Source organism: Hydrogenophaga luteola (assembly GCF_042648585.1).
GTDB classification, from domain to species: domain Bacteria; phylum Pseudomonadota; class Gammaproteobacteria; order Burkholderiales; family Burkholderiaceae_C; genus Hydrogenophaga; species Hydrogenophaga luteola.
Genome location: NZ_JBHRXX010000002.1, coordinates 329,281 through 384,101, shown reverse-complemented (window position 1 = coordinate 384,101; position 54,821 = coordinate 329,281). Strand labels below are relative to the sequence as shown.

Below are 54,821 nucleotides of genomic sequence, written 5' to 3'. Positions count from 1 at the left end.
GATCGCTGATCTTCAGCAGGTCCTGCCCGTCAAAGTTCAGGCGCTGCGCGTTCACGCGCCCCTGCCCCGCCAGCAGGCCCATCATCGCCATCATCGAGACCGACTTGCCCGAACCCGACTCGCCGACGATACCCAGCACCTCGCCCTGGTTCAGTTGCAGGTCCAGCCCGTCGACCGCACGGAAGCCACGGCCCTTGGCGCCGAACTCGACGCTCAGTTGTTGGATGTCCAGAAGGCTCATGTTGGTGTTCCTTGCCCGTTCATGAGGCCGACTTGAGTTTGGGGTCGAGCGCGTCTCGCAGCCCGTCTCCCACCAGGTTGATCGCCAGCACCGACAGCAGGATGGTCAGGCCCGGCAGCGTCACCACCCACCACGCGCTCTCGATGTAGTCGCGCGCCGAGGCGAGCATGGTGCCCCACTCGGGCAGCGGCGGCTGCACGCCCAGGCCCAGGAAGCCCAGTGCTGCGATTTCAAGGATCGCGGCGGAGAAGCTCATGGTGGCGTGCACGATCAGCGGCGCGGTGCAGTTGGGCAGCACGGTCACGAACATCAGCCGCAGCGTGCGTGCTCCCGACAGTCGAGCGGCCGTCACGTAGTCGCGCTTGAGCTCGCTCATCGCCGAAGCGCGCACCAGCCGCACATAGGCCGGCAGCGACACCAGGGCGATCGCGATCATGGCGTTGACCAGACCCGGGCCGAGGATGGCCATGATCGCCACCGCCATCAGCAGAGACGGCAGCGCCATCACGATGTCCATGACACGCATGATGGTCGCGTCGACCCACTTGCCAGCGAACGCCGCCACCAGTCCGAGGATCACCCCTGGCACCAGGGCCATCAGAACCGACACCAGACCGACCAGCAGCGACAGCCGCGCGCCATGGATCAGGCGCGAGAGCAGGTCACGACCCAGCTCGTCGGTGCCCAGCAGGAACTGCGAGCTACCACCGGCCCAGACGGGAGCCTGCAGGAAATGGTCGCGGTACTGTTCGATCGGGCTGTGCGGTGCGACCAGCGGCGCGAACAGCGCCAGCACCACCACCACGGCCATGAACAGCAGACCAGCCACAGCCCCCTTGTTGAGCGAGAAGGCTCGCCAGAATTCTTTGAAATTCATGAGGTCACCCGGATGCGTGGGTTGGCCACACCGTAGAGCAGGTCCACGGTGAAGTTGGTCAGGATCACCAGCGTGGCGACCAGCAAAATGCCGTTTTGCACCACTGGGTAGTCGCGCCGGCCGATCGCCTCGATCAGCCATTTGCCGATGCCCGGCCAGGAGAAGATGGTCTCGGTCAGCACCGCGCCGCCCATCAGCGTGCCCACTTGCAGGCCGACCACGGTCAGCACCGGGATCAGCGCGTTGCGCAGCGTGTGCACGAAGATCACGCGCGTGGGCGACAGGCCCTTGGCGCGCGCGGTGCGCACGTAGTCTTCGCGCAGCACCTCCAGCATCGAAGAGCGCGTCATGCGCGCGATCACAGCCAGCGGGATCGTGCCCAGCACGATGGCGGGCAGGATCAGGTGGCGCACCGCGTCCCACCAGGCGCCGGCGTTGAGCTCGGGGTCGGCCTGCTCGGCCAGCCAGGCGTCGATCAGCATGAAGCCGGTCTGCGGCGGCACATCGAACATCAGGTCCAGCCGGCCGGAGACCGGCGTCCAGCCCAGGCCGACCGAGAAGATCAGGATCAGCAGCAGGCCCCACCAGAAGATGGGCATCGAGTAGCCGGTGAGCGCTCCGGTCATGACCGTGTGATCCAGCCACGTCCCGCGCTTGACGGCGGCGAGCACCCCAGCGATGAGACCGAACACCAGTGCGATCAGCAGCGCGCACAGCGCCAGCTCCAGCGTCGCGGGGAACAGCGACTTGAACTCGGTCCAGACGCTGGCCTGTGTCTTGAGCGACTGGCCCAGGTTGCCCTGCGCAAGGTCAGCCAGGTAGCGGCCGTACTGCACGTACAGCGGCTGGTCCAGGCCCAGCTTCTTGAGCGCGGCGGCGTGCATTTCCGGGTCGAGCGTGCGCTCGCCCATCATGACCTCCACCGGATCGCCCGGGATCAGCCGGATGAGCGAGAAGGTCAGCAGCGTGATGCCCAGAAAGGTGGGAATGAGCACCAGCAGTCTTTGGAGAAGGTATCTCAGCATCGGAGATCACTCCTTGTTGTTGTACAAACGCGAAAAAAGAATCAGGCGTCACGGATGACGCCTGAAACCTGACCGGAGCAAAATGCCCCTTCAAGAACGCGGCGGAACCGGCTTTGCCGGGCCGCACGCGTTGCCCCCTGGGGGGGTGACGCCGCAGGCGGCGCGGGGGGTCACTTCACGCCGACGCCTTCAAAGTTGTAGTCGCCGAAGGGGCTGATGACGAAGCCGGACACGTTCTTGCGCATCGGCTGGTTCACCGTCGAGTGGGCGATGGTCGTCCAGGGCAGGTCCTTCTTGAACACCTCCTGCGCCTTCATGTAGAGCTCGGTGCGCTCTTTCTGGTTGGTGCTGTTGCGGGCCTTGAGGGTGTAGCCGTCAAAGTCCTTGCTGCAGTAGCGCGCGTAGTTGGAGCCACCCACGGCTTCGCAGGTCAGCAGCACGCCCAGGAAGTTGTCGGGGCTGGCGTAGTCTCCGGTCCAGCCGATCAAGCCGGTGTCGTGCTCGCCGGCCTTCATGCGCTTGAGGTACTCACCCCATTCGTACTGGGTGATTTTGGCCTTGATGCCCACCTTGGCCCAGTCGGCCTGGATCATCTCGGACATCAGCTTGGCGTTGGGGTTGTACGGGCGCTGCACCGGCATGGCCCAGAGGGTGATCTCGGTGCCTTCGGCCACGCCCGCCTTCTTCAGCAGCTCCTTGGCCTTCTCGGGGTTGTAAGCGGCGTTCTTGAGGTTCTTGTTGTAGGACCACAGCGAGGCCGGGAACGGATTCGAAGCTTCCTGGCCCTGGCCCTGGTAGACGGCGTCGATGATGGCCTTGCGGTTGATCGCCATGTCCAGCGCCTGGCGCACTTCCAGCTTGTTCATCGGGGCCTTCTCGGTGTTGTACGAGAGGTAGCCGATGTTGAAACCTGGCGCGGTGTCGACCTTCAGGTTGGGGTCGGCCTTCATCGCGGCAATGTCCTGCGGCTTGGGGAAGGACATGATGTGGCACTCGCCAGCCTTGAGCTTCTGGAAGCGTACCGAAGCGTCGGTGGTGATCGCGAAGATCAGGTTGTCCACCAGCACACCCTTGGCGTTCCAGTAGTCCTTGTGCTTGGCGTAGCGGATCTGCGCATCCTTCTCATAGCGGCGCAGCACGAACGGGCCGGTGCCCACCGGCTGCTGGTTGATCATGCTGGCCTTGCCTTCGGCGAGCAGCTTGTCGGCGTATTCCTTGGAGAGCACGGAGGCGAACGGCATGGCCAGCTTGACCAGCAGATCCGGGTCGGGCTTCTTGAGCTTGACGACCACGGTCAGCGGATCTGTCTTGGTCACGGACTCGGTGTTGCTTTCCAGACCCACGTCGGAGGCGTAGGGGAATTGCGCCGGGTAGGCCTTGTTGAAGGCGTGCTCCTTGTTGACCATGCGCTCGATGGTGAAGATCACATCGTCAGCGGTCAGGTCACGACCGGGCTTGAAGTAGTCGGTGGTGTGGAACTTCACCCCCTTGCGCAGCTTGAAGGTGTAGGTCAGGCCATCGGCGGAAACAGTCCAGGACTCGGCCAGGCTGGGTTCCACGTCGGTACCACCCTTCTTGAACTGGGTCAGGCGGTTGAAGAGCGCGTGGCCGGCGGCATCGAAAGTGGTGCCAGCCGTGTATTGCGCGGTGTCGAAGCCTTCCGGGCTGCCTTCGGAACAATAGATCAGCGTGCCCGCAGCATGCGACGCAGCGGCAACGGCCGTCATGCCCAGCGCCAGCACCAGTTTCTTCACTTCAAACATAGGGTCTTCCTCAAGTTATGCGGGCGCAGCGGAGTGCTCGCCCGTCGGGTGAAAAATGATTATCAAGACAAATGCCTGTGCCGCTGTCACCTGCGTTGGTGCCACTGGTGTCGAACCACAGTTCCACTTGACCCGTATCAAGAACTGCAAAATCGGTGCCATCTCGCGCCGCCTCGCTGAAAGCGCCACCTCCACCAAGGAACCCCATGATTCGCTGGGAAGCCCACACCTGCCTGCCCCTGCACCCCGACGCCAGTTTTGCACCACTGGAGCACTACCGCACCGCGGGCGTGCACTACGTGAGCATCAATGTGGGCATGGACATGAACCCGCTGTCGCAGATCCTGCCGGTGATCGCCGCGTTTCGCGCCCGGCTGCTTGCAGCACCTGATCGATACCTCCTGCCGGACACGGTAGCCGACATCGAACGCGCGCGTCACGAGGGAAAACTCGCGGTCGGCTTCGACCTTGAAGGCGCACTGCCGCTGCTGGAGCGGCCGGAGATGGTGGCGCTGTACCGCGACCTCGGCGTGCGCCAGATCCACTTCGCCTACAACCGCAACAACAGCGTGGCGGGCGGCTGCCACGACACACCGCAGGGCCTGACCGCGCTGGGGCGCCGGATGGTTGAAGCGATGAACGCAGCGGGCGTGATCATCGACTGCTCGCACACCGAGCGCCGCACCACCCTGGACATCATGGCCCACTCGGCCCGGCCGGTAGTGTTCAGCCACGCCAATCCGCTGACCCTGGTCGAACACGGCCGCAACATCACCGACGAACAGATCCGCGCCTGCGCCGCTACAGGCGGCGTGGTGTGCATCTCCGGTGTCTCCCGTTTTCTCGGCGTCGAATCGCCCACCGCGAACGACATCGTGCGCCACCTGCTGCACGTCGCCGAGCTCGTTGGGACCCGGCACGTCGGGCTAGGCCTGGACATCGGCTTTGGCGAACCCGGCCTCGACGACGACCCGCCCCCGCCCTTTGATACGGGGCACTGGTGGCCCGCCAGTGCAGGCTACGGTCAAGGCATCCGGCAGATGCGGTATGCGCCGGTCGACACCTGGAAACAGCTGCCCGAAGCCCTGCGCGCGGTGGGCATGGCCGACGCCGACATCGACGGCATCGTCGGTGGAAACATGGCGCGGGTGGCCCGGCAGGTCTGGGAACGGTCAGTCGGCTGAAACCCCAGGTTATGCATCTGGCGCATAAAGGAATGGCAACTCGGCCTTGGACAGCAGAGGCAGGCGGTCCGTACAGTCCCGCCCATCGGCTCCACCGTGGAACGATGAGACAACCCACAAGGACACCTCGCACATGTCACAAGCACCGCACCCGGCTGGCGCCGCGGCCAACAGCCCGGCAGCCTTCACCAACGCCTTGCCTTCCTACCTGGACCCTAGCAATCTCGGCCCCTGGGGCATCTACCTGCAACAGGTCGACCGCGTCGCGCCCTACCTCGGCAGCCTTGCCCGCTGGGTCGACACACTCAAGCGACCCAAGCGCACATTGATCGTCGACGTGCCGATCCACCTGGACGACGGCACCGTGGCCCACTTCGAAGGCTACCGCGTGCAGCACAACACCAGCCGCGGCCCGGGCAAGGGCGGCGTTCGCTTCCACCAGAACGTGACCCTGTCCGAGGTGATGGCGCTGTCGGCCTGGATGTCGATCAAGAACGCGGCGGTCAACGTGCCCTATGGTGGCGCCAAGGGCGGCATCCGCGTCGACCCACGCCAGCTGTCGATCGGTGAACTTGAGCGCGTGACCCGGCGCTACACCAGCGAGATCGGCATCATCATCGGCCCGACCAAGGACATCCCGGCACCCGACGTCAACACCAACGAACAGGTGATGGCCTGGATGATGGACACCTACTCGATGAACGAGGGTGCCACCGCCACCGGCGTGGTCACCGGCAAGCCGGTCGATCTCGGCGGCTCACTGGGCCGCCGTGAAGCCACCGGCCGCGGCGTGTTCACGGTGGGCGTCGAAGCCGCCAAGCACATCGGCCTGGACATCTCCAAAGCCCGCGTCGCTGTGCAGGGCTTCGGCAACGTCGGCGGCGTCGCCGGCAAGCTGTTTGCCGAAGCCGGCGCCAAGATCGTCGCGGTACAGGACCATGGTGGCACCGTCTACCGCGAGTCTGGCCTGGACGTGCCCGCCCTGCTCGCCCACGTGGCCCGGGTCGGCTCGGTCGCCGGGTTCACCGGTGGCGAAGTGATCGACAACGACGCTTTCTGGGGCGTGCCCTGCGAGATCCTGATTCCTGCGGCACTGGAACAGCAGATCACCGAAGCCAACGCCGGCCGCATCCAGGCCAAGATGATCATCGAAGGCGCCAACGGCCCGACCACGCCCCAGGCCGACGACATCCTGCACGACCGCGGCATCCTGGTGCTGCCCGACGTGATCGCCAACGCTGGCGGCGTGACCGTGAGCTACTTCGAGTGGGTGCAGGACTTCTCCAGCTTCTTCTGGAGCGAGGACGAGATCAACGAGCGCCTGGTGCGCATCATGAAGGGCGCGTTCGCAGCGGTTTGGCAGGTGGCCGAAGAGAACAAGGTCAGTCTGCGCACCGCCACCTTCATTGTGGCCTGCAAGCGCATCCTGCATGCACGCGACCTGCGCGGTCTGTACCCCTGATCTGCCCACCATGAAAAAGCCCCGCGTCGCGGGGCTTTTTCATTGCAGCGTTTCTTTCAGGGCCGGCATGGCAGGAAGGGGCATCACGTCGATGCCCTCTTCGATAAGCTCCATCGCCACCTCGGGTGTGGTGCGGCCACGGATGTTGCGCTGCGCCAGTTCCCCATGGTGCATGGCGCGCGCCTCATCGGCGAAACGCTCGCCGACATCCTCTGTCTTGCTCATCAGCTCGCGCACGGCACGCAACAGGCGGCCCTGCAGTTCCGAACCGGGTGCGGTACGCCCCATCTCGACCATGCCGTCGCTGGCAGATGTTGCCACGGGAGCCTCTTCACGCGTGCGCCCGAGGTTGAGCCTAGGCGCCGACAGCATCTTGCGCACCTGCGCATCACCACACAGCGGGCAGCTCAGCAGCCCACGTTCCAACTGCTGATGGAAGTCACCTTCGGAAGCGAACCAGCCTTCAAAATCGTGCTGGTGCGCGCATTGCAGGTTCAGAACCTTCATGGGAAAAATTATCGTGCGACGTCGGCGGGCATGCGCCCTGTCCAGTCCAGAGACCACACGCCCGACAACACGTTCTGCAGCCAGAGGGCACCGACCAGCGTCTTGCAATCAATGATGCTGCCATCGCGGCACCAGCCACTCACTTCGTCGGGCGTGGCGTTGAACACGTCCAGGAATTCGCCCTCATCCAACCGGCGCTCGCCCTGCGACAGCCCTCGGGCGAACCAGATGTCAATGATTTCGTCGGAGTAGGCGATGGTCGGTGCCAGCCTTCCCGCAAACGCCCATTCCGTGGCCCTGTATCCCGTCTCTTCTGCCAGTTCGCGCTGGGCGCAAGCCAGACTGCCCTCCCCTGGGTCCAGCTTGCCGGCCGGGAACTCGACAATGACGCTGCGCATCGGGTGTCGGAACTGCCGCTCCATGATCACCTGCCCGTCGTCGAGCAAGCCGATCACCATCACCGCGCCGGGGTGCAGCACATACTCGCGCGTCGCCTCTTGCCCAGAAGGCAGACGGACGGTGTCTCGCACGACATGCAGGAAGTGCCCCTTGAGCAACTCGATGCGAGCGACAGGCTCTTCACGCAGGTGGGCATCCTGGCTCATCGAGCATCCTTAACCGTGGCGCTTGTACAGATAGCGGTAGACAAACCCGGGGAAGGCCAGAGTGAGGAACAGGGCGGCCGTGGTGGCATAGAACTCCCACCCCTGGGGGTAGATCTGGCCATCGGCCTTCTCAAGCGCCAAGCCGAGTGCTCCCACCAGGCCGTAACAAACCACCAGCTCCAACAGATGAACGCCCAGGGACTTGGGCGCCGAACGCGGCACCACCCCGAACCAGCGCTGGTTGAAAAATGGCAGGTTGGCGGCCAGCACGGCCGCCAGCAACACCACCCAGACAGAAACCGAAGGGCTCACGCGAGAAGCGAGGCAATGGCCTGCGCACACAGGGCCATCAGACCGCCTGGGACCACGCCCAGCACCAGAACCAGCGCACCGTTGACCGACAACACCGAGCGCACGTCCATGCCGGCGGTGATGCCAGCGGTTTGCGTGGGCGCGTCGAAGTACATGACCTTGACCAGGCGCAGGTAGTAGAAGGCGCCGATCAACGACATGACCACGGCAAACACCGCCAGGCCGATGTAGACCGGCTGGGAGGACGCGAGCAAGGCCTGCAGCACCGACAGCTTGGCGTAGAAGCCCACCAGCGGCGGAACACCAGCCAGAGAGAACATGCACACAGCCATCACACCCGCATAGAGCGGGCTGCGCTGGTTCAGGCCCGCCAGATCACCGATCTCGTCGGACTCGAAGCCATCGCGCGAGAGCAGCAGGATCACGCCGAAGGTGCCCAAGGTGGTCAGCACATAGGTGATGACATAGAACATCGTCGCGCTGTAGGCGTTGACCATGTTGCCCGTGTCCAACCCCTTGTCCCCATGCACCACACCGGCCAGCAGGCCCAGCAGCATGAAGCCCATCTGGGCAATCGTGGAGAACGCCAGCATGCGCTTGAGGTTGGTCTGTGCAATGGCGGCCAGGTTGCCGATCAGCAAGGAAGCCACCGCGAGCACCGCCAGCATCTGCTGCCAGTCCACCGCCAGCGGCGCCATGCCCTCGACCAGCAAGCGGATCACGATGGCGAACGCGGCCAATTTCGGCGCACCGCCCACCATCAGCGTGATCGCAGTGGGGGCGCCGTGGTAAACGTCGGGCACCCACATGTGGAAGGGCACCACGCCCAACTTGAACGCCAGACCGGCCACCACGAACACCAGACCCAGCATCAGCACTTGGGACGAGCCCTTGAGGGTTTCGGGGCCACCGGCAATGGCTTTCATCACCTCGGCCACATCCAGCGAGGCGGTGGCGCCATAGACCAGCGACAGGCCATAAAGCAGGAAACCGCTGGCCAGCGCACCGAGCACAAAGTACTTCATGGCCGCTTCGATGGCCTTGCCATCGTCTCGGCGCAGGGCCACCAGTGCATAACTCGACAGGGTCAACAACTCGAGGCCGAGATAGATCACCAGGAAGTTGTGCCCGGAGATCATCACGAACATGCCCAGCAGCGCGTACAGCGACAGCGTGAACAGGTCGCCTGCACGCAGCATGTCGCGGCTGGAGGCGTAGTCGCGGCCATAGACCAGGGTGACGAACATGGCGATAGCGGCAAAACACTTGAGCCACAGACCCATCGGATCGCTCACGATCATGCCGCCGAAGCCGCTGATCGAGTGACCGGCCAGGGCGTTCTTTCCCTGCAGGAAGGCCACGCAGGCCAGTGTGAGCAGGGTGAGCAGATAGGTGGGGCGACGGGTCGGTGACTTGACGGTCAGGTCGACCAGCGAAATCACGCAGGTCATCACCAACAGGAAGATCTCGGGGTACACCGCCACCAAGCTGAGTTGATCAATCATGTGAAGACTCGTTCGTGTGTAGGCTCAGGCAGCAATCAGGGCAGCTTGGAGATGGCGACATGGCGCAGCAGCTCTGCCACCGACGCATCCATCACGTCGGTGAACGGCTTCGGATGCACGCCCATGTACAGCACAGCGACGGCCAGCAGCGCCATGATCAGGAACTCGCGGCGCCCGATGTCGGTGAGCTCCTTGACATGGTGGTTGCCCACCGAACCCAGGTACACGCGCTTGTACATCCAGAGCGAGTAGGCTGCGCCGAAGATCAAGGCAGATGCCGCGGCGGCACCGATCCAGAAGTTGGCCTTCACCGCTGCCAGAATCACCATCCACTCGCCCACGAAGCCCGCGGTGCCCGGAAGACCGCAGTTCGCCATGGTGAACAACAGCGCGAACGCGGCGAAATTCGGCATGGTGTTGACCACGCCGCCATAGTCGGCGATGTTGCGCGAGTGCACGCGGTCGTACAGCACACCGATCGAGAGGAACATGGCGGCCGAGACGAAGCCGTGGGCAATCATCTGAACGATGGCGCCGGACACACCCATGTCGCTGAAGACAAAGAAGCCCAGCGTCACGAAGCCCATGTGCGCCACCGACGAATAGGCCACCAGCTTCTTCATGTCCTTCTGCACCATGGCCACCAGGCCAACGTAGATGACCGCCACGAGCGACAGCGTGATGATCAGCCAAGCCCACTGGTGGGAGGCATCGGGCAGGATGGGCAGAGAGAAACGCAGGAAGCCGTAGGCACCCAGCTTGAGCATGATGGCGGCCAGCACGGCCGAACCACCGGTAGGAGCCTCGACGTGCACGTCGGGCAGCCAGGTGTGCACCGGCCACATCGGCACCTTCACAGCGAAGGCGGCAAAGAAAGCGAAGAACAGCAAGGTTTGAGCGGTGCTGCCCAGCGGCAGCTTGTGCCAAGCCGCCAGATCGAAACTGCCACCCGACTGGTTGTACAGGTAGATCAGGGCCACCAGCATCAGCAGCGAGCCCATGAGGGTGTACAGGAAGAACTTGAAGGCCGCGTAGATCTTGTTCGGACCACCCCAGATGCCGATGATCAGGTACATCGGAATCAGCGTGGCCTCGAAGAACACGTAGAACAGCATGCCGTCCAGAGCGGAAAAGACGCCGATCATCAGGCCCGACAGGATAAGGAACGCGCCCATGTACTGGTTCACGCGCTCAGTGATCACCTCCCAGCCGGCCAGCACCACGATCACCGTGATGAAGGCAGTCAGCAGCACCAGCCACAAGGAGATACCGTCCACACCCAGGTGGTAGTGGATGTTGAAGCGCTCGATCCAGGGCATCTTCTCCACGAACTGCATCGCAGCCGTGCCCAGCTCGAAACCGGCGTAGAGCGGAATCGTCACGGCCAGCGAGACCAGCGCACCCAACAGCGCGATCCAGCGAACCATATTGGCCTGGTCGTCCCGACCGAGGGCCAGCAACACGACACCAAAGAGGATTGGTGCCCAGATCGCGAGGCTCAGCAAACCCATCTTCTTGTTCTCCTTATTTGGCGAGCCACACGAAATACGTCATGAACAGGAACACGCCCACGATCATCAGCAGCGCGTAGTGGTACAGGTAACCGCTCTGAAAGCCACGGACCACCGACGAAAAGCCACCCACAATCTTCCAGCTGGCGTTGACCACACCGGTCTCGATCACGCCCTGGTCGCCGCCCTTCCAGAGGCCCGTGCCCAGAGCACGCGCACCCCGGGCCAGCACGTTTTCGTTGAACCAGTCCATGTAGTACTTGTTCTCGAGAACCTTGATGATCGGCTTGAGCGCACGGCCGATGGCAGCAGGAACCGCTGGGTTGACCAGGTACATGTACCAGGCCGTCACGGCACCGGCGAGCGCCAGCCAGAACGGTGCGGTGGAGAAGGCGTGCAGAGCCATGGCCAGGGGCCCGTGGAACTCTTCTGCGAACTTCGCCACCGCGGGGTGTGCGGCCGAGTTAATCGTGATGGCATCCTTGAGGAAGTCACCGAACAACATGGGCTGGATGGTCAGGAAGCCGATCACCACCGAAGGAATGGCGAGCAGCAGCAGCGGCACGGTCACGACCCACGGCGTTTCGTGCGGCTTGCCATCGCCGTGGTGGCCATGACCATGGTCGTCGTGAGCGTGGTGGTCATCGTGCCCATGGTGGGCGTCCGGATTCTGGTCATAGCGCTCCTTGCCGTGGAACACAAGGAAGTACAGGCGGAACGAATAGAAGGAGGTCACGAACACCCCCGCCAGCACCGCGAAGTGGGCAAAACCGGCCGCCGGCAAGTTGCTGAAATGCACCGCCTCGATGATCGCGTCCTTGGAGTAGAAGCCGGCGAACAGCGGCGTGCCGATCAGCGCCAGGGTGCCCAGCAGGGACGTGATCCAAGTGATGGGCATGTACTTGCGCACGCCGCCCATCCAGCGGATGTCTTGGTTGTGGTGCAGACCCATGATCACCGAGCCAGCGGCCAGGAACAGCAATGCCTTGAAGAAGGCGTGGGTCATCAGGTGGAAGACCGCCACCGAGTATGCCGAAGCACCAAGCGCGACAGTCATGTAGCCCAGCTGCGAGAGCGTGGAATAAGCCACGACGCGCTTGATGTCGTTCTGGATGATGCCCAGGAAACCCATGAACAGCGCCGTGATGGCACCGATCACCATGATGAAGTTCAACGCGGTGTCCGACAGCTCGAACAGAGGCGACATGCGCGAGACCATGAAGATGCCGGCCGTCACCATGGTGGCGGCGTGGATCAGTGCGGAAATGGGTGTCGGGCCTTCCATCGAGTCCGGCAGCCAGACGTGCAGCGGAAACTGGGCCGACTTGCCCATGGCACCGATGAACAGGCAGATGCAGATGACAGTGACCAGCATCCAGTCGGTGCCGGGAAAGCCCAGCTTGGCCAGCTCGGGTGCCTTGGCAAACACCTCGCTGTAGTTCAGCGTGCCGCCATAGGCCACGATCAGGCCGATGCCCAGGATGAAGCCGAAGTCACCGACCCGATTGACCAGGAAGGCCTTCATGTTGGCGAAAATGGCCGTGGGCTTGTTGAACCAGAAACCGATCAGCAGGTAAGAGACCAGACCCACCGCCTCCCAGCCGAAGAACAGCTGCAGTAGGTTGTTGCTCATCACCAGCATCAGCATGGAGAAGGTGAAGAGCGAGATGTAGGCAAAAAAGCGGTTGTAGCCGGCGTCCTCGTCCATGTAGCCGATGGTGTAGAGGTGGACCATCAACGAGACGAAGGTCACCACGCACATCATCATGGCGGTCAGGCCGTCGACGAGAAAACCGATCTCCATCTTGAGACCACCGACCACCATCCACTCGTAGATGGTCTCATTGAAGCGGGCGCCGTCCAGCGCCACGCTCTTGAGCGTCATGGCGGAAATGATGAACGCCACCAGCACACCCAGAATCGTCAGAGAGTGCGAGGCGCGGCGGCCGATCAGGTTGCCACCGAACGTGGTGCCCAGAATGCCGGCGAGGGCCGAGCCGACCAGCGGCGCCAGCGGCACGGCCAGCAAGGTCGTTGCGGAAAGGGTGGTGCTCATGTTCTTAACCCTTGAGGGTGTTGAGTTCTTCGGCGCTGACTGTGGACTTGCTGCGGAACAACAGCACCAGAATGGCCAGGCCAATGGCCGACTCGGCGGCGGCCACCGTCAGGATGAAGAACACAAACACCTGCCCGTGCAGGTCTCCAAGGTAGTGGGAGAACGCGACAAAGTTCATGTTGACCGCCAGCAGCATCAGCTCGATGGCCATCAGCAACACGATGATGTTCTTGCGGTTCAGGAAGATACCGATGACGGACAGCGCGAACAGGATCGCGCCCACCGACAGGAAGTGGCCCAGAGACAGACTGGTGAAGCTCATACTTTGCCCTCCTCCGCGGCAACTGCGCTGGCGGCAGCAGGTGTTTTGGTTGCAGCCATAGGCACCACCACCAGCCGGTCTGCAGCGCGCACGCGAACCTGCAGTCCCGGATCAATGGCCTTGCTGTCCTTGCGCTTGCGCAGCGTGAGTGCGATGGCCGCGAACATGGCCACCAGCAGGATCACCGCGGCAATCTCGACCGGGTACAGGTACTCGGTGTACATCAGCGTGCCGAGGGCCTTCGTGTTCGACACCTCGGCGGCCTGTGCCACCACCGGCGCCACCATGTTCGGAAAGCCGACCCACAGCACGGTGATCAGCTCGGCAGCCACGAGCGCACCCAGCGTGGCCGCCAGGGGGAAGTTCTGCCAGAACCCCCAACGATCTCCGTCGAGCTTGATGTCCAGCATCATGACGACGAACAGGAACAGCACCATGACCGCACCCAGGTACACGAGCACCAGGGTCAGCCCGAGAAACTCGGCTTTGAGCAGCAGCCACAGGCCAGATGCCTGGGAGAACGCCAGCATCAGGAACAGCACGGCGTGCACCGGGTTGCGCGCCGTGATGACGCGGTAGGCGGCGAACAGCATCACCGCCGCGAACAAATAGAAAAAGCCGGTCTGGTAGTCCATGGTGTTGTCTTTCGCCGGCTCAACGGTACTTCGCGTCCGCCGCCTTGGCAGCTGCGATCTCAGGCTCGTAGCGGTCTCCGACAGCCAGCAGCATTTCTTTGGTGAAGTACAGGTCCCCGCGCTTTTCGCCGTGGTACTCCAGAATCTGGGTCTCGACGATCGCATCGACCGGGCAGGCCTCTTCGCAGAAACCGCAGAAGATGCACTTGGTCAGATCGATGTCGTACCGGGTGGTGCGGCGGGTCCCGTCTTCGCGCTCACCCGCTTCGATGGTGATCGCCATGGCGGGGCATACTGCCTCGCACAGCTTGCAGGCAATGCAGCGCTCTTCGCCGTTCTCGTAGCGGCGCTGGGCATGGAGACCGCGGAAGCGAGGAGACAGCGGGGTCTTTTCTTCGGGGAACTGGACCGTGACCTTGCGACGCAGGGCGTAGCGGCCGGTCAGAGCCATGCCCTTGAAGAGCTCCAGCAACATGAAGCTCTTGAAAAAGTCGCTCAACGAAAAGGGGGCAACGGCGGAGGTGGACATGATCGGTCGCCTTGCTTATTTCCAGAGGTTCCACGAGGTCTGCATCAGGCCGCCGACGAGCAGCAGCCAGACCAGCGTGACGGGAATGAAGATCTTCCAGCCCAGACGCATGATCTGGTCGTAGCGGAAACGGGGGAAGGTGGCGCGGATCCAGATGAACAGGGACACCACGAAGAAGGTCTTGGCACCCAGCCAGATCCAGCCCGGAATCCAGTTGAACAGGGCGCTGTCGATCGGGGGCAACCAGCCGCCGAGGAACATCACCACCGCCAGGATGGACACCAGCCACATGCTGGCGTACTCGGCCAGGAAGAAGATGGCAAAGCCCATGCCCGAGTACTCGACCATATGGCCGGCCACGATTTCCGCTTCGCCCTCGACCACGTCGAACGGGTGCCGATTGGTTTCGGCCACACCAGAAATCAGGTAGACCAGAAAAATGGGCAGCAGCGGGAGCCAGTTCCAGGACAGGAAGTCCAGACCCATGTTCACGCCATGACCCTTGGCCTGCGACGCCACGATGTCACCCAGGTTCAGACTGCCTGCGGTCATCACGACCACCAGGAAGCAGAAACCGATGGCGATTTCGTAGCTGACCATCTGGGCAGAGGCGCGCAGCGCTCCGAGAAAGGCGTACTTGGAGTTCGAGGCCCAGCCAGCAATGATCACGCCGTAGACCTCGATCGACGTGATGGCCAGAATGACCAACAGGCCGGCATTGATGTTGGCGATCACCGCTTCGGGGCCAAAAGGCACCACCACCCACGCGGCAAGGGCCGGCATGATGGCCATGATGGGCCCCAGGCGGAACAGCCCGTTGCTGGCAGCGGTGGGGTTGATCAGCTCCTTGGTGAGCAGTTTGACGGCATCGGCGATGGGCTGAAGCAGCCCGGCGGGACCGACACGGTTCGGGCCAAAGCGCACCTGCATGAAACCCAGCAGCTTGCGCTCCCACAGGGTCAGGTAAGCCACGGCCCCCATCAGCGGGGCCACCACCGCCACGATCTTGAGCAGGCTCCAGATAACTGGCCAGGCCGCCGTGGTCCACCAAGAAGCGTTGATGAGGCCAAGGCCTCCGTTGTACATCGCGTCGATCATGCGCGGGCTCCTCGGGCGTCGCTCGTGAGTTGCAGCGAGGTGGCGCGGCGCACCAGCCCGTCAAGCTGGTAGATCGGCGCCACGCATGGGATCGTCTGGGCGGGCGACTGGTCGGCAGCAGCCGGCCCCACACCAGCATCGGTATTGCTGAGACGGGAGGCCGCGATCAGCGATCCGCCCGCCACGCCTGGCAAAGCCGCGGCCAGCACCGCTTGCGAGGTGTCGGCATCGAACCCGGGCAAACCCATCAGATTGCCGAGCACGCGCAGCACTTTCCACGCCGGGCGCGTGTCGCCCAGCGGACGCACCACCGCATGGAAACTTTGCAGACGGCCTTCCGCGTTGACGAAGGACCCGGAGGTTTCCGTGAAAGGCGCAATGGGCAACAACACGTCGCTGATGTCCATGTTCGCTTTGAAGGGGCTGAGCGTGACCACCATGTCGGCGGACTTCAGTCCTTCGGCACCTTTGGCGCTGTCAAAGGCCGGTTCTGTGTTAAGGAGAATGGCAGCCTTCAGCTGCCCATCGAGCATCTGCGCGGCATTGAGGCCACCCTGCCCGGGCACGGCACGCACCAGTTGCGCTCCAACGGTGTTGGCGGCTTCAGTAAGGTAACCCACTGTTGCGCCTGTTTGCTGAGCAATCCAGTTGGCGAGTGCCAGCAGGCTGGCGGCCTTTTCGTGATGAGCAGCGGCGTTGCCCAGAAGGACGGCCTTCTGTTCGCCCCCCAGCAGGGACTTTGCCACCGCACGGGCCTCGTCAGTGATGCTGCCGGCAACGGGCGGTTGCACGCCGGCTTCCGCAGCGACAGCGGCGGCGACTCCGGCCAGAGCACTGACCCAGACACTGCTGTCGGCGAGCAGCACGTTCTTCAGCGACATGGCCCAGTCCGGAGTCTGCGCCGCCAGCACATTGACCTGGCATCCCTTGCGGGCCGCCTGGCGGATGCGCTGGGCAAACAGGGGGTGGTCCTTGCGCAGGTTGGAGCCCACGACCAGCACGCGCTGCAACTGCGACAGCTCGGCAATCGGACGCCCTAGCCAACGGGCCTGACCGGCCGGTGCTGCGTTGCCGAAATCGGCATGCCGCAGACGGCTGTCGATGTTTTCGCTGCCAAGGCCACGCACCAGGGCTCCGGCCAGAGACAGTTCCTCAACCGTGCTGTGCGGACTGGCCAACAGACCGATGGCCGCAGCACCGTGCTGGTCCTTGACGCCCTTGAGGCCGTTGGCCACGTATTCCAGGGCGGTCTGCCAGTCCACGGTCTTCCATTCGCCACCCTGCTTGAGCATGGGCTGGGTCAGGCGGTCTTCACCGTTGAGGGCCTCGTACGAGAAGCGGTCGCGATCGGCAATCCAGCATTCGTTGACGGCATCGTTCTCCAGCGGGACCACGCGCATCACCTGGTGGTTCTTGACCTGAACAATCAGATTGGCGCCCGTCGAGTCGTGCGGGCTCACGCTCTTGCGGCGCGAAAGCTCCCAGGTGCGGGCGCTGTAGCGGAAGGGTTTGCTGGTGAGCGCACCCACCGGGCAGATGTCGATCATGTTGCCCGACAGCTCGGAGTCCACGGACTGACCGACAAACGTCTCAATCTCAGCGTGTTCTCCGCGGTGGGACATGCCCAGCTCCATCACGCCGGCGATTTCCTGGCCGAAACGCACGCAGCGGGTGCAGTGGATGCAGCGGCTCATCTCTTCCATAGAGATCAGCGGGCCCACGTTCTTGTGGAACACCACGCGCTTCTCTTCTTCGTAGCGAGAGGCACCACCACCGTAGCCGACGGCCAAGTCCTGCAACTGGCACTCGCCGCCCTGGTCGCAGATCGGGCAGTCCAGCGGGTGGTTGATCAGCAGGAACTCCATGACCGACTTCTGGGCCTTGATGGCCTTGTCGGACTTGGTACGCACGATCATGCCCATGGTCACCGGCGTGGCGCAGGCAGGCATGGGCTTGGGCGCCTTCTCCACTTCGACCAGGCACATGCGGCAGCTGGCGGCGATGGAGAGCTTCTTGTGATAGCAGAAGTGAGGGATGTAGGTGCCGGCCTTCTCGGCCGCATGCATGACCATGCTGCCCGGGGGCACTTCGACCTTCTGGCCGTCGAGTTCGATTTCAACCATGTTGTGTTCCGGATCAGGCAGAGGTCGCGGTGTCGGCCTTGATCATGGCCGCGAACTCGTGACGGAAGTGTTTGAGCATGGCGCGCACCGGCATGGCCGCTGCATCACCCAGGGCGCAGATCGTGCGGCCCATGATGTTCTCGGCCACGTTGTCCAGCAGGTCCATGTCGGCCGGCTTGGCCTCACCGCGCTGGATCTTGTCCACCAGTCGCCAGAGCCAGCCCGTTCCTTCACGGCAAGGCGTGCACTGACCGCAGGACTCGTGCATGTAGAAGTAGGACAGGCGCTTGAGCGACTCGACCATGCAGCGGGTGTCGTCCATCACGATCACAGCACCCGAGCCCAGCATGGAGCCGGCCTTGCTGATGGAGTCGTAGTCCATCGTGCAGTCCATGATGATGGACGCGGGCAGCACCGGGGAGGACGATCCGCCAGGAATCACCGCCTTGAGCTGCCGGCCGGTGCGCACACCGCCAGCCAGTTCGAGCAGCTTGGCAAACGGCGTACCCATGGGGACTTCGTAGTTGCCCGGCAGATTGACATCCCCGCTGACCGAGAAGATCTTGGTACCACCGTTGTTGGGCTTGCCGCATTCTAGGTAGGCCTGCCCACCATTGCGGATGATCCAGGGCACCGCCGCGAAGGTCTCGGTGTTGTTGATCGTGGTCGGTTTGCCGTAGAGACCGAAGCTGGCTGGGAACGGCGGCTTGAAGCGGGGCTGCCCCTTCTTGCCTTCCAGCGATTCGAGCAGCGCCGTTTCTTCACCGCAGATGTAGGCGCCGAAACCATGGTGGGCATGGAGCTGGAACGAGTAGTTCGAGCCCATGATGTTGTTGCCCAGGTAGCCGGCGGCACGGGCTTCTTCAAGAGCTGCTTCGAAGCGCTCATAGACCTCGAAGATCTCACCGTGGATGTAGTTGTATCCGACGTTGATTCCCATGGCATACGCCGCGATCGCCATGCCCTCAATGACGATGTGCGGGTTGTACATGAGGATGTCGCGGTCTTTGCAGGTGCCGGGCTCGCCCTCGTCCGAGTTGCAGACCAGGTACTTCTGGCCCGGGAACTGGCGCGGCATGAAGCTCCACTTCAAGCCGGAAGGAAAACCGGCGCCGCCACGACCACGCAGTGCGGACTCCTTGACGGTCGCGATCACCTGATCCTGGGTCATGCCCACGGCACCGGTTTCGGGATTCGGCGCCGAACCATCCATGCCCAGCACCTTGCGCAGGGCCTGATAGCCGCCGCGGGCCTCATAGTCCTTGATGGACCAGTTGCTGCCATTCAGGTCCTTGTAGATCTGAGGCTCGATGTGGCGCCCGTGGAAGCAGGTCTGTACGCCCGTGGCGGCGAACTGAGCGAGCACTTGCTGGGCGTTCATTGTTTGCCCTCCGCGGCCTTGAGGCCGTCGATCAGCTGGTCCAGCTTTTCATTGCTCATGAAGCTGCACATGTGGCGGTCGTTCACCAGCATCACAGGCGAATCGGCACAGGCACCCAAGCATTCACTTTGCTGCAGCGTGAACAGGCCGTCCGCCGTGGTCTCGCCCATGGTGATGCCCAGTTTCTTTTCCAGGTGGTGCAGCGCGGTGTATCCATCGCGCAGCTGGCACGGCAGGTTGGTGCAGACGTTGAGCTTGAACTTGCCCACCGGCCGCTGGTTGTACATGTTGTAGAAGGTCGTCACTTCGTGGACGGCCATCACCGGCATACCCAGGTAGTCGGCAATCGCCTGCTCGGCAGCATGGCTGACGTAGCCTTGCTCCTGCTGCACGATCGACAGGCAGGCCATCACGGCAGACTGCGCCTGCTCGGCAGGGTACTTGGCCACTTCACGGGCAAAGCGCGCCTTGGTGGCCTCGGACAGCTCCATGGCCGTCACAGGACCGTGGTTTGCGGGGGTCGAGATCATCGGTCAATCTCTCCAAAAACGATGTCCATCGTGCCAATGATGGCCACCGCGTCGGCCAGCATGTGACCCTTGGCCATTTCGTCCAGCGTGGACAGGTGCGTGAAGCCAGGGGCGCGGATCTTCAGCCGATACGGCTTGTTGGCGCCGTCGCTCACCAGGTAGATGCCGAACTCACCCTTGGGATGCTCGACGGCGGCGTAGGCCTCGCCTTCGGGCACGTGGAAGCCTTCGGTGAAGAGCTTGAAATGGTGGATCAGCTCTTCCATGCTGGACTTCATCGACTCGCGCGATGGCGGCGCCACCTTGTGGTTGTCGGTGATCACCGGGCCCGGATTGGCACGCAGCCAGTCCACACACTGCTTGATGATGCGGTTGGACTGCTTCATCTCTTCCATGCGGACGAGGTAGCGGTCGTAGGTGTCGCCGGTCTTGCCGACCGGGATGTCGAAGTCCATCTTGTCGTACACGTCGTACGGCTGCTTCTTGCGCAGGTCCCAGGCGATACCGGAACCGCGGAGCATGGGTCCGGTCATGCCCAGGTTGAGGGCACGTTCAGGGCTGACAACACCAATGCCCACCGTGCGCTGCTTCCAGATCCGGTTGTCGGTCAGCAGCGTGTGGTACTCCGCCAGGTAGGTCGGGAACCGCCGCGTGAAGTCGTCGATGAAGTCGAGCAGCGAGCCCTGGCGGTTCTGGTTCAACTCCGCCATCGCCTTGGCGTTGCGGATCTTGCTGTGTCGGTATTGCGGCATGGTGTCCGGCAGGTCGCGATAGACGCCACCCGGACGGAAGTAGGCTGCGTGCATGCGCGCACCAGATACAGCCTCGTACATGTCGAACAGATCTTCCCGCTCGCGGAACGCGTAGATCAGGATGGTCGAACTGCCACAGTCGTTGCCGTGCGAGCCGAGCCACATCAGGTGATTCAGCAAACGGGTGATCTCGCTGAACATCACCCGGATGTACTGCGCACGGATTGGCACTTCGATGCCCAGCAGCTTCTCGATGGCCAGGCAATAGGCGTGTTCGTTGCACATCATGGACACGTAGTCGAGACGGTCCATGTATGGCAGCGACTGGATGAAGGTCTTGTGCTCGGCCAGCTTCTCGGTGGCTCGGTGCAGCAACCCGATGTGCGGATCGGCACGCTGCACCACCTCGCCGTCAAGCTCCAGCACCAGACGCAGCACACCGTGTGCTGCAGGGTGCTGCGGACCGAAGTTCAGGGTGTAGTTCTTGATTTCAGCCATGATCAATGCAGCCCGCCGTAGTTGTCTTCACGGATCACGCGGGGTGTGATTTCGCGAGGCTCGATCGTCACCGGCTCGTAGACTACGCGCTGACGCTCGGCGTCGTATCGCATCTCGACATGCCCCGACAGCGGAAAGTCCTTGCGGAATGGGTGACCGATGAAGCCATAGTCGGTCAGGATTCGGCGCAGATCGTTGTGGCCTTCGAACACGATGCCGTACAGGTCGAAGGCCTCACGCTCATACCAGTTGGCTGCCGACCAGAGGCCTGACACCGATGCCACCACCGGAAAATCGTCTTCCGAGCAGAACACACGCACGCGCAGCCTCTGGTTGAGACTCACCGACAGGAGATGGACGACCACGGCAAAGCGAGCCCCCTCCCACCGGCCATCGCCGTAGGTGGAGTAGTCGATTCCACACAGATCGATGAGCTGTTCGAAGCGCGTTTGCGGCGCATCACGCAAGGTCTGCATGACCTCAAGGTACTCGGATGCCGCCACCACCAAGGTGACCTCACCACGATCTGTGGTGACAGACCGCGCGCGCTCGCCGAGCAGTTGGCCCACTTGGGCAGCAATGGTCTCGGCAGGGATGGAGAAAGCTGTGTCGCTCATGGGCCGTCTTTCTGACTCAGTCCTGGCACCAGTCAGGCGCGGGCAATCGTGTTGGTGCGACGGATCTTCTGCTGCAGCTGGATGATCCCGTAGATCAGCGCCTCGGCCGTCGGCGGACAGCCCGGCACATAGACATCCACCGGCACGATACGGTCACAGCCACGTACGACGGAATAGCTGTAGTGGTAGTAGCCACCACCATTGGCGCAAGACCCCATGGACAACACCCAACGGGGCTCGGCCATCTGGTCGTACACCTTGCGCAGAGCAGGCGCCATTTTGTTGCACAGGGTGCCAGCCACAATCATCAGATCAGACTGACGGGGACTGGCTCGGAACACCTCGGCTCCAAAGCGACCGATGTCGTACCGCGCTGCAGCGGCATGCATCATCTCGACGGCGCAGCAGGCCAGACCAAAGGTCATCGGCCAGAGAGATCCGGTCTTGGCCCAGTTCACCACCGAGTCGTAGCTCGTGGTGATGAAGCCTTCTTTCAGGACACCTTCAATCATGTGTGCTCCACTGCGCCAGCAGGCGCATCATTCCCAGTCCAGGGCGCCGATCTTCCAGGCGTAGACAAACCCAACCAGCAGATCGATCAGGAAGATCACACCCACCCAGAAGCCGGTTGAACCGATGTCCGTCAGCGCCACCGCCCAGGGAATCAGAAACGCGATTTCAAGATCAAAGAGAATGAAGAGGATGGCCACCAGGTAGTAGCGGACATCGAACTTCATGCGCGCGTCTTCGAAAGCCTCGAAACCGCATTCGTAAGGGGAGTTTTTTTCTGGATCAGGCCGATTTGGCCCCAGGATGTAGCCCAGCGCCTGGGGTATCACGCCTACGGCAAGACCGACCAGGATGAACAAGAGCACGGGGAGATATTGTTCGAGACTCATCGTGGGTCGGTTCCATGCGCAGGGCCTGATGGCCCTGCCTACCTTTGTCTGGTGCCGACGGCGAGACTCGAACTCGCACAGCTTTCGCCACTACCCCCTCAAGATAGCGTGTCTACCAATTTCACCACGTCGGCTGGGTCTGCATTGTCTGGCTCACGAGGGCTGGTGTGAGCGTTCTCGACAACCCATAGAGTTTACCCTGAAACGATCCGGGTTTTCGAGAATTCCCGGGCTTTTTCGGGGCAGCCGCCATGCTCACTCCAGAGCGACCGCGCCCACCTTCCGGGCAGTTACTTGCCGGGAATCTGCGCCGCCCCGGTGGCCGGTGCAGCCGGGGTCTCAGCCGGCGCGGCGGGAGCACCGACCGGAGCAGTTGCATCTGCCGGAGTCTGCGTCGCGGGCACGACGCCCTCCAACACGCTTCCCGAACGCGCCGTCGTCGGAACCAGGTTGCCGAAGTAGGCCAGACCCAGAGTACAGGTCAGGAAGACCCCGGCGAGGACTGCGGTGGTGCGCGAAAGAAAGTTGGCACCTCCAGACGCCCCAAACAAACTCGCCGAACCCGCACCACCGCCAAAGGCGGCACCGGCATCAGCGCCTTTGCCATGCTGCATGAGGATCAAGCCGATCATGCCGATGGCGGCAAGGATCTGGACAGCTTGGAGGATGGTCATCAAAACGTTCATGTCTGCTCCGAAAATGCGTGAGGGGATGATCGTCAGCCAGCCGCGGCGACGATCTGCAGGAAGTCTGCGGCCTTGAGGGATGCTCCGCCGATCAGGCCGCCGTCAATGTCGGGCTGGGCCAGCAGGCTGGCTGCGTTGGCCGCATTCATGCTGCCACCGTAGAGGATGTGCACCCTCTTGGGGTTCGTGGTGGCGGCGGCCAATTGGGCCCGCAGAACGGCGTGCACCGCCTGCGCCATTTCCGGCGTAGCCGTCTTTCCGGTGCCGATGGCCCACACGGGTTCGTAGGCCACCACGATTTCGGTGATGCAATGGCCCACGGCGTGGATCACCGCCGCCAGTTGGCGCTTGACCACCGACTCCGTCTCGTTCGCTTCCCGCTCGGCCAGGGTTTCACCGACGCAAACGATGGGTGTGATGCCAGCCGACAGGGCGCGCTGGGCCTTGGTGGCCACGACCTCGTCGGTCTCACCGTGATACTGGCGGCGCTCGCTGTGACCAACGATGGCATAGCGACACCCAAAGTCCTTGAGCATGGCCACGCTGATCTCGCCGGTGTACGCCCCCTGTTCGTGGGAAGACACATCCTGCGAACCCCAAGCAATCGGGCTGCCTTGCAGCAGCGCCTGCAACTGGGCCAGATAGGGCGCAGGTGCGCACAGTGCAACCTCGGCCGAGGGCTGACCGATGCCCGCCAGCATGGCCTGGACCAAGGCTTCGTTGGCCGCCAGACTGCCGTTCATCTTCCAGTTGCCGGCGATCAGTTTCTTGCTCATCTCAGTCTCCGAAATAGGATCAGGCCCAAGTCAGCACGATCTTGCCGACGTGCCGGTTGGACTCCATCAGTGCGTGGGCTTCGGACGCACGGGCTGCCGGGAACGTGCTGTGAATCACCGGCTTGACCAGCCCCTGCTCCAGCAAAGGCCAGACCCTCTCACGAAGCGAGGCGGCGATGGCCGCTTTGAAAACCACCGGACGCGGACGCAGCGTGGACCCGGTGATCACCAGCCTGCGACGCAGCACGAGCCCGGCGTTGAAGCCGGCCTTGACACCACCCTGCACCGCGATGATCACCAGGCGTCCATCCTCGGCCAGACACTCGACCTCACGAGCAACATAGTCGCCCGCCACCATGTCGAGGACCACGTTCACTCCCTGCCCGCCCGTCAACTCTTTGGCCACCGCCGAAAAGTCCTGCGTGCGGTAGTTGACGGCGTGGTCAGCACCGAGGTCTTTGCAGGCGGCACACTTATCGTCGCTGCCGGCTGTGACGATCACGGTCGCGCCGAAAGCCTTGCCCAGCTGGATCGCGGTCACGCCGATGCCGCTCGTGCCACCCTGCACCAGCAGGGTTTCACCAGCCTGCAGGCGGCCACGGTCGAACACATTGCTCCAGACGGTGAAAAAGGTCTCAGGCAGCGCGGCAGCCTGCACATCATCGAAACCTGCCGGCACCGGCAGGCACTGGCCCACAGGTGCGATGCAGTACTCGGCGTAGCCGCCACCGGCCACCAGTGCACAGACGCGATCACCTACCTTGAAACCCGCCTGCGCCATCGCATCGGCATCACCCGACTCGATGACCCCGGCCACTTCCAGACCCGGCAGGTCCGAAGCACCCGGGGGTGGTGGATAGCTTCCACTGCGTTGCAGCACGTCAGGTCGATTGACGCCCGAAGCGCGCACGCGGATCAGCACCTCGCCGGCACCCGCGACCGGCACCGGGCGCTCCGCCAGGCGCAGGACCTCGGGTGCGCCGAAGGCGCTGATTTCGACCGCTTGCATCACCGTCAACGACAGCGGCTTATTGCTGCTGTTGCTGAGCCTGCTCGCCACCGCCATTGCGGTCCAGCAGCGCCTTCATGGACAGCTTGACGCGCCCCTTTTCGTCGGTCTCGAGCACCTTGACCCTGACGATCTGGCCTTCCTGCAGGTAATCGGTGACCTTCTCGACGCGCTCATGGGCGATCTGGCTGATGTGCAGCAGGCCGTCCTTGCCGGGCAGCAGGTTGACCAAGGCGCCGAAGTCCAGGATCTTGGTGATCGGGCCTTCATAGACCTTGCCCACTTCCACTTCCGCCGTGATCTCGGCGATGCGGCGCTTGGCTTCTTCGGCCTTGGCGCCGTCGGTGGAGGCGATGGTGATGGTGCCGTCTTCGCCGATGTCGATCTGGGTGCCGGTTTCTTCGGTCAGGGCACGGATGGTGGCGCCGCCCTTGCCGATCACGTCACGGATCTTCTCCGGGTTGATCTTCATGGTGTACAGGCGCGGCGCGAAGTTGGAGATTTCCGTCTTGGCTTCGCCCATGGCGTCCTGCATCTTGCCCAGGATGTGCATGCGCGCTTCCTTGGCCTGGGCCAGGGCGACCTGCATGATTTCCTTGGTGATGCCCTGGATCTTGATGTCCATCTGCAGGGCGGTGATGCCGTTGGTGGTGCCGGCCACCTTGAAGTCCATGTCGCCGAGGTGGTCCTCGTCACCCAGGATGTCGGTCAGCACGGCAAAGCGGTTGCCTTCCTTGATCAGCCCCATGGCGATGCCAGCCACGTGCGCCTTCATCGGCACACCAGCATCCATCAGCGCCAGGCAGCCGCCGCAGACGGAAGCCATCGACGAGGAGCCGTTGGATTCGGTGATTTCGGACACCACGCGGATGGTGTAGGGGAAGTCTTCCTTGCTCGGCAGCGCAGCCACCAGGGCGCGCTTGGCCAGACGGCCGTGCCCGATTTCGCGGCGCTTGGGACTGCCCACGCGACCGGTTTCGCCGGTGGCGAACGGAGGCATGTTGTAGTGCAGCATGAAGCGGTCTTCGAAGTCGCCGGACAGGGCGTCAATGCGCTGCGCGTCGCGGTCGGTGCCCAGCGTGGCAATCACCAGGGCCTGGGTTTCACCACGGGTGAACAGGGCCGAGCCGTGGGTGCGCGGCAGCACGCTGTTGCGGATTTCGATGGCGCGCACGGTGCGGGTGTCACGACCGTCGATGCGGGGCTCGCCGGCCAGGATCTGGCCGCGCACGATGGAGGCTTCGATGTTGAACAGCAGGCCTTCGACGGCCACGCTGTCGAACTCCACGCCTTCGGCCTTCAGGCCGTCCATCACGGCGGCATAGGCTTCGCGGCAGGCCTGGGTGCGGGCCTGCTTGTTGCGGATCTGGTAGGCGGCTTCGAGCTTGGCCTTGCCCAGGGCTTCGACCTTGGCGATCAGCGGCTCGTTCTTGGCCGGGGCTTGCCAGGTCCACTCGGGCTTGCCGGCGTCGCGCACCAGTTCGTTGATGGCAGCGATGGCGATGTTGCCCTGCTCGTGACCGAACACCACGGCGCCCAGCATGACCTCTTCAGACAGTTGCTCGGCTTCGGATTCGACCATCAGCACGGCGGCTTGCGTGCCGGCGACCACCAGGTCCATCTGGCTGTTCTGGCGCTCGGTCTGGCCGGGGTTGAGCACGTACTGGCCGTTGATGTAGCCCACGCGGGCAGCACCGATCGGGCCGTTGAACGGAATGCCGGAGATCGAGAGCGCAGCCGAGGTGGCGATCATGGCGGCGATGTCGGCGTCCACTTCCGGGTTCAGCGACACGGTGTGGATGACCACCTGCACTTCGTTGAAGAAACCGTCCGGAAACAGCGGGCGGATCGGGCGGTCGATCAGGCGGCTGGTCAGGGTTTCGTACTCGGAGGGACGGCCTTCGCGCTTGAAGAAGCTGCCCGGAATCTTGCCGGCGGCATAGGACTTTTCGAGGTAGTCGACGGTCAGGGGGAAGAAGTCCTGGCCAGCCTTCGCGTCCTTCTTGGCAACGACGGTGGCCAGCACCACGGTGCCGTCCATGTCCAGCAGCACGGCGCCGCTGGCCTGGCGGGCGATCTCGCCGGTTTCCATGCGGACCGTGTGCTGGCCCCACTGGAACGTCTTGGTGACTTTGTTGAACATGGTCATGTGTCTCTCCTGTTGGATGGGCGCCTGTGGCGTCGCCCGTGGCCCGGAGCCGGAAACCTGCAGAACACGATGCCATTCCAGTGGGCCTGCGTCGGCGCAACCCCGTTGGAATGACACAGCTTCGCTCTGCTCGCCCCCTTGTCCGAAGAACGTTATTGAAAAATCAAAGTGAAAAACGCCCGAGCCGGCGAGCCAACTCAGGCGTTTTTGCGTGTCACGGCAAGCTCAAGATTACTTGCGCAGACCCAGCTTGGCGATCAGGGCGACGTAGCGGTCGGCGTCCTTGGACTTGAGGTAGTCCAGCAGCTTGCGGCGGCGGCTGACCATGCGCAGCAGGCCGCGGCGGCCATGGTGGTCTTTGGCGTGCTGCTTGAAGTGGGGGGTCAGTTCGTTGATGCGGGCGGTCAGGATGGCGACCTGCACTTCGGGGCTGCCAGTGTCGTTGGCAGCACGGGCGTTGTCGGCCACCACAGCGGCCTTGACGGTTTTTTCAATCATGGTGATTCCAGTCTGGTTACATGCGACCCGCCGCAGCCAGCCGACCTTTCCCTGGGGAAACCCGGCCGCCACAACGGGCGTGAAATGCCCCCGGATCGGGCGGCAATCGCGCATTATAGACCAGCGGGTCAGGCTGCGGTGCGCAGCCAGTTCCGCAGACGCTCGGCGCCCTGGGCCAGGCGCTGCGGGTCGCGGCTGGCAAAGCACCAGCGCAGCCAGCCCGCGGCTTCCGGCCCGAAGGCGCTGCCCGGGGCCAGTCCCAACCCCGCTTCCCGCACCAGGCGCTTGGCGGTGGCGAGGCAGTCGTCCTGGCCTTCAAGGCGGAAAAAGGCGTACATGCCGCCCTTCGGCTCGGCCATCTGCACGCCAGGGATCTCGCGCAGCAGGGGCACCAGGGTGTCCCGACAGAGTTGAAGATGTTTCACCAACCCTGGCGTGACCTCGTCACCGCGCTGCAACGCCACCGTGGCGGCGCGCTGCACGAACACGGGGGCGCAGGAGGTGTTGAACTCGATCAGCTTGCCGACCGGGTGCGTCAGCGCCTTGGGCAGCAGCAGCCAGCCCAGGCGCCAGCCGGTCATGAGGAAGCTCTTGGAAAAGCTGTGCGCGACGATCAGCCGGTCCTCGGGCTCTGCCACATCCAGAAAGCTTGGGGCCGCGCCATTGGCTGTGTCGTCACCAAAGTACAGGCGTTCGTAGACCTCATCGGCCAGGACCCAGGTGCCGGTGCGCCGGCAATGCGCCAGGATCGCGGCCTGCTCGTCGCGGGTCAGCGTCCACCCGGTCGGGTTGTTGGGCGCATTGAGGATCAGCAGCTTGGTGGCCGGCGACACCGACGCCAGCAAGGCGTCCAGATCCAGCACCCAGGCGCCATCGGCGGCAACGGTCAGCGGCACCGTGCGCACCCGGGCGCCCATGATCTGCGGCTGCGCCACGAGGTTGGGCCAGGCCGGCGTGACCACCACCACCTCGTCGCCCGCCTCCACCAGCGTCTGGGAGGCGAGCATCAGGCCGTTCACGCCGCCGGAGGTGACCGCGATGCGATCGAACCAGCGGTCGGTGGCCAGCTGTGGGTGCAGGGTGTGGGTGTAGCCAGCGATGGCGTGACGCAGTTCGGGCAGGCCGAGGTTGTGGGCGTAGAAGGTTTCGCCCGCGTTCAGCGAGGCAATGGCCGTTTCACGGATGAAGTCAGGCGTGACTTCATCGCTCTCACCGAACCAGAACTTGAGCACGCCCTCCAGGCCCATGCCCGCATTTGCCACCTCGCGAATGCGCGACTCTTCCAGACTCTCCACCACCGGCCGCATGAACACTCCAATCAATCAGGGACGGGCCATGTTACAGGCGTGCGGCATTTCCGCCTGCTGGGGCGTGAGCTGGCGGATGACACGGAAGCCATAACCCGAGCCCTCCACGTCGAACTTCACGCCGGGTGCGCCTTGCCGGTCCATCACGGCCACGGCCAGCGGCTGCTGGAACTGGTGGTCGGCCGCGCGCATGCGGGCGGTCTGGCCTGCCAGCGTGACCTGGGCCCTCTCCAGCTGGGTCGCGATGTCGGTCGCTTTTACCGAGCCGGCCTTCTCGATGGCTTGCGCCAGCGCTTCGATCATTAGCTGCATGCGCATGTGCACGTAGTCGTCCTCGGGCTTGGCAAAGCGCTGGCGGAACGACTGGTAAAAGGCTTCGGACTCGCGCGTCGGCACGTTGGGGAACCAGTCGGCGACCGCCACCACCTTGCCGATGCCAGCCTCGCCCATGGCCGCCGGCGCGCCCAGGGCGTTGCCGTAGAAGGTGTAGAAGCTGCCCTCGAAGCCGGCCTCGCGGGCGGCCTTGACCAGCAGGGTCAGGTCGTTGCCCCAGTTCCCCGTGAGCACGGCCTGCGCACCGCTGGCCTTGATCTTGGCCGCATACGGTGCGAAGTCCTTGATGCGGGCCATTGGGTGCAGCTCGTCGCCGACGATCTTTACGTCCGGCCGCTGGGCAGCGAGTTGCTGGCGCGCCTCGGCCAGCACGGCCTGACCGAAGGAGTAGTCCTGCCCGATCAGGTAGATGCCCTTGAGGGCCTTGTCTTCCTTGAGCACGCTCATCAGCGCACTCATGCGCATGTCGGCGTGGGCGTCGAAGCGGAAGTGCCAGTAGCTGCACTTGGCGTTGGTCAGCAGCGGATCGACCGCCGAGTAGTTGAGGAAGACCACCTGGCGCGCGGGCTCGCGCTCGTTGTGCTTGTTGATGGCGTCGATCAGGCCGGCCGCGGCGGCCGAGGAATTGCCCTGCGCAACGATGGTGATGCCCTTGTCGATGGCTGAACGCAGGCCCGAGAGCGCCTCTTCGGTCTGGCCCTTGCTGTCAAAGCGCACCACTTCCAGCGGCCGGTTGCCGCCCGGCAGCTTCACGCCGCCGCGAGCGTTGACGCGCTCGGTGGCCCAGACCAGGTTGCGGTACACCGCCTCGCCGGCATTGCCCACCGGACCGGAAAGGCCTTCGATCATGCCGATACGGATGGGCTCCGCAGCGGACTGCGCCCACGCGCCGGCGCAGGACAAGGACGCCGCGAACAGGGCGGCCAGGGCGCCGCGGCGAGAGAGATGTTCAAAAAATTGCATGCTGGTGGCTCCGTGGTTTACCGTCGTCAATAGTCACCTATGCGACAGATGGGCCAGAGTATAATTCATAATTACGAAACTTAAGCCACCCTGGTATGGCGCGGGTTGAGGCGGAAGGATCAGGTGGCGGTGTCGGCTGACAACTCGGCCAGCGGCCAGCGCGGGCGCACATCGAAGTGGTAACCGCCCTGCGCCAGATCCGCCAGGCCGGCCTGCACGCGAAGGCCGGCGGCCAGGGCGATCATGGCGCCGTTGTCGGTGCACAGGTGCAGCTCCGGGTAGTGCACGCGGACTTTGCGTTTGGCACAGGCGGCGTTGAGCTGCTCGCGCAGGCGGCTGTTGGCGCCCACGCCACCGGCCACCACCAGGCGCTGCAGGCCGGTCTGGTCGAGCGCGGCCAGCGACTTCTTCACCAGCACGTCCACGATGGCGGCCTGCGCACTGGCGGCCACGTCGGCCTTCTGCACCGGGGTCAGCGGGTCGGCTAGGTGGCTGGTGGCCGGACCATCGGGGTGGGCGTGGGCCAGGCGCTTGACCTGGGTCAGCACCGCCGTCTTGAGACCAGCAAATGAGAAATCAAGGTCGCCGCTGTGCAGCAGCGGCCGCGGCAGCTTGTACGCCGCCGGGTCGCCCTGCTGGGCCAGCTTCGACAGCGCCGGCCCGCCCGGATAGCCCAGGCCCAGCAGCTTGGCCGACTTGTCGAAGGCCTCGCCGGCGGCGTCGTCGATGGTCTCGCCCAGCAGTTCGTAGCGCCCCACTCCGTCCACCCGCATCAGCTGGGTGTGGCCGCCGGACACGAGCAGCGCCACGAACGGGAACTGCGGCGGGTCGGCGCTGAGGAACGGCGAGAGCAGGTGCCCTTCGAGGTGGTGCACGCCGATCACCGGCTTGCCCAGCGCCATTCCCAGGGCGCAAGCCACGCCCGAGCCGACCAGCAGCGCGCCGGCCAGGCCAGGGCCGCGCGTATGGGCGATGACGTCCACCGCCGAGAGCGGCAGGCCGGCCTGCGCCATGACCGCATCGGTCAGCGGCAGCACGCGGCGGATGTGGTCGCGGCTGGCCAGCTCGGGCACCACGCCGCCGTAGGCCTGGTGCATCTCGATCTGGCTGTGCAGCGCGTGGCCCAGCAGGCGCGGCGTGGCGTCGCCGCTGGCATCGACCAGGGCGACACCGGTTTCGTCGCAGGAACTCTCAAATCCGAGGATCAGCATAGGGCGGCGAGTGTACGAGGCGACGTCACCGGAGCGGATAGCGAGAGAGCCGCTGTATGTCCAGCAGCCGGATCTCGCGCTTGTCGACCTCGATCAGTCCCTGGTCTTCCAGCTCGCGCAGCACCTTCGAGAAATACTCCGGTGTCATCGACAGGCGCGAGGCGATGGACGCCTTGCTCACCGGCAGCAGCACGCTGGCCGCGGCCTCGCCGCCCTCTTCGGGCAGGTCGCGCATCAGGTAGCCGATCACGCGCTCCACGCCGCTGTGCAGCGAATAGGCCTGCACGTCGTTCACCAGACCGTGCAGGCGGCGCGAGAGGCCGGCGAGCATGCGCATGCAGAACTGCGCGTCGCCCTGGATCTCGTGCATCACGGCCTCGCGCGTCACGCTCAGCAGCAGGGTGTCGGTCAGGGCCTGGGCGTTGATGATGTAGGGCCGCTGCATGAACATCAGCGCCTCGGCAAAGCTGTTGCCCGGGCCCACGAGTTCGATGATCTTTTCCTGCCCGGCCGGCGAGATGGCGAACAGCTTGACCTGGCCCGAGACGGTGACATGGAACTCGTCGCAGGGGTCGCCGATGCGGAAGATGTCGGCGCCGCGTGCGAATTCGCGCAGCTGGCTGCCCTGAGCCAGGCGCTGCAACTCGGGTGCCCGCATCTCCTGGAACAGGGGCAGCATCGAGAGGTAGCGCGGCAGGTCGAAGCGGGACAGGTCCATGGAAACAGGTGGTGGGGGCGTTGGAGCCACCGACTGTAGCCGCGAACCGCGCCCGGTAACGGGCATGTCCTCAGGCGCCGCGGGCCATGAAGCGCTGGTGCACCGCCGACAGCTTGCCCACCAATTCCTGCGGACGCCGCACCAGCGCATAGCCCTGGTCGCCGAACAGCGCGGGCAGGTAGTCGTGGGCGGTCTCGTCGATGGTGATGCAGAACGGCAGCAGTCCGGCCGTGCGCGCCGCTTGCACCGCGTGGCGCGTGTCCTCCAGCCCGTAGCGGCCTTCGTAGACGTCCAGGTCGTTGGGCTTGCCATCGGTCAGCAACAGCAGCAGGCGCTGGCGCTCGGGCCGCTCGGCCAGCCGCGCGGTGGCGTGGCGGATGGCCGCGCCCATGCGCGTGTAGTAGCCGGGCTTGATGGCCCCGACGCGGTCGCGCGGGCGCGGGCCCCAGGCCTCGTCGAAACCTTTGAGCTGGTGGATGCGCACGTTCTGCCGCCGCACCGAAGAAAAGCCCAGCATCTCGAACGGGTCGCCGCTGGCGCTCAAAGCTTCGCCAAAGACGTAGAGCGCGTCGCGGATCACGTCGATCACGCGCGCGGTCTGCGTCGCGTAGGCGTCGGTCGACAGCGAAAGGTCGGCCAGCAACAGCGTGGCCAGGCTGCGCTCGCTGCGCACGCGGCGGCTGAACACCGCAGGCGACTCGCTGCGCGGGGCCGCCACCGCTTCCACCGCGTGGCGCACCCAGGCGTCCAGATCCAGCTCCTCGCCCTCGGGCTGGGCGTGCAGGCGGTCCATGCCGCCGCGCAGCACCTCCATGCGGCGGCGAACGCGGCGGGCCGTGACCTTCAACGCTGGCGGTGGTGCAAAGACCGGTGGTTCGGCCGTGACCAGGGTCTGCAGGGCGCAATGGTCCTGAATCAATTGCCCTTTGCGCCAGTCCCACTCGGGCAGCCGGATGCCGGGGCCGAGCGGCCGGTCGTCGGCGGCGGCGCTGGGCAGGTCCAGGTCGAACTTCACACGCGAGGCCGTGGTCTGCCCGTCGGGCGCGATGGCCAGCACGTCCATTTCGTTGGCCGCGGCCAAGGCGTTGCCGTCGTCATCGTCGTCGCTGGCGCGGTTGACCTTGACGAACTCACCCCAGGACAGGATGGACTCGGCGCGGAAGAACATCATCAGCGGCGCCTTGTCGCGCTCATCGGCCACGGTCTGGGCCCGGCGGCGGCACGCGTCCTGGGTGGCGGGGGGGCGTTCGGCGCCTGCCGTCTCAGGGTCCTGGTCACGGGCCACCGGCGCGGCGGCCGCCGCGGCCGTGGTGTCCAGCCAGAGCCAAACCGGCGCCACCTCGTCGGGCCGCACACCGCCCACCGGCACATCCCCCACGGTTTCAGCGCCCTGCCCCGCCAGCGCCTGCTGCACCGCGCGCTCGGCCCCGGCCGCGCGGCCACGCAGGCGCGAAGGGGCCGGCCGCAGTGCGATTTCGGCGGCCAGCAGCTGCCGGTGGCGTTCGGCCAGACCGGGAAAGGTGGCCAGCGCGCGCCGCGTGGCGCACCGGTTGTCGGCGATCCAGTCGCCGGTGGGTTCGATGTGGGCGGCCAGCGCGGCCAGCCACAGGTAGAGCGCGCGGTTGAGCGCAGGGTCGGCGTGCACCGCGATGAGCGGCGGCAGCGACAGGGCCTCGGGTTCGAGCCGCCCGGTGGCCGCGTGGGTGCCGGTGCCGGCCACACGCTGCAGCCAGTCGCGGGCGCCGCCCACGCGGGTCTCGGCCGCGGGCGCGACCCGCACCGCCGGTGCGCCGCCGGCGGCACGGAACATCAGCTGCAGCGTGCGCTGCATGTCGCTCAAGGTGACCGCGGCCGCATCGTGCTGGCGGTGGGCCGCACAGCGGATGAAACGGTCCCACTGTTGGCCGACCCACTCTTCCATCAGACTTTCCTTTCGAGGACGGCGGCGGCTTCGCGTTCTGCCTTGCGTTGGCGCAGTGTTTCGCGCACCGCGTCGGCGCCAACCTTCCACTCCAGCAAAGGTTCGCGCGCCTGCGCGGTCCGCGTTTCTTCACACGAATCGAGGCACTGCCCGCACTGCACGCACGAGAACATCATGCGTTTGATGTTGCGCGGGTGCAGGCGCATGGGGCAGCCGTTGTCGCAGGCCGAGCCCTGCGGATAGGTGGCGGTGGTGCAGGTTCGGCAGTCGCGCGCGTGGTCGCGGTCGAAGGCGACCACCATGCCCTTGGGGTTGGCCATCCACACCAGACTCTGGAACAGGCCCACCGCGCAGCCGAAGCGGCAGAACAGGTGGCGCGCGAAGGCGAATTCCAGCGTGAAGATGAGCGAGCCGGCGATCAGGAAACGCGCCTGGTTGGGCGTGAGCGTGCCGGCCAGCAGACCGCCCCAGATCTCGTCCGGTGGCAGCAGGTAGGTCAACAGCGTGATCGCCCACAGGAAGCCGAACACGGCGCAGAGCGTGAAGAACACCGGCCACCAGCGGGCCGAAGGCTTGACGCCTGCGCGCAGGGTGCGGTGCTGGTCCCAGATGCTCAGCTTGCCGCAGGCGCGGTGCAGGGCGGTGTTGAGCGTCTCCACCAGGGTGAAGTGCGGGCAGAGCCAGCCGCAGTAGAGGCGGCCGTACTTCCAGGCCACGGCCAGGAAGGCGGCGATCAGCACGATGGCGGGCAGGAAGGCGCGCAGGAAGATCTGGATCGCAGCCTGGTTGGCCGTGATCTCGCCGGCGCGGAAGGCATCAATCCCGAGCGACCAGCGCTGCCCCAGCACCCAGAGCTGGGCTTCGTGCAGGTCGAAGCGCAGCAGGTTCAGTGCGGGGGCCAGCAGGAACAGGGCGAAGAAGCCGAGCTGGAAGAAGAGGCGGCGGCGCTGCATGTTTGTGTGGCAAACGAGGAGGAAGGCGCAGCGCCGCCGCTGCAAACGGAATTCAGGTTCGGGTTCCGAGGATGGCGACCACCACCTCGTCGAGCGCGGCGGCGGTGTCAAAGTCGTCGGTCAGCGCGTCGACGATGGCCGAGCGGCAGGCCACGTGCAGCGGCAGGCCGCTGGCGACCAGGCGCGCGGCCATCACCAGCAGGCGCGTGCTCACGGTTTCTTCAAGATCGTGGTCGGTCAGGCGGCGCAAGGCCTGCGCCAGCGTCACCAGCCGCTCGGCCAGTGCGGGTTCGACACCCGCCTCGGCCACCACGATGCCGCGCTCCACGTCGGGCGCGGGGTAGCCGAAGGTCAGCGCAACGAAGCGCTGGCGCGTGCTGGGCTTGAGGCTCTTGAGCAGGTTCTGGTAGCCCGGGTTGTAGCTGACCACCAGCATGAAACCCGGCGGCGCCACCAGCTGTTCGCCGGTGCGTTCGATGGGCAGCACGCGGCGGTCGTCGGCCAGCGGGTGCAGCACCACGGTGGTGTCCTTGCGGGCCTCCACCACCTCGTCGAGGTAGCAGATGGCGCCGCTGCGCACCGCGCGGGACAGCGGGCCGTCGGCCCAGACCGTGCCCTGCTCGCCGATCAGGTGGCGGCCGACCAGGTCGGCCGCGCTCAGGTCGTCGTGGCAGCTCACCGTGATGAGCGGCCGGCCCAGGCGCGCGGCCATGTGCTCCACGAAGCGGGTCTTGCCACACCCGGTGGGCCCTTTGATCAGCACCGGCAGGCGCTGGCGAAAGGCGTGCTCGAAGAGCGCGACCTCACCGGCCTGTTCGGCGTAGAACGGGGCGTTCACCAGATGCTGCTGTTCACTGTGGTCCATGACCGTGTCCTCGTTCCATCAGGCGCGCTGTGCAGGACGCACACCGAGCACGCCACCACTCGCGCTGGTCTTCACGGTGTCGGCGCGCACCGGCTCGCCGCCGATGAAGAAGCTGGCGAAGTACAGGAACTGACCGAGCAAGAAGATCACGCCACCGGCGACGCGGGTCCAGTAGAAGAAGGCCAGCTGGTCCTGCGTGGCCATGAAGCTCATGGCACCTTCGGTAGGCATGCGCTGCAGCCACACCTGCAGGATGCCGGCACCGGTCAGGGCCAGCACCATCACCGACATGCCGATGGTCATGACCCAGAAGCTCCACATCTCGGCGGCCTGGGCCTTCTGGCTGTTGGCGATGCGGCCGCGCAGCGTGGGCATGGCGTAGCTGATCAGCGTGATGACCACGAGCACATAGGCACCGTAGAAGGCCAGGTGGCCGTGGGCGGCGGTGATCTGCGAACCGTGGGTGTAGTAGTTGACCGGGCTGAGCGTGTGGATGAAGCCCCACAGGCCGGCGCCCAGGAAGCCCATGACCGAGGTGCCCACGGCCCACAGCACGGCGGCCTGGTTCGGGTGTTCGCGGCGACGGCGCTGCACCATGTTGAAGGCGAACACCGTCATCATGAAGAAGGGAATCGGTTCCATGGCCGAGAAGATCGAGCCGATCCACTGCCAGTAGCCGGGCAGGCCGATGAAGAAGAAGTGGTGGCCCGTGCCCAGGATGCCGGTCATCAGTGCGAAGGCGATGATCACGTACAGCCACTTGTCGATCACCTCGCGGTCCACCCCGGTGGTCTTGACCAGCACATAGGCCAGCAGCGCGCCCAGGATCAGTTCCCACACGCCTTCCACCCAGAGGTGGACGACGAACCACCAGTACATCTTGTCGCGCACCAGGTTGTGCGGGTTGACGAAGCTGAACAGGAAGAACAGCGCCAGACCCCACAGACCCATGAGCAGCACCACCGTGATCGCGGTCTTGCGGCCCTTGAGCACGGTCATGGTGATGTTGAACAAGAAGGCCAGCGCGACGATCACGATGCCGATCTTGGTCGGCAGCGGCTGTTCCAGGAACTCGCGCCCCATGGTCTGCAGCAGATCGTTGCCGGTGAGCTCGGCCAGCTTGGCGTAGGGCAGCGTGAGGTAGCCGACGATGGTCAGCGCGCCGGCCGCCAGGAAGACCCAGAACAGGACCTTTGCCAGCAGGGGACTGAAGAGCTCGGTCTCGGATTCCTCCGGCACCATGTAGTAGGCCGCGCCCATGAAGCCGAACAGCAGCCACACGATGAGCAGGTTGGTGTGGACCATGCGGGCCACGTTGAAGGGGATGTAGGGGAAGAACAGATCCCCGATCACGTACTGCAGGCCGAGGGTGATGCCGAAGATCACCTGTCCGGCGAACAGCACCATGGCGGCGATGAAGTAGTTCCTGGAGACCGACTGGCTCTGGTATTTGAGTGTTGCGATGGTCATGGTGCTTCTCCGGTCAGCCTTCGATGTTGGGCGGCCACTTCTCGGTGTTGATCTCGCCGGTCCACTTGAGGAACTCGACCAGGTCATTGAGCTGCTGCTCGTTCAGGTCGAACTGCGGCATCTGGCGGCGGTGCGGCGCGCCCGTGGGCATGGCCTTCATCCAGCCTTTGATGAAGTCGCCGCCGCGGCGCTTGTAGACGTTGCCCAGCTCGGGGGCGAAGTAGGCGCCCTCGCCCAGCAGCGTGTGGCAGCCGATGCAGTTGCGCGTCTCCCAGATCTTCTTGCCCGCGACGACGGCGGGCGTGATCGCCTGCGCGTTGGAGCGCTCGGGGATGCGTTGTTCGGTGTCGAAGACGATCACCGCGAACAGCAGCGCGAAAAACACGCTGCCGCCGTAGAACATGTTGCGGGCGGTCTGTTTGGTGAACCCGCTTTGCGTCTGGCTCATGAAGCCCTCCATCACTGGTTGATGGGGCGTATCCTCCTTTTTTGCTCGGGTATCGTCCTTGAACTGGTTCAAGGATGGGGGCACAAGGCCCGTTCACAGTGAGGCCCTATGGACACAAAGACCACCGACCTGCACACCGCCGTGATGGCCGCCCTGGCCACGGTGGACGACCCCGAGATGGGCGAGAACCTGGTGGACCTGGGCGTGGTCGGCGAGGTCCGCATCGACGGCGCCTCGGTCGCCGTCACGCTCATTCCCACCAGCGCCACCTGCCCCATGGCCGACGTGATGGTGGACGACGCCCTGAGCGCCGTGCAGCGCGCCTGCCCGCCCGGCACCGCGGTGGATGTGCAGATGGACTGGGACACCGAGTGGTCGCCCGAACGGCTGGCGCCGGCGCTGCGGGCGCGCTTCGGATGGTGACCCCGCCCCGCCCGGTGCGCGCGCCCGACCCACCACCCCTGCCCCGCTGGGCCATCGGCCTGGCCGCGCTCATGGCCATCGGCAACCTGCTGGGCGCCATCGGTGGCGGCCTGGTGCGTCTGGGCGCCCTGCCCGCGCAGGGCTTCGGCCCCACCGGCGCCCACGCCATCGGCGGGCATGGCGCGGTGATGATGGCCGGCTTCTTCGGCGCCCTCATCGCGCTGGAACGCGTGGTCGCGCTGCGGCGCGGCCTGTGGGTGCCCGTGCTGGCGGCCCTCGGGGGCTGGCTGGGCTGGGGCGCGGGTCTGTGGACCGCCGCCGGTGTGCTGTGGGTCGCCTCGGCCGCCGGGCTGGTGTGGCTCTACGCGTGGGCCGGGTCGAACCGCGCCATGTCGCTGCCGCTGGCGGTGGAGGCCTCGGGCGCGCTGGCTCTGCTGGTCGCCAGCGCCGCGTTCACCCTGGGCCAGCCCGAGGCGGCGCGCATCGGCTGGAGCGCGTTCCTGGTGTTGACCATCGCAGGGGAACGGCGCGAACTGACGCGGCTGGTGAAGCTGCCCGACTGGGCCTCGAAGGCCTTCCTGCTGGTCTGGGCCGGCGCGGTGGCCGCCATGCTGCTGGCGCTCTGGCGGCCGGACCTGGCCGTGGTGCTCTGGTGGACCACCATGGCGCTGCTGGCCGCCTGGCTGCTGCGCTGGGACGTGGCCACGCGCCAGTGGCGCGCCAAAGACTGGGCCGGCCACACCGCCCTCTGTCTCGTCGTCGGCTACGTCTGGCTGGCGGCGGGGTCGCTGCTCGGGCTGATGGGCCAGACCGTCGCCTGGCACGCGCTCTGGCTGGGTTTCGTCATGGCCATGGTCTTCGGCCACGCCCCCATCATGCTGCCCGCCCTGGCCGGCTGGCGGCCCGAACCCACGCGCTGGGCGCTGCTGCCGCTGGCGGTGCTGGGCGCGAGCCTGGCGCTGCGGGTGGGGGCGTCGGTCACGGACTGGTCTGCCGGGCTGGCGGCGGCAGGCGCGGGCCACGCGCTGGCGTTTGTGCTGTTCGGGGCGGTGATGGTGCGGGCGGTGCGGCGGGGGCGCTGATCAGCCGCGCAGGCCCACGCTGAACAGCGCGATCAGCACCAGCACCACCACCAGCCAGCCCATCACCACACGCCGCCACAGGGCGGGGGCGTGGCGCAGTTCCATGTAGTCCAGCGCGATCAGCGCGCCCTTGACGGCCGAGAGTGCGAGCACCGCCAGCGTGGCCACGGTGCCCAGGTGCTGGCCGCTGACGGCCGCGCCCTCGCCCAGCCACCAGCTCGCCAGCGTGGCGAGCGCGAGCAGCGCGAAGATGGTGTCGGCTTTGTTCAATCGCATGTTCTTCACAGCCTTCAGCGGATAACGTAGACCAGCGGGAACAGCACCATCCACAGCAGGTCGACCATGTGCCAGAACACCGCACCCGAGGCCGGCGCCATGTGGTTGGCCCGCCCGTAGGCGCCGGCACGGGCCTTGAACCCGAGCACGGCGAACACGATGGCACCCACCAGCACGTGCAGGTAGTGGAAGCCGGTGAGCAGGGTGTAGAGCAGCGTGAACGAATCGGTGGCCCAGTCGAAACCGGCCTGCACCTTGCCCGCGAACTCGTGGGTCTTGACGACGAGGAAACCAATGGCGCCGGCCAGCGCGGCGAGTAGCCAGTGCGCGCCCGCCTGGCCCTGGTCCGATTCAAAACAGCGCACCGCGCGCACGGCGGCCCAGCTGGCCGCGACCAGCAGCAGGGTGTTGAGCGCGCCGGTGTGCAGGCTCAGCGCGGCCTGGCCAGGCGCGAACACCTCGGGCTGCAGGTAGCGGGTGACCGCGAACGAGACGAACAGCAAACAAAAGGTCAGCAGCTCGGCCAGCACCAGCAGCCAGACCACGCCGTCACCGGCCAGCCTCTCCGGAGCACGTGCCTCATCCAGGGCAGCCGTGGAACCGGCTTCGCCGGGCCACTGGCTGCGTCCCCCTCCCGCAGGAGAGGGGGAAGACGCGCAGCGTCGCAGGGGGTTCAATGTGAAGTTCCTTCGGAGCGCGTGATCTTGTTCCATACGTTGTACTTGCCCACCGGCTTGCTCATGGGCAGGCGCTTGACTTCCTTGAATGTGGCGGCGTCGTAGACGATCAGCGCGCCGTCCACTTCCCAGACGCTGGCCAGCGCGTATTTGCCGTCCTTGGTGAACTCGATGTGGGCCAGGGTCTTGCCGGGTTCCTTCACCGTGGCCACGGGTTGCAGCGTGGTCTTGTCGATGAGGGTCATGGTGTCCCTGGCGGTCGGGCTCATCATCGAGTCGGTCCAGGCGTAGCGGCTGTTCTCGTGGCTGCGCATGAAGAAGCCAGGGCCGGGCGTGGGGATGGTCGCCACGGGTTTCCAGGTCTTCATGTCGATCACGTCGATCGCCCCACCCTTTAGGTTCGGCGAGGCCAGCACGGTGCTGCCGTTCCACGCGAAGGTGATGCCCGAGCCGAGGTGCGGCATGCCGGCGATGGGCAGATCGGCGATCTTGCGGCGCACGTCGAGGTTGACCACCTGCGCGGTGGCGGCGCCGTCGCCGGTTTTCGGCCGGGTGGCGCCCAGCACATGGCGGTAGCTCTGGTCGAAGAAGAAGTCGTCCAGCGGCTCCTCCAGCGGCGTGCGGCGCACCCCCAGGAAGCCGGGTTTGGCGATCGCCTCGCCCATCTTGTAGTCGTGCACCAGTCCGTCGTAGATCGGTGCGGCCTTGGGGTCGTAGGAAATCTCCCAGAGTTCGGGGATGTCCTTGAGCGCCACCACGAAGCTGTTGCGCGGCGTGGCGTCGTACACGGCCGACACGCGCGACGTGGCCTTGCCGTCCAGCATGGCGGCGGCGTAGGTCTTCTGCAGGTTCAGGTCGGCATCGAACAACACCACGCTGTGCGGCAGGTAGTTAGCGGCCATCACCCATTGCCCGTCGCCGCTCACGGCCACGTTGCGCATGTTCAGGCCGGCGCGCACCTCGGCCACCACGCGCAGGCGCCAGAGGTCGTACTTGGTGATCCAGCCGTCGCGCGAGCCGAAAAAGACGTAGCGGCCGTCGGGCGTGAACTTGGGGCCACCGTGCAGCGCGAAGCGGCTGGCAAAGCGGGTGATGACCTCGAACCGGTCGCCGTCGAGCAGGCTGATGTGGTGGTCGCCGCCTTCGACGACCACGAACAGGTTCATCGGGTCGGCGGACCACACCGGCTTGGCCGGCTCGTTGGCCGGCGGCGCATTGAAGCTGCGCGAGGCGCGGATGTCGGCCTCGGTCCAGCGCGGGGCGGGCAGCACGGGGGTGCGGATGTGGGCCGCCAGCGCGTTGATTTCCTCGGCGTTCAGCTGCTGGGCAAAGCCTGGCATCTGCGTGGCGGGGCGGCCGTGCTGGATGACCTTCAGCGCCTCGGCGGGGCGCAGACGCTCCAGGCTTTCGGGCAGCAGGGCCGGGCCCATGGCGCCGGTGCGCTGCTCGCCGTGGCAGGCTGCGCAGTTCTGCTGGTACAGGGCCTTGGCGTCGATGGGCCGGGCGTTCGGGATCTGGGCCGCGGCCATGTCCACGCCCATCCAGAACAGGCCCAGCACCAGCGCGGCGCGCCCGGCGTCGGCCAGTCGTTCGGTCCAGCGGTTCGGGGTTGGCTCAGACATGGTCCACCTCCTTGAGCAGGATGGTCGTGCGCCGCGGTGCGATCGCGGTGTGACCGGCGGGCAGACCGATCTCTTGATCGCTCAGGTAACAGCCCGGGTCTTCGGCCCAGGCGTTGCCGGTCAGCTGCTGCGCCCGCGTGCGGGTGTTGCCGCCGCAGATGGCGAAGTGCTGGCACAACGCGCAGCGGCCTTCGACCGGCCGCGGGCGGGCCTTGAGACCGGCCATCAGCGGTTCGGACGTGTCCATCCAGATCTGCGAGAACGGCCGCTCGCGCACATTGCCCAGGGCGTGGTGCCACCACATGGTGTCGGGGTGGACCTCGCCCAGGTTGTCGATGTTGGCCACGTTCACACCGCTGGCGTTGCCGCCCCAGGCCACCAGGCGCTCGCGCAGGGCCTCGGTCCAGCGCGGAAAGCGCTGCGCCACCCATTGCAGCAGGTAAGGGCCATCGGCGTCGTTGTTGCCGGTCACGTACTCCTCGTCCAGCCCGTCGCGCGCGGCCTGCCAGGCGCGGTCGTACAACTGGTCCAGCGCGTCGCGCGTGGACTGGAACTGCGCGTCCTTGCCGCGGTGGATGTTGCCGCGACCGGCGTAGTTGAGGTGCGAGAAATAGAACTTGTTGACCCGCTCGGCGCGCATCAGGTCGAGCAGCGGCGCGAAGTCGTGCGCGTTGAGCGACGTCATGGTGTAGCGCAGGCCGACCTTGACGCCGCGCTCGCGCAGCAGCCGCACCGCTGCCAGGCTGCGGTCGAAGGCACCGTCGAGCCGGCGGAACCTGTCGTGCGTCTCGCGCAGCCCATCCAGGCTGATGCCCACGTAGTCGAAACCCTGTGCTGCGATCCGGTCGGCCATGGGCGCGTCGATCAGCGTGCCGTTGGTCGACAGGCCGGTGTAGAAGCCCATGGTCTTGGCGCGCTGAGCGATCTCGAAGAGATCCGGCCGCATCAGCGGCTCGCCACCCGAGAGGATGAGCACCGGCACGCGGAAGGCCTTGAGGTCGTCCATCACCGTGACCACCTCGCGCCAGTTCAGCTCGCCCGCGTAGTCGTGGTCGGCCGAGAGGGCGTAGCAGTGCTTGCAGGTGAGGTTGCAACGGCGGATCAGGTTCCAGATCACGACCGGTCCCGGCGGGGTGCCGGTGCCACGGCGGCTGGCCACGGGCCACTGCCCGGTCTGTTCGGCTTGCGCGAGTTCGCGCAGGTACTGGCTGATGCGGAACATGGTTTGTCAGCTTTCGGAAATGCGCAGACCGGTCTTCTTGAGGATCGCGGTCGAATAGAGGATGTCGTGGGCGCGGCAGGCGCCGCCCAGCAGGGCCGCGACCTCCTGCGCCTGCTGTTCGACCTCGTCGCGCGAGCGGCCGTGCAGCATGGCGAACAGGTTGTAAGGCCAGACCGGTTGTCTTCTTGGCCGCCGGTAGCAGTGGCTCACGAAGGGCAGTTGGCCGATGCGCTCGCCGAGTTCATCGACGCGGTCGTCGGCCACGTCCCAGACGCTCATGCCGTTGGCGGTGAAGCCCAGGCGGTAGTGGTTGGGCACGGCGCCGATGCGGCGGATCAGGCCTTCATCGAGCATGGCCTGCAGGCGCTCGCGCACCTGTTCGCCGCCGATGCCCAGCGCCGCGCCCACGGCCTCGTAGGGGCGGTGCACCAGGGGCAGGCCCGCCTGGGTGGCGTGGATGATGCGGCGGTCCAGTTCATCCAGCGACATGGTGGCCTCCGGGCAGCAGGGGCAGGCGCAGTTCGACGAAGAACTCACGCTCTTTCGGGAAGGCGTAGACCGGCAGACCGGTCAGGATCTCGATGCGCTCGATCACGCCGTCCACCAGTGCCGCCGATTCGACCGCGATCACGAACCACATGTTCAGCGGCGTGGCGCCGGGCTGGTCGGGGTGGGCCGACTCGCGGCGGTAGTTGTGGGCGATCTCTGGCATGGCGCCCAGCTGCGCGGCCACGGCCTCGAATCGTTCCTCGGGCACGGCCATGGCGGCGAGCACGAAGCGGCCGCCGGCCCGCTCGATCTGGAACAGCGGGCCGAAGCGCGTGAGGTCGCCGTGCGCCAGCAGGCGCTGCAGCCGGTCGATCAGCATGTCCTCGCTGCAGCCCAGCGTGGCGGCCACCTCGGCAAACGGCCGGTCGCACAGCGGAAAGCCTCCGTGCAGGCGGTCGATCAGGCGCAGGTCATCGGGTGATGGCATGGGACACCTCCGGCAAAGGGGCAGCGGCGGACGAGAACTCGGCGCTTGGAGCCCACCCGCGGAAACGGCGCGCGCCGGTCTGCTTGAAGCGGTGGGTGGAGAACAGCACCTCGCGCGCAACGCACGAGAGGCCGGCCGCCGCGGTCACGCGCTCAATCACGGCCGTCACGGCGCCGCGGTGGGTGCCGTGCACCATCGCGTAGAGGTTGTAGGGCCAGCCCTCGGCGCGCGTTCGGCGGTAGGCCAGTGTCACGCCCGCCTGTTCGGCCAGCACCTGGCCGCAGGCGTCCACGTGGTCATCGGGCACGTCGAACACCGTCATGGCGTTGGCCGCGAAACCGAGTTCGTGGTGGCGCACCACGACGCCGAAGCGCTTGAGCCGGCCTTCGGCCAGCCACTGCCCGATGCGCTCGGTCACGCAGTCCTCGTCGCAGCCGATTTCATCGGCCCACACGGCATAGGGGCGCTCCACCAGCGGCAGTCCGGCCTCGACGCGGCGAGCCAGCGGCCACTGGCGCGGGGGCAACGGCGTGAGTGCGGCCTCGGCGGTTGCGCGCATGGGCTGGCGCGCGGTGTCACCGCCCAGGTCGAAACCCAGGTCGATGCGGTAGGGCCGGACCATTCGCAACCGCATGGCGGGCAGCCCGGTGGCGCGCTCCAGGCCGCTCACACCCGCCTCGACCGCGTCGCGGTCGGCGCCGGTCATCACGAACCAGAGGTTGTGGTGGTGCTCGCGCAGGTAGTTGTGGTTGACGCCCGGGTGGGCGGAGACGGTGGCGGCCACCGCCTCGATCCAGCGCGGCGGCACGGCCATGGCGGCCAGCACCGCGTCGCCGCCGCTGCCGTGGGCGAACACACCGCCGATGCGGCTGATGCGGCCATCGTCCTGCGCGACCTGCAGCTGCGCCAGCACCTCTTCCCGATCCAGACCGGTCTGCGCCGCGAGCACGCCAAACGGGTCGCGACACAGCGGGAAGCCATGCTGCCAGTCGTTGAGCAGGCGCAGGTCGGAGCGCGTGCGGGCGTCCATGGTTCAGAACCCCATGCGCGCGGCGCGCGAGGTGAAGAAGATGCCGCTGGGCGCGGGAACCTGAAGCCGCGCGCGGGTGGCGAAGCTCTGCGTGTCCACCACGCTGACGCGGTTTTCGTCGCGGCTGCTGATCCACACGGTGTCGCCGCGAGGCGTGAACTCCATGTGCAGCACGGCCTTGCCGGGCTCGATGGTCTGCACCACCTGCTGGCGCTGGGTGTCGATGACCTGCACGCGGTGGTAGTCGGGCACGGCGAAGTTGACCCAGACCTGGCGGCCGTCGGGCCGCGCCATCACGAACACCGGCTGGCCGGCGACCGGGATGCGGCCGACTTCCTGCCAGCTGTCGTTGTCGACCACCAGCACCTCGTGCCGGCCGATGGCGGGCAGGTAGGCGCGGCGCCCGGCCACGGCCCAGCCGCGCAGGTGCGGCATCTTGTAGACCGGCAGCCGCTCCTGGCCCTTGCCGTAGCCGCCGAGGATGCGCTTGACCTTGGGCTGCTCGGCCCAGAGGTCGACCATGGCCAGGCCGTCTTCACCGAACAGGCCGGCGATGTAGTGGCGGCCATCGGGCGTGACCAGCGCGTCGTAGGGCTGGCGGCCGATGGCGTCGAATTTGTGGGTGGTGACGCGCTTCGGGTTCGAACAGTCGGTGACCCAGATCGCGTCGGCGTCGAACAGGCTGTAGGCGAAGCGCCGGCCGGGCAGGTCGACCAACCCCACGACGCGAGACAGTTTGCCGGGCGCGTACTCGGCGGGAATGTCGGCCAACAGCTCCAGCGTGCGCGCATCGAACACCTTCACACCACCGGGCGTGTAGTTCTGTGCCGCGACCAGGGTGCCGTCGGCACTGATCGCACCGCCGATCGAATTGCCAGCCTGCATGACGCGCTTCGTGATGCGCTGCGTGAGCAGGTCGACCATGGTGAGCGCGCCGTCACGCCCGAACACGTAGGCAAAACGCCCGTCGCGCGAGAACACCACCGAGGCGTGCGAGAGGTCGCCCAGACCGGGCACCTCGCCGATCAGCGCGCGGGTGGACGTGTCGACCAGATACAGCGTGCCGTTGGCGCGGCCGATGACCACGCCCAGGTCGCCGGTGCCGCGCAGCACGGGCGCGGCGCAACCGGTGAGGCCGCCGACAGCGGCGATGGACGAGAGGGTGGCGGCAGCGGCCAGCCAGGTACGGCGCTTCATGGTGCCTTCACCACTTCTTCAGGAAAGCCCTGCTGAAGGCGAACCGCGATCCAGCGCGCCTCGGGCTCGCTGAGCATCGCCTTCCAGGGCGGCATGGGGGTGCCCGGCCGCCCGTGGAAGATCACGGCGGCCAGGCTGTCGAGGGGAAAGTCGGCCAGGGCCTCGCGCGTCAGCGCAGGGCCCAGACCGCCGGTCAGGCGCATGCCGTGGCACGAGCCGCAGTCCTGCCGCACCATGCGCACCAGCTCGCGCGAACGCGAGGCATCGGGCGAAGGCTCCGACTGCGCGAAGGCCAGCACAGGCCCCAGCAACAGCGCAGACAGGACAGCAGCGGCGCGCACGGTCATGCCCTCCGTCAGGACTTGAGGATCACCGCAATGGCGTCCTTGAGGTCGGCATCACCGATCTTGTCGGGACCGTTGGGCGACATGGGGATGGGGCCGAACACGCCGGACCCGCCCTTGCGCACCTTGTCGAACAGCTTGGCCGCGACATCCTGGCCCTTGTACTTGGCCGCGATGTCCTTGAACGAAGGCCCGACCAGCTTCTTGTCCTTGGCATGGCAGGCCATGCAGCCGGCCTTGTTCATGGCCGCCTCGCCGTCGGCGAAGGCAGCGCCGGAACCCAGCGCCATGAACGACGCCAGCAACAGCAGATTCAGTTTTTTCATGAAGTTCTCCAAAAGAAAGAACGCAACAACAACGAAGTGACTTCACCCCAGGGGCCCCGTGGAACCGGCTCCGCCGGGCCACAGGGGCCGTCCCCCCTCGAAGCGCCGCAGGCGCGCCACGGACGGGGGAAGCCGCGTCAGCGGCGCAGGGGGGTGCCCTCAATACACATCGTGTTGGGTGTTGTGCACGTTGAAGTGCCCCGTCGGCGTGATCAGGCGCGGGTCCTTGATCACGGCCTTGAGCTTGAGCGTCTTGTCGTCCACGATCACCAGCGCGCTCTCCTTGTTCTTGGCGCTCCACACCGAGAACCAGACCTCGTCGCCGGCCTTGTTGAACTCGGGCTGCACGACGCGCTTGGCGCCGTCGTCCTTGATGCCCGCCCACTCGGCGATCGGCAGCACGGTGTAGCCCTTGGCCAGGTTGTCGATGTCGTACACCGCGACGGACTGCGAGATCTTCGGATCGGGGTTGAGCGGGGTGTCCGAGTACAGGTGCTTGCTCTTGGGGTGGCTCTTGATGAACAGCGCACCACCGCCCTGGCCCTTGAGCGTCTCGACCACCTTCCAGGCGTTCTTGGGGTGCTTGACCGGGTCGGTGCCGATCAGCGAGATGGTCTCGTCACCCAGGTGGCCGGTGGACCACACGGGGCCGTACTTCGGGTGGTTGAAGTTGGCGCCGCGACCCGGGTGCGGAATCTTGCCCACGTCGATCAGCTGGGTCAGCTTGCCTTCCTTCAGGTCCACCGCAGCGATCTTGTTGCTGTTGTTGGCCGCCACCATGAAGTAGCGCTTGGACGAGTCCAGGCCGCCGTCGTGCAGGAAGCGCGCGGTGCCGATGGTGGTGACCTTGAGCGCGTCGATGTTGGAGTAGTCCACCAGCAGGGTCTGGCCGGTTTCCTTCACGTTCACCACGAACTCGGGCTTGTAGTGGCTGCCCACGATGGAGGCCACGCGCGGCTCGGGGTGGTACTCCTGCTTGTCCACGGTGTTGCCGCGGGTGGAGACGATCTTCAGCGGCTCCAGCGTGTCGCCGTTCATGATGACGAACTGCGGCGGCCAGTAGGTGCCGGCGATCGCGTACTTGTCTTCAAAGCCCTTGAACTTGCTGGTCTCGACCGAGCGCGCTTCCAGGCCGGTGCGGATCTCGGCCACGTTGTCGGGCTTCTCCATCCACAGGTCGATCATGTTGATCTTGGCGTCGCGGCCGATCACGAACAGGTAGCGGCCCGAGGCCGACAGGCGCGAGATGTGCACCGCGTAGCCGGTCTTGACGATGTTGATGATCTGCTTGGTGTCACCGTCGATCAGCGCCACCTCACCCGTGTCCCGCAGCGTGGTGCTGAAGATGTTGGTGATGTTGAAGTTGTTCATCTTCTTCGTCGGCCGCTTCTCGGGCGGGACGATCACCTTCCAGGTGCCCTTCATGTCGGCCAGGCTGAATTCGGGTGGCGTGGGCGCGTCGTGCTGGATGTAGCGCGCCATCAGGTCCACTTCCTTCTCGCTCATCTCGCCGCTGGTCTGCCAGTTGGGCATGCCGGCCGGCGAGCCGTAGGCGATGAACACCTTGAGGTAGTCCGTGCCCTTGGGCTGGGTGATGTCGGGCGTCAGCGGCTTGCCGGTGGCGCCCTTGCGCAGCACGCCGTGGCAGCCGGCGCAGCGCTCGAAGTAGATCTTGCGCGCGGTGTCGAACTCGGCCTGCGTCATGGGCGGCGCCTTGGGGTTGGTCGCCTGGTACATCGGCTCGCCGGCCAGCGGCGAGCCGCCGGCCTGGTAGTTGGCTTCCGCCGGGCTGAGCTTCTTGTCTGCAGCCGCCTGCGCGAACGCGCCGGTGCCGATCAGTGCCGCCATCGCCAGCATCGTCAGGCGAATCGTGGTGCGGGATCTCATGGTGTTCTCTCTCCGTCGTGGATCAGCGTTTGAAGTGGCCGTCCCTGCAAGGGCGCTGTGCCCGCTCGCCTGGCTGCTGTCCATGGCCGGTGCGAGCAGGCACATGCTCTGCCCGCGCGCAGGCCTTGTCCTTGAACTGGTTCAAGGACGGCCGCGCGCGGCGTCCGAACAATGGGCCTCACAACAACGGTCGGTCTGGCGGTGCAGCCGGGCCGCCACCCCACGACGGAGCGAGCCATGAACCTGGTCAACCTGATCACCCCCGCGCGGCCTGCCGCCACCGACGGCTCCGACGCGCCTCCGGGCAGGGTCACGCTGGTGGGTGCGGGCCCGGGCGACCCGGAACTGCTGACGGTGAAGGCGGTGAAGGCGCTGCAGGCGGCGCGGCTGGTGCTCTACGACCACCTGGTCAGCCCGGCGGTGCTGGAACACCTGAGCCCCGACGCGGAACGCATCTATGTGGGCAAGGAAAGCTCGCGCCACACCCTGCCGCAGGCCTCGATCATCGAATTGATGGTGCAACTGGCGCGCAGCGGGCGCCCGCTGCTGCGGCTCAAGGGCGGCGACGGCTACATCTTCGGCCGCGGCGGCGAAGAGGCCCAGGCGCTGGCCGCAGAAGGCATTCCGTTCACCGTGGTCCCGGGCCTCACGGCCGCGCAGGGCGCCGCGGCGTCGGTCGGCATTCCGCTCACGCACCGCGACCATGCGTGCTCGCTGGTGCTGGCCACCGGCCACCTGCGCGACGGCCAGGGGCTGGACATGGACTGGGCCATGCTCGCGCGCCCGCGCCAGACCGTGGTGCTCTACATGGGCGTGAACAACCTGCCCGAGATCTGCCGCCAGCTGATCTCCCACGGCCTGTCGCCGCAGACGCCGGCCGCGCTGGTCGAGAAAGCCACCCTGCCCGACGAACGCTGCATCACCGGCACGCTGGCCGAGCTGCCCGCGCTGGCGCTGCGCCACCAGGTGCGGCCGCCGGCGCTGATCATGGTCGGCGGGGTGGTGTCGGTGCGTGCGCAGCTGGTGCCGACCGCGGCGGTGGCGGTGGCGCCGCTGGCGCAGCTCCATGCCGCGGCCTGATATCAGAAAGAACGCCGCCCCAGGGGCCAGGCGGCAGCGGCTTTGATACGCTGGCGGGCCCTGTCAACCCGCCCGCCGCCACCATGCCGACCACGTCCCTGACCCTGATCTCTTCCATGGCCACCAAGGCCCTGCTGGCCGACCTGGTGGCCGCGTATTCGGCGCAGCACCCGGAGGTGGCGGTCGCCGTCACCTCGGTCGGCGGCGTCGATGCGGCCAAGCGGGTCGTGGCCGGCGAGGCCTTCGACATCGTGGCCCTGGCCTCGGACGCGATCGAAAAGCTGGCCGCCAGCGGCCACGTGGCCGGTGACAGCCGCGTGGACATGGTGCATTCGGCCGTGGCCGTGGCCGTGCCGGCCGGCGCCCCGCGGCCCGACATCGCCACCGAAGACGCGCTCAAGGCCGCCGTGCTCGCCGCGCCCACGCTCGGCTACTCCACCGGCCCCAGCGGTGTGCAGCTGGCCAGGCTGTTCGAGCGCTGGGGCATCGCCGAGCAGATCGCACCACGCATCGTCACGCCGCCGCCCGGCACCTCGGTGGGTTCACTGGTTGCCAAGGGCGAGGTCGCCCTGGGTTTCCAGCAGCTCAGCGAGATGACGGGCGTGGCGGGCATCGACGTGATCGGCGGCCTGCCCGAGGCGGTGCAGATCGTCACCACCTTCTCGGCGGCGCGCGCCACGGTGAGCGCTCAGCCGGATGCCGTACAAAAGTTCCTGTCGTTTCTGTCCAGCCCGCAGACCGCCGACCTCAAGCGCCGGCACGGCATGAAGGCCGTTTAACCCCCCACGCTCCGCCGCTGCGCGGGTCGCTGCCCCCCAGGGGGGCTGATCCGGCTTGGGGCGGCCCGGCGCCGGATCGCTGGCCATTCTTCGGCGGCACGAATGTTGCTGCCGCCCCAGGGCATGAAATCGGCCTTCTGTTTCCTCATTGCCGCCAAGCGCTGCGAAATCGCCGGCCTGCAACAGCTGGCGCTGACCAGTGCCCTGGTCAACGCCACCGGCCGCTTCATCCACGCGCTGCAGCGCGAGCGCGGCCTGTCCAACCTGTATCTCGCCTCGCAGGGCCAGTACTGGGCCGATGAGCGCCTGGCGCAGGTGGCGCGCTGCGACGAGCTGCAGGCCGAGGTGCGCGCCGCCTTCGACACCCTGGACACCGAGACCCCGCGCGCCGGCAACGGCGCCCGCCTGTTCAGCCGCATCGCCTACGTGCTGCAGGGCCTGGACGCCCTGCTGTTGCTGCGCCAGCGCGTGCAGACACAAGCTTGGAGCGCCGCCCGCGCCACCGCCGGGTACATCCGGCTGATCAACGGCCTGCTGGCCGTTGTGTTCGAGGCCGCCGACAGCGCCTCGGACCCCGACATCTCGCGCCGCCTGGTGGCTCTGTTCAACTTCATCCAGGGCAAGGAGTTCGCCGGCCAGGAGCGCGCCACCGGATCGGCACTGTTTGCGGCGGGCTGCGCGCAGGCCGACGGCCAGCAGCGCCTCCTGCACCTGATCGACTCGCAGGAGCGCTGCCTGCAGGTGTTCGCCGACTTCGCCAGCGAGCCGCTTCGCGAGGCCTGGGCCGCCGTGCAGCGTCACGACACGCAGGCCTCGCTGGAGCGGCTGCGCCGCATCCTCGCCACCTCGCTGCCCGGCGGCCCACTGGACACAGGCCTGAGCCAGATCTGGTTCGACGCCTGCACCGCCCGCATGGACACCATGAAAACGGTAGAGGACGCGCTGGCTGCCGAGCTGGAGGCCCTGTGCCACCAGCGCCTGGCGGCCGCCACCCGCGACCTGGCCGATTTCCAGAAGTGGCAGCGCGCCGAGTCGCTGGGCGAAGACCTGCCGGACCACGGCGACTTCTTCGACGAGGGGCACGCCGTTCCCGCGCCGCCGGTGAGCCTGGCGCACCCGGTGCAGGCCTACGGCCCGCAGGTGGAGCGCTCGATCCTCGAACTGGTGCACGAGCAGGCGCTGCGCCTGCAGCAGATGGGTGACGAGCTGGACATGGTCCGCGCCAGCCTGAACGAACGCAAGATCGTCGAGCGCGCCAAGGGCCTGCTGATGGCGCACCGGCAGCTGAGCGAACACGAGGCGCACAAGACCCTGCGCCAGATGGCGATGAACCAGAACCGGCGCCTGGTGGACGTGGCGCAGGCGGTGCTGGCCATGGCCGAAATCCTGCCGCCGGGTCTGCGCTGAGCCGCCCTGCTGCGGCGCACAAAAGCTGTGCCGCACCACAACAGCGCACCAGTTTGAAGCCGTCCCGGCCCCCTTCCAGCGACGGAGCCTGCTCCGCGTTCTTCGAAAAATGCAGCCAATTCAAAGAGTTACGCCTTAGCCGGAGCTAACCAGCACAAGCTGGCACGGTCCGTGCTGAGGGATGGACAACGGGACGTGCCAATGGCGGCACACCCTCCCGACCGTCTCAGGACACTCAGGACAACGGCGTCCATTTCTCGCCCCCGACAGGGGGGCCTGGAATGGGCGCCGTTTTTGTTTTTCGGTTTCCGTTTTCTGGTTTTTTCTTCACAGGAGTTGAGCATGAACGACCACCGCGCCACGACACCCGAGACCGCCGCCGCGCCCGCCGCCGACTGTGGCTCGCGCCGCGACTTCATCAAGAAGGGTGCGGCCGCCGCCACCTTCTTCTCCACCCTGGGCCACAGCGGTGTCTGGGCCGCCGGCTCCGACGCGCCGGAGAAGACCGAGGTCAAGATCGGTTTCATCCCGCTGACCGACTGCGCCAGCGTGGTGATGGCCAGCGTGCTGGGCTTCGACAAGAAATACGGCGTGACCATCGTCCCCACCAAGGAGGCGAGCTGGGCTGGCGTGCGCGACAAGCTGGTCAACGGCGAACTGGACTTCGCCCACGTGCTCTACGGCCTGGTCTACGGCGTGCACATGGGCACGGCTGGTCCCAAGAAGGACATGGCCGTGCTGATGAGCCTGAACAACAACGGCCAGGCGATCACGCTGTCCAAGGCGCTGGCCGACAAGGGCGCGGTGGACGGCCCGTCCCTGGCCAAGGTGATGGCCGCCAACCCGCGTGAGTACACCTTCGCCGGCACCTTCCCGACCGGCACCCACGCCATGTGGATGCACTACTGGCTGGCCGCCGCCGGCATCAACCCGCTCTCGGGCGCCAAGCTGATCACCGTGCCGCCGCCGCAGATGGTGGCCAACATGCGCGTGGGCAACATGGATGGCTTCTGCGTGGGCGAGCCCTGGAACCACCGAGCCATCATGGACGGCATCGGCATCACCGCCAACACCACGCAGGACCTCTGGAAGGACCACCCCGAGAAGGTGCTGGGCACCACGGCCGAGTTCACCAAGAAGTACCCCAACACGACGCGCGCCGTGATGATGGCCGTGCTCGAAGCCAGCAAGTGGATCGACGCCGGCCTGCAGAACAAGTTGAAGATGGCCGAGACCGTGGCGCAGAAGGCCTACATCAACACCGGTGTGGACGCGATCAACCAGCGCATCCTGGGCCGCTACCAGAACGGCATGGGCAAGACCTGGGACGACCCCAACCACATGAAGTTCTTCAACGACGGCAAGGTCAACTTCCCCTACCTGTCCGATGGCATGTGGTTCCTCACGCAGCACAAGCGCTGGGGCCTGATCAAGAGCCACCCCGACTACCTGGGCATCGCCAAGCAGGTCAACCAGGTCGATCTGTACAAGTCGGTTGCCAGCGCCATGGGCATCAGCGTGCCCAAGGACCCGATGCGCAGCAGCAAGCTGATGGATGGCGTGGTGTGGGACGGCAAGGACCCCGCCAAGTACGCCGACTCCTTTGCCATCAAGGCCTGACCCTTCACCAGGAGAACCACCATGGTCGCCGCCGTTTTTCATCTGCCGCTGGAGGCTTCGGCCCCGCCCGCAGCCAGCCCCACGTCCTCGCACATCGCCAAAGCCATGACCGCCTCACAAGCCAAGCCCGCCGCAGCGACCCCCGCTCCGAAAAAGCCTGCGGTCGATCTCCGCAGCTTCTGGCTGGCGGTGCTGCCCCCCGTGCTGGGCCTGGCGGTTCTGGTGCTGGTCTGGCAGGCCATCGCGTCCACATCAAACAGTGGCATACCCAAGCCCGCCGAGACCTGGGCCCAGGCGGTCGAGGTGTTCTCCGATCCGTTCTACAGCAATGGCCCCAACGACCAGGGCATCGGCTGGAACATCCTGTCCTCGCTCAAACGCGTGGCCATCGGCTTCGGGCTGGCGGCGCTGGTCGGCATTCCCGCCGGCTTCGCGATCGGCCGCTCGGTGTTCCTCAGCCGCATGTTCAACCCGCTGATCAGCCTGCTGCGTCCCGTCTCGCCGCTGGCCTGGCTGCCGATCGGCCTGCTGGTGTTCAAGGGCGCCAACCCTGCCGCCATCTGGACCATCTTCATCTGCTCGATCTGGCCCATGGTCATCAACACCGCGGTGGGCGTGCAGCGCGTGCCGCAGGACTACATGAACGTGGCCCGCGTGCTCAACCTCAGCGAATGGAAGATCTTCACCAAGATCCTGTTCCCCGCCGTGCTGCCCTACCTGCTGACTGGCGTGCGTCTGGCCGTGGGCACTGCCTGGCTGGTGATCGTGGCCGCCGAGATGCTGACCGGCGGCGTGGGCATTGGCTTCTGGGTCTGGGACGAGTGGAACAACCTCAACGTGTCGTCCATCATCATCGCCATCTTCGTGATCGGCATCGTCGGCCTGCTGCTGGAGTTCGCGCTCATCAAGCTGGCTTCCCTGTTTACCTATGAAGAGGTGAAGGCATGAACACCGCTGTCCACACGAAGTACATCGACATCCAGGGCGTCGAGCAGACCTTCAAGACCAAGAAGGGCAACTTCCCTGCGCTGCGCGACATCAACCTCACGGTGGCCAAGGGCGAGTTCGTTGCACTGATCGGCCACTCGGGCTGCGGCAAGTCCACGCTGCTCAACCTCATCGCCGGTCTGACCA

General features: G+C 65.8%; 56 protein-coding genes and 1 tRNA gene (2 of these 57 only partly in view). 10 read left to right on the top strand and 47 right to left on the bottom strand.

The window, feature by feature from the left end:
* The 4 genes from ACFOPI_RS05620 to ACFOPI_RS05605 all read right to left on the bottom strand — a co-directional run.
* On the bottom strand, positions 1 to 241 hold the 5' end (the start) of the coding sequence (locus ACFOPI_RS05620; RefSeq protein WP_382171916.1) for an ABC transporter ATP-binding protein. Its footprint begins 737 nt before the window's first position; 241 of the gene's 978 nt are visible here — the first part of the coding sequence; it begins with the start codon at positions 239 to 241; its stop codon lies off the left edge, out of view.
* Between the two features lie 19 nt (positions 242 to 260).
* The gene (locus ACFOPI_RS05615) at positions 261 to 1,118 is read right to left on the bottom strand and encodes an ABC transporter permease subunit (protein ID WP_382171914.1); all 858 of its coding nucleotides are present in this window, start codon (positions 1,116 to 1,118) and stop codon (positions 261 to 263) included.
* The gene (locus ACFOPI_RS05610) at positions 1,115 to 2,143 is read right to left on the bottom strand and encodes an ABC transporter permease subunit (protein WP_382171911.1); all 1,029 of its coding nucleotides are present in this window, start codon (positions 2,141 to 2,143) and stop codon (positions 1,115 to 1,117) included. The genes ACFOPI_RS05615 and ACFOPI_RS05610 overlap by 4 nt, the downstream gene beginning before the upstream one ends.
* Before the next feature lie 170 nt (positions 2,144 to 2,313).
* Positions 2,314 to 3,906 carry an ABC transporter substrate-binding protein gene (locus ACFOPI_RS05605; protein ID WP_382171908.1) on the bottom strand — a complete coding sequence of 531 codons (1,593 nt, stop codon included), beginning with the start codon at positions 3,904 to 3,906 and terminating at the stop codon, positions 2,314 to 2,316.
* A gap of 206 nt (positions 3,907 to 4,112) precedes the next feature.
* Between ACFOPI_RS05605 and ACFOPI_RS05600 the strand changes: the two genes are divergently transcribed.
* A complete protein-coding gene (locus ACFOPI_RS05600; RefSeq protein WP_382171906.1) occupies positions 4,113 to 5,090 on the top strand; it encodes a dipeptidase in 978 nt (325 codons plus the stop codon).
* Between the two features lie 133 nt (positions 5,091 to 5,223).
* Positions 5,224 to 6,552 (top strand): Glu/Leu/Phe/Val family dehydrogenase, encoded by a 1,329-nt coding sequence (locus ACFOPI_RS05595; RefSeq protein WP_382171903.1) that lies wholly within the window; start codon positions 5,224 to 5,226, stop codon positions 6,550 to 6,552.
* 39 nt (positions 6,553 to 6,591) lie between these two features.
* On the opposite strand, the gene ACFOPI_RS05590 is transcribed toward ACFOPI_RS05595, so the two are convergent.
* The 32 genes from ACFOPI_RS05590 to ACFOPI_RS05435 form a co-directional block, all read right to left on the bottom strand.
* A complete protein-coding gene (locus tag ACFOPI_RS05590; RefSeq protein ID WP_382171900.1) occupies positions 6,592 to 7,059 on the bottom strand; it encodes a DUF1178 family protein in 468 nt (155 codons plus the stop codon).
* 8 nt (positions 7,060 to 7,067) lie between these two features.
* A complete protein-coding gene (locus ACFOPI_RS05585) occupies positions 7,068 to 7,664 on the bottom strand; it encodes an NUDIX domain-containing protein (protein WP_382171897.1) in 597 nt (198 codons plus the stop codon).
* Positions 7,665 to 7,673: 9 nt separating this feature from the next.
* Positions 7,674 to 7,976 (bottom strand): DUF2818 family protein, encoded by a 303-nt coding sequence (locus tag ACFOPI_RS05580; protein ID WP_382171895.1) that lies wholly within the window; start codon positions 7,974 to 7,976, stop codon positions 7,674 to 7,676.
* Positions 7,973 to 9,481 carry an NADH-quinone oxidoreductase subunit NuoN gene (gene nuoN, locus ACFOPI_RS05575; protein ID WP_382171893.1) on the bottom strand — a complete coding sequence of 503 codons (1,509 nt, stop codon included), beginning with the start codon at positions 9,479 to 9,481 and terminating at the stop codon, positions 7,973 to 7,975. Before nuoN ends, ACFOPI_RS05580 begins: the two co-directional genes overlap by 4 nt.
* Before the next feature lie 35 nt (positions 9,482 to 9,516).
* A complete protein-coding gene (locus ACFOPI_RS05570) occupies positions 9,517 to 10,992 on the bottom strand; it encodes an NADH-quinone oxidoreductase subunit M (protein ID WP_382171890.1) in 1,476 nt (491 codons plus the stop codon).
* 13 nt (positions 10,993 to 11,005) lie between these two features.
* Complete coding sequence (gene nuoL / locus ACFOPI_RS05565) at positions 11,006 to 13,048, bottom strand: NADH-quinone oxidoreductase subunit L (protein WP_382171888.1); 2,043 nt, start codon at positions 13,046 to 13,048, stop codon at positions 11,006 to 11,008.
* A 4-nt stretch (positions 13,049 to 13,052) separates the two neighbouring features.
* The gene (gene nuoK, locus ACFOPI_RS05560; protein WP_066150092.1) at positions 13,053 to 13,370 is read right to left on the bottom strand and encodes an NADH-quinone oxidoreductase subunit NuoK; all 318 of its coding nucleotides are present in this window, start codon (positions 13,368 to 13,370) and stop codon (positions 13,053 to 13,055) included.
* Positions 13,367 to 14,005: an NADH-quinone oxidoreductase subunit J gene (locus ACFOPI_RS05555; RefSeq protein ID WP_382171885.1), complete on the bottom strand. Its 639-nt coding sequence runs from the start codon at positions 14,003 to 14,005 to the stop codon at positions 13,367 to 13,369. The genes nuoK and ACFOPI_RS05555 overlap by 4 nt, the downstream gene beginning before the upstream one ends.
* A gap of 19 nt (positions 14,006 to 14,024) precedes the next feature.
* A complete protein-coding gene (gene nuoI, locus ACFOPI_RS05550) occupies positions 14,025 to 14,534 on the bottom strand; it encodes an NADH-quinone oxidoreductase subunit NuoI (RefSeq protein ID WP_066150086.1) in 510 nt (169 codons plus the stop codon).
* Positions 14,535 to 14,549: 15 nt separating this feature from the next.
* Positions 14,550 to 15,632 (bottom strand): NADH-quinone oxidoreductase subunit NuoH, encoded by a 1,083-nt coding sequence (nuoH, locus tag ACFOPI_RS05545; RefSeq protein ID WP_382171883.1) that lies wholly within the window; start codon positions 15,630 to 15,632, stop codon positions 14,550 to 14,552.
* Positions 15,629 to 17,755 carry an NADH-quinone oxidoreductase subunit NuoG gene (gene nuoG, locus ACFOPI_RS05540; protein ID WP_382171880.1) on the bottom strand — a complete coding sequence of 709 codons (2,127 nt, stop codon included), beginning with the start codon at positions 17,753 to 17,755 and terminating at the stop codon, positions 15,629 to 15,631. Before nuoG ends, nuoH begins: the two co-directional genes overlap by 4 nt.
* Before the next feature lie 13 nt (positions 17,756 to 17,768).
* Positions 17,769 to 19,136: an NADH-quinone oxidoreductase subunit NuoF gene (gene nuoF / locus ACFOPI_RS05535; RefSeq protein WP_382171877.1), complete on the bottom strand. Its 1,368-nt coding sequence runs from the start codon at positions 19,134 to 19,136 to the stop codon at positions 17,769 to 17,771.
* The gene (gene nuoE, locus ACFOPI_RS05530) at positions 19,133 to 19,666 is read right to left on the bottom strand and encodes an NADH-quinone oxidoreductase subunit NuoE (RefSeq protein ID WP_382171875.1); all 534 of its coding nucleotides are present in this window, start codon (positions 19,664 to 19,666) and stop codon (positions 19,133 to 19,135) included. Before nuoE ends, nuoF begins: the two co-directional genes overlap by 4 nt.
* Entirely contained in the window at positions 19,663 to 20,916 is a 1,254-nt protein-coding gene (locus tag ACFOPI_RS05525; RefSeq protein ID WP_382171873.1) for an NADH-quinone oxidoreductase subunit D, read from the bottom strand. Before ACFOPI_RS05525 ends, nuoE begins: the two co-directional genes overlap by 4 nt.
* A gap of 2 nt (positions 20,917 to 20,918) precedes the next feature.
* Positions 20,919 to 21,533, bottom strand: coding sequence for an NADH-quinone oxidoreductase subunit C (locus ACFOPI_RS05520; RefSeq protein ID WP_382171872.1), 615 nt, complete (start codon positions 21,531 to 21,533; stop codon positions 20,919 to 20,921).
* Between the two features lie 32 nt (positions 21,534 to 21,565).
* On the bottom strand, positions 21,566 to 22,045 hold the full coding sequence (locus ACFOPI_RS05515) for a NuoB/complex I 20 kDa subunit family protein (RefSeq protein WP_066150065.1): 480 nt from the start codon (positions 22,043 to 22,045) through the stop codon (positions 21,566 to 21,568).
* 27 nt (positions 22,046 to 22,072) lie between these two features.
* Positions 22,073 to 22,432: an NADH-quinone oxidoreductase subunit A gene (locus ACFOPI_RS05510; protein WP_066150062.1), complete on the bottom strand. Its 360-nt coding sequence runs from the start codon at positions 22,430 to 22,432 to the stop codon at positions 22,073 to 22,075.
* 49 nt (positions 22,433 to 22,481) lie between these two features.
* Positions 22,482 to 22,566 (bottom strand) — tRNA-Leu (locus ACFOPI_RS05505).
* Positions 22,567 to 22,722: 156 nt separating this feature from the next.
* Complete coding sequence (gene secG / locus ACFOPI_RS05500; RefSeq protein WP_382171869.1) at positions 22,723 to 23,118, bottom strand: preprotein translocase subunit SecG; 396 nt, start codon at positions 23,116 to 23,118, stop codon at positions 22,723 to 22,725.
* 32 nt (positions 23,119 to 23,150) lie between these two features.
* The gene (tpiA, locus tag ACFOPI_RS05495) at positions 23,151 to 23,894 is read right to left on the bottom strand and encodes a triose-phosphate isomerase (protein ID WP_382171866.1); all 744 of its coding nucleotides are present in this window, start codon (positions 23,892 to 23,894) and stop codon (positions 23,151 to 23,153) included.
* 19 nt (positions 23,895 to 23,913) lie between these two features.
* On the bottom strand, positions 23,914 to 24,903 hold the full coding sequence (locus ACFOPI_RS05490) for an NAD(P)H-quinone oxidoreductase (RefSeq protein ID WP_382173063.1): 990 nt from the start codon (positions 24,901 to 24,903) through the stop codon (positions 23,914 to 23,916).
* 19 nt (positions 24,904 to 24,922) lie between these two features.
* Entirely contained in the window at positions 24,923 to 27,052 is a 2,130-nt protein-coding gene (pnp, locus tag ACFOPI_RS05485; protein WP_382171864.1) for a polyribonucleotide nucleotidyltransferase, read from the bottom strand.
* A gap of 231 nt (positions 27,053 to 27,283) precedes the next feature.
* A complete protein-coding gene (gene rpsO, locus ACFOPI_RS05480; protein ID WP_066254793.1) occupies positions 27,284 to 27,550 on the bottom strand; it encodes a 30S ribosomal protein S15 in 267 nt (88 codons plus the stop codon).
* 128 nt (positions 27,551 to 27,678) lie between these two features.
* A complete protein-coding gene (locus tag ACFOPI_RS05475) occupies positions 27,679 to 28,857 on the bottom strand; it encodes a pyridoxal phosphate-dependent aminotransferase (protein WP_382171862.1) in 1,179 nt (392 codons plus the stop codon).
* 15 nt (positions 28,858 to 28,872) lie between these two features.
* Positions 28,873 to 30,153 (bottom strand): branched-chain amino acid ABC transporter substrate-binding protein, encoded by a 1,281-nt coding sequence (locus ACFOPI_RS05470; RefSeq protein ID WP_382171860.1) that lies wholly within the window; start codon positions 30,151 to 30,153, stop codon positions 28,873 to 28,875.
* Between the two features lie 119 nt (positions 30,154 to 30,272).
* The gene (tsaD, locus tag ACFOPI_RS05465) at positions 30,273 to 31,364 is read right to left on the bottom strand and encodes a tRNA (adenosine(37)-N6)-threonylcarbamoyltransferase complex transferase subunit TsaD (RefSeq protein ID WP_382171857.1); all 1,092 of its coding nucleotides are present in this window, start codon (positions 31,362 to 31,364) and stop codon (positions 30,273 to 30,275) included.
* Positions 31,365 to 31,389: 25 nt separating this feature from the next.
* On the bottom strand, positions 31,390 to 32,082 hold the full coding sequence (locus ACFOPI_RS05460; protein WP_382171855.1) for a Crp/Fnr family transcriptional regulator: 693 nt from the start codon (positions 32,080 to 32,082) through the stop codon (positions 31,390 to 31,392).
* A 70-nt stretch (positions 32,083 to 32,152) separates the two neighbouring features.
* Entirely contained in the window at positions 32,153 to 34,003 is a 1,851-nt protein-coding gene (locus ACFOPI_RS05455) for a nitric oxide reductase activation protein NorD (protein WP_382171852.1), read from the bottom strand.
* Positions 34,003 to 34,956, bottom strand: coding sequence for a 4Fe-4S binding protein (locus ACFOPI_RS05450; protein WP_382171849.1), 954 nt, complete (start codon positions 34,954 to 34,956; stop codon positions 34,003 to 34,005). The genes ACFOPI_RS05455 and ACFOPI_RS05450 overlap by 1 nt, the downstream gene beginning before the upstream one ends.
* Positions 34,957 to 35,008: 52 nt before the next feature.
* On the bottom strand, positions 35,009 to 35,821 hold the full coding sequence (locus ACFOPI_RS05445) for a CbbQ/NirQ/NorQ/GpvN family protein (RefSeq protein WP_382171847.1): 813 nt from the start codon (positions 35,819 to 35,821) through the stop codon (positions 35,009 to 35,011).
* A gap of 18 nt (positions 35,822 to 35,839) precedes the next feature.
* Positions 35,840 to 37,291 (bottom strand): cbb3-type cytochrome c oxidase subunit I, encoded by a 1,452-nt coding sequence (locus tag ACFOPI_RS05440; protein ID WP_382171844.1) that lies wholly within the window; start codon positions 37,289 to 37,291, stop codon positions 35,840 to 35,842.
* Between the two features lie 13 nt (positions 37,292 to 37,304).
* Positions 37,305 to 37,739, bottom strand: coding sequence for a c-type cytochrome (locus tag ACFOPI_RS05435; protein WP_382171842.1), 435 nt, complete (start codon positions 37,737 to 37,739; stop codon positions 37,305 to 37,307).
* A 108-nt stretch (positions 37,740 to 37,847) separates the two neighbouring features.
* Here ACFOPI_RS05435 and ACFOPI_RS05430 point away from each other — a divergent pair, with 108 nt between their 5' ends.
* Both ACFOPI_RS05430 and ACFOPI_RS05425 read left to right on the top strand, forming a co-directional pair.
* Complete coding sequence (locus ACFOPI_RS05430) at positions 37,848 to 38,162, top strand: metal-sulfur cluster assembly factor (RefSeq protein WP_382171839.1); 315 nt, start codon at positions 37,848 to 37,850, stop codon at positions 38,160 to 38,162.
* Complete coding sequence (locus ACFOPI_RS05425) at positions 38,159 to 39,244, top strand: hypothetical protein (protein WP_382171837.1); 1,086 nt, start codon at positions 38,159 to 38,161, stop codon at positions 39,242 to 39,244. Before ACFOPI_RS05430 ends, ACFOPI_RS05425 begins: the two co-directional genes overlap by 4 nt.
* On the opposite strand, the gene ACFOPI_RS05420 is transcribed toward ACFOPI_RS05425, so the two are convergent.
* From ACFOPI_RS05420 to ACFOPI_RS05370, 11 genes are all read right to left on the bottom strand, one after another.
* Entirely contained in the window at positions 39,245 to 39,520 is a 276-nt protein-coding gene (locus ACFOPI_RS05420) for a cytochrome C oxidase subunit IV family protein (RefSeq protein WP_382171835.1), read from the bottom strand.
* 14 nt (positions 39,521 to 39,534) lie between these two features.
* Entirely contained in the window at positions 39,535 to 40,197 is a 663-nt protein-coding gene (locus ACFOPI_RS05415; RefSeq protein WP_382171832.1) for a cytochrome c oxidase subunit 3, read from the bottom strand.
* Positions 40,194 to 41,819, bottom strand: a complete 1,626-nt coding sequence (locus ACFOPI_RS05410; RefSeq protein WP_382171829.1) for a cytochrome D1 domain-containing protein — start codon at positions 41,817 to 41,819, stop codon at positions 40,194 to 40,196. Before ACFOPI_RS05410 ends, ACFOPI_RS05415 begins: the two co-directional genes overlap by 4 nt.
* Positions 41,812 to 43,041, bottom strand: a complete 1,230-nt coding sequence (nirJ, locus tag ACFOPI_RS05405) for a heme d1 biosynthesis radical SAM protein NirJ (protein ID WP_382171827.1) — start codon at positions 43,039 to 43,041, stop codon at positions 41,812 to 41,814. The genes ACFOPI_RS05410 and nirJ overlap by 8 nt, the downstream gene beginning before the upstream one ends.
* A 6-nt stretch (positions 43,042 to 43,047) precedes the next feature.
* Positions 43,048 to 43,530 (bottom strand): siroheme decarboxylase subunit beta, encoded by a 483-nt coding sequence (gene ahbB, locus ACFOPI_RS05400; protein ID WP_382171824.1) that lies wholly within the window; start codon positions 43,528 to 43,530, stop codon positions 43,048 to 43,050.
* The gene (locus ACFOPI_RS05395; protein ID WP_382171821.1) at positions 43,517 to 44,017 is read right to left on the bottom strand and encodes an Lrp/AsnC family transcriptional regulator; all 501 of its coding nucleotides are present in this window, start codon (positions 44,015 to 44,017) and stop codon (positions 43,517 to 43,519) included. The genes ahbB (ACFOPI_RS05400) and ACFOPI_RS05395 overlap by 14 nt, the downstream gene beginning before the upstream one ends.
* The gene (gene ahbB, locus ACFOPI_RS05390) at positions 44,001 to 45,047 is read right to left on the bottom strand and encodes a siroheme decarboxylase subunit beta (protein ID WP_382171819.1); all 1,047 of its coding nucleotides are present in this window, start codon (positions 45,045 to 45,047) and stop codon (positions 44,001 to 44,003) included. Before ahbB (ACFOPI_RS05390) ends, ACFOPI_RS05395 begins: the two co-directional genes overlap by 17 nt.
* Before the next feature lie 3 nt (positions 45,048 to 45,050).
* Positions 45,051 to 46,244, bottom strand: a complete 1,194-nt coding sequence (locus tag ACFOPI_RS05385) for a cytochrome D1 domain-containing protein (RefSeq protein ID WP_382171816.1) — start codon at positions 46,242 to 46,244, stop codon at positions 45,051 to 45,053.
* On the bottom strand, positions 46,241 to 46,591 hold the full coding sequence (locus tag ACFOPI_RS05380; protein ID WP_382171813.1) for a c-type cytochrome: 351 nt from the start codon (positions 46,589 to 46,591) through the stop codon (positions 46,241 to 46,243). The genes ACFOPI_RS05385 and ACFOPI_RS05380 overlap by 4 nt, the downstream gene beginning before the upstream one ends.
* A gap of 8 nt (positions 46,592 to 46,599) precedes the next feature.
* Positions 46,600 to 46,914: a c-type cytochrome gene (locus tag ACFOPI_RS05375; protein ID WP_382171810.1), complete on the bottom strand. Its 315-nt coding sequence runs from the start codon at positions 46,912 to 46,914 to the stop codon at positions 46,600 to 46,602.
* A gap of 159 nt (positions 46,915 to 47,073) precedes the next feature.
* The gene (locus ACFOPI_RS05370; RefSeq protein ID WP_449272018.1) at positions 47,074 to 48,771 is read right to left on the bottom strand and encodes a cytochrome D1 domain-containing protein; all 1,698 of its coding nucleotides are present in this window, start codon (positions 48,769 to 48,771) and stop codon (positions 47,074 to 47,076) included.
* Positions 48,772 to 49,038: 267 nt separating this feature from the next.
* Between ACFOPI_RS05370 and cobA the strand changes: the two genes are divergently transcribed.
* The 6 genes from cobA to ACFOPI_RS05340 all read left to right on the top strand — a co-directional run.
* Positions 49,039 to 49,881, top strand: a complete 843-nt coding sequence (gene cobA, locus ACFOPI_RS05365; protein ID WP_382171805.1) for a uroporphyrinogen-III C-methyltransferase — start codon at positions 49,039 to 49,041, stop codon at positions 49,879 to 49,881.
* An 83-nt stretch (positions 49,882 to 49,964) separates the two neighbouring features.
* Positions 49,965 to 50,660: a substrate-binding domain-containing protein gene (locus ACFOPI_RS05360; protein ID WP_382171803.1), complete on the top strand. Its 696-nt coding sequence runs from the start codon at positions 49,965 to 49,967 to the stop codon at positions 50,658 to 50,660.
* Positions 50,661 to 50,783: 123 nt separating this feature from the next.
* On the top strand, positions 50,784 to 52,067 hold the full coding sequence (locus tag ACFOPI_RS05355) for a nitrate- and nitrite sensing domain-containing protein (RefSeq protein WP_382173062.1): 1,284 nt from the start codon (positions 50,784 to 50,786) through the stop codon (positions 52,065 to 52,067).
* A 342-nt stretch (positions 52,068 to 52,409) separates the two neighbouring features.
* A complete protein-coding gene (locus tag ACFOPI_RS05350) occupies positions 52,410 to 53,687 on the top strand; it encodes a CmpA/NrtA family ABC transporter substrate-binding protein (protein ID WP_382171800.1) in 1,278 nt (425 codons plus the stop codon).
* A 21-nt stretch (positions 53,688 to 53,708) separates the two neighbouring features.
* A complete protein-coding gene (gene ntrB, locus ACFOPI_RS05345; protein ID WP_382171797.1) occupies positions 53,709 to 54,635 on the top strand; it encodes a nitrate ABC transporter permease in 927 nt (308 codons plus the stop codon).
* Positions 54,632 to 54,821, top strand: the 5' end (the start) of a protein-coding gene (locus ACFOPI_RS05340; protein WP_382171794.1) for an ABC transporter ATP-binding protein. It continues 623 nt past the right edge of the window; only the first 190 of its 813 coding nucleotides appear in the window; its start codon is at positions 54,632 to 54,634; its stop codon lies off the right edge, out of view. Before ntrB ends, ACFOPI_RS05340 begins: the two co-directional genes overlap by 4 nt.

What these genes read in the sequence shown, in the direction of transcription:
- ACFOPI_RS05615 (WP_382171914.1), bottom strand. Translation starts at nt 1,118, where the DNA reads ATGAATTTCAAAGAATTCTGGCGAGCCTTCTCGCTCAACAAGGGGGCT.
- ACFOPI_RS05610 (WP_382171911.1), bottom strand. Translation starts at nt 2,143, where the DNA reads ATGCTGAGATACCTTCTCCAAAGACTGCTGGTGCTCATTCCCACCTTT.
- ACFOPI_RS05605 (WP_382171908.1), bottom strand. Translation starts at nt 3,906, where the DNA reads ATGTTTGAAGTGAAGAAACTGGTGCTGGCGCTGGGCATGACGGCCGTT.
- ACFOPI_RS05600 (WP_382171906.1), top strand. Translation starts at nt 4,113, where the DNA reads ATGATTCGCTGGGAAGCCCACACCTGCCTGCCCCTGCACCCCGACGCC.
- ACFOPI_RS05595 (WP_382171903.1), top strand. Translation starts at nt 5,224, where the DNA reads ATGTCACAAGCACCGCACCCGGCTGGCGCCGCGGCCAACAGCCCGGCA.
- ACFOPI_RS05590 (WP_382171900.1), bottom strand. Translation starts at nt 7,059, where the DNA reads ATGAAGGTTCTGAACCTGCAATGCGCGCACCAGCACGATTTTGAAGGC.
- ACFOPI_RS05585 (WP_382171897.1), bottom strand. Translation starts at nt 7,664, where the DNA reads ATGAGCCAGGATGCCCACCTGCGTGAAGAGCCTGTCGCTCGCATCGAG.
- nuoN (WP_382171893.1), bottom strand. Translation starts at nt 9,481, where the DNA reads ATGATTGATCAACTCAGCTTGGTGGCGGTGTACCCCGAGATCTTCCTG.
- ACFOPI_RS05570 (WP_382171890.1), bottom strand. Translation starts at nt 10,992, where the DNA reads ATGGGTTTGCTGAGCCTCGCGATCTGGGCACCAATCCTCTTTGGTGTC.
- nuoL (WP_382171888.1), bottom strand. Translation starts at nt 13,048, where the DNA reads ATGAGCACCACCCTTTCCGCAACGACCTTGCTGGCCGTGCCGCTGGCG.
- nuoK (WP_066150092.1), bottom strand. Translation starts at nt 13,370, where the DNA reads ATGAGCTTCACCAGTCTGTCTCTGGGCCACTTCCTGTCGGTGGGCGCG.
- ACFOPI_RS05555 (WP_382171885.1), bottom strand. Translation starts at nt 14,005, where the DNA reads ATGGACTACCAGACCGGCTTTTTCTATTTGTTCGCGGCGGTGATGCTG.
- nuoI (WP_066150086.1), bottom strand. Translation starts at nt 14,534, where the DNA reads ATGTCCACCTCCGCCGTTGCCCCCTTTTCGTTGAGCGACTTTTTCAAG.
- nuoH (WP_382171883.1), bottom strand. Translation starts at nt 15,632, where the DNA reads ATGATCGACGCGATGTACAACGGAGGCCTTGGCCTCATCAACGCTTCT.
- nuoG (WP_382171880.1), bottom strand. Translation starts at nt 17,755, where the DNA reads ATGGTTGAAATCGAACTCGACGGCCAGAAGGTCGAAGTGCCCCCGGGC.
- nuoF (WP_382171877.1), bottom strand. Translation starts at nt 19,136, where the DNA reads ATGAACGCCCAGCAAGTGCTCGCTCAGTTCGCCGCCACGGGCGTACAG.
- nuoE (WP_382171875.1), bottom strand. Translation starts at nt 19,666, where the DNA reads ATGATCTCGACCCCCGCAAACCACGGTCCTGTGACGGCCATGGAGCTG.
- ACFOPI_RS05525 (WP_382171873.1), bottom strand. Translation starts at nt 20,916, where the DNA reads ATGGCTGAAATCAAGAACTACACCCTGAACTTCGGTCCGCAGCACCCT.
- ACFOPI_RS05520 (WP_382171872.1), bottom strand. Translation starts at nt 21,533, where the DNA reads ATGAGCGACACAGCTTTCTCCATCCCTGCCGAGACCATTGCTGCCCAA.
- ACFOPI_RS05515 (WP_066150065.1), bottom strand. Translation starts at nt 22,045, where the DNA reads ATGATTGAAGGTGTCCTGAAAGAAGGCTTCATCACCACGAGCTACGAC.
- ACFOPI_RS05510 (WP_066150062.1), bottom strand. Translation starts at nt 22,432, where the DNA reads ATGAGTCTCGAACAATATCTCCCCGTGCTCTTGTTCATCCTGGTCGGT.
- secG (WP_382171869.1), bottom strand. Translation starts at nt 23,118, where the DNA reads ATGAACGTTTTGATGACCATCCTCCAAGCTGTCCAGATCCTTGCCGCC.
- tpiA (WP_382171866.1), bottom strand. Translation starts at nt 23,894, where the DNA reads ATGAGCAAGAAACTGATCGCCGGCAACTGGAAGATGAACGGCAGTCTG.
- ACFOPI_RS05490 (WP_382173063.1), bottom strand. Translation starts at nt 24,903, where the DNA reads ATGCAAGCGGTCGAAATCAGCGCCTTCGGCGCACCCGAGGTCCTGCGC.
- pnp (WP_382171864.1), bottom strand. Translation starts at nt 27,052, where the DNA reads ATGACCATGTTCAACAAAGTCACCAAGACGTTCCAGTGGGGCCAGCAC.
- rpsO (WP_066254793.1), bottom strand. Translation starts at nt 27,550, where the DNA reads ATGATTGAAAAAACCGTCAAGGCCGCTGTGGTGGCCGACAACGCCCGT.
- ACFOPI_RS05475 (WP_382171862.1), bottom strand. Translation starts at nt 28,857, where the DNA reads ATGCGGCCGGTGGTGGAGAGTCTGGAAGAGTCGCGCATTCGCGAGGTG.
- ACFOPI_RS05470 (WP_382171860.1), bottom strand. Translation starts at nt 30,153, where the DNA reads ATGCAATTTTTTGAACATCTCTCTCGCCGCGGCGCCCTGGCCGCCCTG.
- tsaD (WP_382171857.1), bottom strand. Translation starts at nt 31,364, where the DNA reads ATGCTGATCCTCGGATTTGAGAGTTCCTGCGACGAAACCGGTGTCGCC.
- ACFOPI_RS05460 (WP_382171855.1), bottom strand. Translation starts at nt 32,082, where the DNA reads ATGGACCTGTCCCGCTTCGACCTGCCGCGCTACCTCTCGATGCTGCCC.
- ACFOPI_RS05455 (WP_382171852.1), bottom strand. Translation starts at nt 34,003, where the DNA reads ATGGAAGAGTGGGTCGGCCAACAGTGGGACCGTTTCATCCGCTGTGCG.
- ACFOPI_RS05450 (WP_382171849.1), bottom strand. Translation starts at nt 34,956, where the DNA reads ATGCAGCGCCGCCGCCTCTTCTTCCAGCTCGGCTTCTTCGCCCTGTTC.
- ACFOPI_RS05445 (WP_382171847.1), bottom strand. Translation starts at nt 35,821, where the DNA reads ATGGACCACAGTGAACAGCAGCATCTGGTGAACGCCCCGTTCTACGCC.
- ACFOPI_RS05440 (WP_382171844.1), bottom strand. Translation starts at nt 37,291, where the DNA reads ATGACCATCGCAACACTCAAATACCAGAGCCAGTCGGTCTCCAGGAAC.
- ACFOPI_RS05435 (WP_382171842.1), bottom strand. Translation starts at nt 37,739, where the DNA reads ATGAGCCAGACGCAAAGCGGGTTCACCAAACAGACCGCCCGCAACATG.
- ACFOPI_RS05430 (WP_382171839.1), top strand. Translation starts at nt 37,848, where the DNA reads ATGGACACAAAGACCACCGACCTGCACACCGCCGTGATGGCCGCCCTG.
- ACFOPI_RS05420 (WP_382171835.1), bottom strand. Translation starts at nt 39,520, where the DNA reads ATGCGATTGAACAAAGCCGACACCATCTTCGCGCTGCTCGCGCTCGCC.
- ACFOPI_RS05410 (WP_382171829.1), bottom strand. Translation starts at nt 41,819, where the DNA reads ATGTCTGAGCCAACCCCGAACCGCTGGACCGAACGACTGGCCGACGCC.
- nirJ (WP_382171827.1), bottom strand. Translation starts at nt 43,041, where the DNA reads ATGTTCCGCATCAGCCAGTACCTGCGCGAACTCGCGCAAGCCGAACAG.
- ahbB (WP_382171824.1), bottom strand. Translation starts at nt 43,530, where the DNA reads ATGTCGCTGGATGAACTGGACCGCCGCATCATCCACGCCACCCAGGCG.
- ACFOPI_RS05395 (WP_382171821.1), bottom strand. Translation starts at nt 44,017, where the DNA reads ATGCCATCACCCGATGACCTGCGCCTGATCGACCGCCTGCACGGAGGC.
- ahbB (WP_382171819.1), bottom strand. Translation starts at nt 45,047, where the DNA reads ATGGACGCCCGCACGCGCTCCGACCTGCGCCTGCTCAACGACTGGCAG.
- ACFOPI_RS05385 (WP_382171816.1), bottom strand. Translation starts at nt 46,244, where the DNA reads ATGAAGCGCCGTACCTGGCTGGCCGCTGCCGCCACCCTCTCGTCCATC.
- ACFOPI_RS05380 (WP_382171813.1), bottom strand. Translation starts at nt 46,591, where the DNA reads ATGACCGTGCGCGCCGCTGCTGTCCTGTCTGCGCTGTTGCTGGGGCCT.
- ACFOPI_RS05375 (WP_382171810.1), bottom strand. Translation starts at nt 46,914, where the DNA reads ATGAAAAAACTGAATCTGCTGTTGCTGGCGTCGTTCATGGCGCTGGGT.
- ACFOPI_RS05370 (WP_449272018.1), bottom strand. Translation starts at nt 48,771, where the DNA reads ATGCTGGCGATGGCGGCACTGATCGGCACCGGCGCGTTCGCGCAGGCG.
- cobA (WP_382171805.1), top strand. Translation starts at nt 49,039, where the DNA reads ATGAACCTGGTCAACCTGATCACCCCCGCGCGGCCTGCCGCCACCGAC.
- ACFOPI_RS05360 (WP_382171803.1), top strand. Translation starts at nt 49,965, where the DNA reads ATGCCGACCACGTCCCTGACCCTGATCTCTTCCATGGCCACCAAGGCC.
- ACFOPI_RS05355 (WP_382173062.1), top strand. Translation starts at nt 50,784, where the DNA reads ATGAAATCGGCCTTCTGTTTCCTCATTGCCGCCAAGCGCTGCGAAATC.
- ACFOPI_RS05350 (WP_382171800.1), top strand. Translation starts at nt 52,410, where the DNA reads ATGAACGACCACCGCGCCACGACACCCGAGACCGCCGCCGCGCCCGCC.
- ntrB (WP_382171797.1), top strand. Translation starts at nt 53,709, where the DNA reads ATGGTCGCCGCCGTTTTTCATCTGCCGCTGGAGGCTTCGGCCCCGCCC.